Genomic DNA, 57,671 nt, shown 5'->3' with positions numbered 1-57,671 from the left:
TTCTTATATTCTTTCTCTTCTGTAGAACCATCTTCTTGTAGCACATTAATCGTGAAAGTAGGATCTACCCATTCTCCATCTTCATAGCCTGCTCCACCACCTAAATATTCAGAGACCTTCTTATTCGTAAGGTAAAGTTGGTTTCCAGTAACTGCATGGTTCGAGCCTTCCGAAATAGCTCCATCACCCAAACCAGAGAGAACACGTGCAACTGACTGATTATTCAATAAATTAATTTCCGTGCCACCAACTTTCGAACCTATCGTAATACGACCTTTGCTACTCTCTTCTTGTTCTTGCTCAACAAGACTACCCCCTGCTACACCCGCAATCTTTGAATAAAGATCTGTAATCGAACCATCAACACCAACAAATGCTGAACCGACATCATGATGATTTGAACCTTGAATCTTATAAGTTGGAGCTTCACCACTAAGAATATCTGCTCCGCCTCCTAAATAGGCTGAAGCATTCTTCGCAATCGTTGACACTTCTCCTTGGACTTTCGTAACATCGCCTTGAACTTTCGTAACATCCCCTTGGATTTTCGTAATATCACCTCGGACTTTTGTAACATCTTGTGTGGTTTTAGTGAGCTTGGTATCAACATCATAAAGCTGTTTGCCTGTAACCGCTTCTGTCGAACTGTCGGAAAGCTTTCCATCCGCCAAACCAGAAAGCCTCCGACCTTGGCCTTCTTTATTCGTAAGATCTATTGCTGTTCCACCAACTTTCGAGCCTATCGTGATACGACCGCTCTCCCCTTCTTCTTGCTCAACAAGGCTATTCCCTGCTACATTCGCAATCTTTGAATAAAGATCACTAATCGAGCCATCAACACCCTTAAATGCCGATCCTACATCACGATGATTTGAACCTTGAATCTTATAAGTCGGCGCTACATTAGAAAGAATGCCCGCTCCACCTCCTAAATAGGCAGAGGTATTATTCGCAATCGTTGAGACATCTCCTTGAACTTTTGTAATACCCCCCTGAACTTCCGTAACATCCCCTTGGATTTTCGTAATATCACCTCGGACTTTTGTAACATCTTGTGTGGTTTTAGTGAGCTTGGTATCAACATCATAAAGCTGTTTGCCTGTAACCGCTTCTGTCGAACTGTCGGAAAGCTTTCCATCCGCCAAACCAGAAAGCCTCCGACCTTGGCGTACTCGGTTCATAAAATTAATTTCCGTGCCACCCGTCTTCAAACCTATCGCGATAAGACTGCTCTCCCCTCCTTCTTGCTGTACAAGGGTATTCCCTGCTACATTCGCAATCTTTGAATAAAGATCTGTAATCGAACCATCAACGCCAACAAATGCCGATCCTACATCACGATGATTTGAACCTTGAATCTTATAAGTTGGAGCTTTCCCACCAAGAATGTCCGCTCCACCTCCTAAATAGGCAGAGGTATTCTTCGCAATCGTTGCGACTTCTCCTTGGACTTTTGTAACATCTTGTGTGGTTTTAGTGAGCTTGGTATCAACATTATAAAGCTGTTTGCCTGTAACCGCTTCTGTCGAACTGTCGGAAAGCTTTCCATCCGCCAAACCAGAAAGCGTACGACCTTGGAGTACTTGGTTCATAAAATTAATTTCCGTGCCACCCGTCTTCAAACCTATCGTGATACGACCGCTACCCCCTCCTTCTTGCTGTACAAGGCTATTCCCTGCTACATTCCCAATCTTTGAATAAAGATCACTAATCGAGCTGTCAACACCCTTAAATGCCGATCCTACATCACTATAACCTGAAGTTTGAATCTTATAAGTTGGAGTTTCATTACTAAGAATGTCCGCTCCACCTCCTAAATAGGTTGAAGCGTTCTTCGCAATCATTACTGTCCATTGTCTTAAAGCCTGCAGCTGAGCAACATTCACAGCATCAGTATCCTGTATCCCAGCTGCTACTCCGGTAAGTAGTCGTGAGGTTGGTATACGAGCAACAGGAGCAGCAATAGAGACTATCCCGTCATTATATTTCCATATATGATTACTTTTTACCGACAACTTATCTGTCCAAGGATCATAACCTGGTTGCTTTACGCTTACACCAACCTCAGATCCAGCACCTAAAGCAACCGAGCGTTCTATAACGACACGAGCTCCAGCACCTAAAGCAATCGAGCGGGCTGCATCGGCATAAGCATTATGACCTATAGCGATAGAAAAATCACCTGCCGCTTCAGCCCCAGAACCGACCCAAACTTCCGTACTTCTCGGAAGCCATTCATCTCCCAACCTATTATTCAAAACACGTGTCTCATACACATCAAGAACTGTATTTTTACCATCAACAGTCCAAGTGGCTTGTTGAACTCCAAAACCACGAGAGCACCAATTATCAAATTTGTGATGTGTGAGAAGATTTACATAACTTTCCTCACTGATTATCTTCTTTGAATCAGAGGAATTAGAAACAACGGAATCAGAGGAATTAGAAACAACGATATTGTCGATACCACAGTAACGATCACTCGCAAAAACAGAATCACGAGATTTTTTTGAAGCTTTCTCAGGAGCTTTTAAGGAAATCACACCTGTGCCCTTAAGACTCTGTGAACTTTGTATCGTTGTTTGCTGCTCTGTTGGAGAAAAATTAGATGCAACGACAGGCGCAACACTCGATAGGAGCGCTGCCATAGCTGTTCCTAATGAAGCAGCTTTCAACAAAGGTGAACGACGAGAAAAAGAATATCCCCTTAAATCACCGCTTTTTAAGATAAGATATGATTTTTTCATAAGAAATCCTCCAATAATAAAAAATGTTTTTTTGACATCAAAAAGACACATTTAGGGGTTATTGAAGAACATGAGATGAGGTAGTAGTCATTTTAAGAATTCTTCAATTAATGAGATTGTAGTTTTTTTGTTTAGGGTTTGGTGCATTTTATAAAGATTTTTTGGTTAGAGTGATTGACATTAAAAAGACATATTTACCTTATATTAAGGTTTAGGCGCTAAATTTAAGAAGAGAGACCTGTGTTATGGATGTTGTATAGGGTTTATAGATATTTTTTAAGATAAGAGTGATTTTGTTTGCTGGAGTTAGCTTATTCTGATTCCTTTAGTGTTTTTTGTTATGTTAGCCTCAGTTGAGTATACAATTGGGGGTTTTGTTGTTTTCTATACGTGTATTTTATTTCAATGCATAGAGCACAAAGAATAAAATTTCAAGGATTATTTTTTCTTATTCAGTGTATCTATTCGAATTGAGGGGTGAATATAGATGTCTTCTTTTATGCTCTAAGAATCTTCTGATAGGAGTTATAGAGGTAGTGTAAGGAGAGTCTTTAGCAGTGAAGATAAATGGAAATTGATATTGCCGTATTTTTGTTATGCTTAGTTTTAAAGCTGATCTCTTAGAACGAATTAATAACCGCGATAGTGTTTATTTTTCTTCTTTTTTACACTCTTGATATTATAATTCAGCTTTCAAAATTCATATTGGTATAATCTTTAGCTTTAGAAGTAGCATTTTGCATCATCGAGAACATTTTTTAGTTTTTCATGCAATTGTTCTCCATTAATAGCTTCTTTCAGATTCTTCGTGACTTTATCATTGTCCATATCTTCATCATAACAGGAGTATTTATATCTTCTCCTGCTCAAGTGATTTTTTGGTTTTCTTGCTATCTTCGTCTTTATTGTATTGAACTAAACTCTCAAATGTGTTTTCAAGATCATCCGCTTTTTGATTTTTTCAAAGCTAATTTCCTGTAACCACATCACTCAATGCCTTTTTCTACTTTACCATCTGCCACACCGCTCATTTACCATGCTGCACTATTATGACATGACCTCATAGGTCCCTGCATTCCACTTAAATCATCATGCTTTATTTTCTTTTCGATATTATCGAAATGATTATTTAGGTTTTCCATAGTTTTATTACCATCATTATTTACCAGCACATTCTCACCAATTATAAAATCTTCAATTCTCATAATATTTCAATCGAATCTACCAATAGAAACATCTGAGCTTATCTTGATTCCGCCAAAATCGTATTTTTAGGAATGAATTGCCTTAAGATATATCTGAGACACCGACACCAGAAGCATCTAGAATAAGACTTTATTTATAATAATACTTGATTTATAATAATACTTGAATTCAAAATTTTAGACTCACACTTCTTTATTCAAAAAGTCTACTGCCTCTTCACTCAAATTAAGAATTATTGGATAACTGTTCGATACACACAATAACCTCTACAAAACATAGAAAAATCCTTCACATTTCCAAACATAGTCTGCTTTATTTTTAATAGCCCATAATGAGAGAACCAATATAGAGCATAGAAAGCAAAAAATTAAATATGAATCGCTTAATTAAAAAAGACATCCCAACAAAATCAGATCATGTATTTATTGTGAATAAGATTACAAAATAAATTCTATAAAAGAAAAGATTGCTCTATTAATCTATAGAGTTTTCTCTTTATAAAAAACTTACGCCCTTCCCTCATTTTTGAAGGAAAGACGTAAAAGAGATTTAAGAAAATATCCGTCTTAATCTTAATGTATTTCTCTTAATATCGCTGCACGATAATCATACCGTGCGCTTCTATAGACTATTAACGCACTGGCAAGGTAAAGCTGACTCCTGCACCAACACCCCAATGACCTCCCGCACCTGTCACAGACACATTAGAACGGATATTGCCATTTACAGATGTATAACCAGCACCAAAAGCAAGAGCAGATTGACTACGCCATAAACCAGTTCCAAATGCAACACTTAATGCACCAGGAATATTGTTATACCGCAAGTTAGCGACTGCTAAACCAATTGCTGCAGCTTGTCTTGCTTCTTTTCGGACTCCCTCAATGTTATAATTTAAAGCATCAAACTTCATATCCGTGTAGTCTTTTGCCTTCTCTACCGCGTCATCAATAGCATCGACAACAATATTCTTGACCTTTTCATCTGTGTATTTTTTTGCATCGTCAAGAGTAATCTCCATCTGTTGCTTGGTATAGTCATGTAACTGCCCCCCATTAACTGCTTCTTTCGAGCCTGCTTCAATCTTACCATCTGCAACATTGTCAATGACAACAGGTTGCCCAGCATCACCTCCTGCTAAAGTGATTTTATTGGTCTTTTTGCCATTTGCATCTTTGTCATATTGAACAGTATTCTCAGCTATACCGTTAATCGTGTTAGACATATGGTCTACTTTATTTTCAACATTCGTAACGCGTTCGTTGGTATCCCAAAGTTGCCCACCATTAACTGCCTCTTTCGAGTCTTTTTCAACTTTACCATTTGCAACACCAGTAATCTTACTGTCCTTTCCTTCTCGGTTTGCATCATAAGCGCCTTTTTCTTCATTCCATTGTAAAGCATCTGAACCAGGACCACCTTGTCCGCCTTGCTTTTCAAGCTTTTTAATTCGGTCATTTAAAATGGACATCCCGCCATTCACACCAGCAAAAGCACTGGCAACATCCTTATAGACAGCAGAAGTAGAACCATTGGCACCAAACTTATAAATCGTAAAAGTAGGATCTGTCCATTTTCCATCTCTATATTTAGCACCGCCACCAAAATAAGAAGCAAGCTTGTTACTCATCTGAAAAAGCTGTTTCCCTGTAATAGCATCTGTCGAATTAATATCAATTTCCCCATCTAAAAGAAATGTCAGTTTGCTATTTTGTTTTGCTTGGCCTTTAGATCCATGAAGTGCAACAAAAGCTCCTTCTTTTTCACTCCATAACAAAGCATCACTAGAAATATTGGCAATTTTGTCATTAAAGTCGTCAATCACATACTGTACGCGCGTATTTACATTTTTAATATTCGCATCAAGCCCTGCAAAAGCCGAACCAACATCATTATAGATCTTTCTTGTTACAATTCCTTCCGTTGTCACATGCGATAAATCATAAACTGGTCGCGTAAAAGCACCATTGCTGAATTCTGTACCACCACCAAAAATGTTCGCAATATCTCCAGAGAGTTTATTAATCTGTTTTCCATTAACAGCATCACTCGATTCATTAGAAATTACACCATCTTTAAGATTATGAATAGCAACTGGTCCCTTACTCTTCTGTCCACCTAAAGTAATGTTTTTATAATCAATACTACCATTTGGCCTCTTATCGTAAAGAACTGCAGCAGCACTCATAGTCTCAAAATCTTTGTTAATCTCTCTTAAACTTTTATCAAGTTGGTCTTTGTTAACAGCTTCATTGCCTTGTACCGCAGCTTTTACACCAGAAAGAGTTCTATCTTTTCCTGGCCGATCTGAAATATCAATCTTAGTGCCGCCTCTTCTTGCACCAATGGTGATAAGTTTCGTATCTATATCTTGCTGAACAAGACTATTCGTCGTGATATTAATGATTTCATTACGAATATCCTTCATAGAACCATCAACACCCTTAAATGCTGAACCAACATCATTATACTTAGAGCCATTAATGGTATAGGTTGGTGCTTTACCACTCAGAACATCCGCACCACCTCCAAAATATTTCGATGTATACACTGCAACCTTTGATAAATCACCTTGAATATTCGTTATATCTGTCTCTGCTTTTTCTACACTATGATTGAGTTTCTCAATATCTTGATTTGTTTTCCAAAGCTGTCCACCATTCACGGCATCGGTTGATTTTTCAAAAACAAGCCCATCCGCAACACCAGTAATCTTCCGTTGCTTCTTTTTATTGTTTAGGATGCTAATTTCAGTACCATTCACATTCTTACCAATTGTAATAAGACCACCTTGGGCTGAATCCTGCTGAACAAGGCTATTTTCCGTTATATTAGAGATTTTATTATTAATTTCCGTAAAAGTCGTATCAACACCTTTAAATGCTGAACCAACATCATTATACTCAGAGCCACTAATTGTGTAAGTCGGCGCTTTACCAACCAAAACATCCGCACCACCTCCAAAATACTTTGATGTATTATAATCCAATTCTTCAATATCTTGTTCAGTGTCCCAAAGCTGTCCACCATTCACTGCCTCAGAGGATCCTTTGGTAATCGCTCCTCCCAAAACACCAACAATCCTCCGCCTTTTACCTGCATTGTTATTAACATGTATTTCAATGCCACCTGTTTCCGCTCCAATTGTAATAAGATTATCCTGAGCCGCATCTTGCTGAACAAGGCTATTTTCCGTGATATCGGAGATTTTATTATTAATTTCCGTAAAACTATTATCAACACCTTCAAACGCCGAGCCAACATCATTATACTTAGAGCCATTAACGGTATACGTTGGTGCTTTATCATTCAAAATATCCGCACCACCTCCAAAATATTTTGATGTATTGCTTGCAACCTGCCAAAGCTGACCACCATTTATTGCATCCACTGATTGCTCAGTAACATCTCCATCATCAACACCAGTAATCTTCCGTAGATCACCTGTACTGTTTTTAATATCAATTACAGTACCATTTGTTTTCGCTCCAATAGTAATAAGATCATCTTGAGCTGAATCTTGCTGAACAAGGCTATTTTCCGTTATATTGGAGATTTCATTATTAATTTCCGTAAAAGCAACATCAACACCTTCAAACGCCGAGCCAACATCATTATAGGTAATACCATCAATTTCATAGTCTGGTCTTTTACCACCAAAAACATCCGCACCACCTCCAAAATACTCTGATATATTGCTTGCAATCCGCCAAAACTGACCACCATTTATTGCATCCGTTGATTGCTCAGTAACATCTCCATCATCAACACCAGTAATTTTCCGGTATTCATCTTCACTGTTCGTAATATCAATTAAAGTACCACCTGTTTTCGCTCCAATAGTAATAAGACCATCTTGAGCTGAATCCTGCTGAACAAGGCTATTTTCCGTTATATTAGAGATTTTATTATTAATTTCCGTAAAAGTCGTATCAACACCTTTAAATGCTGAACCAACATCATTATACTCAGAGCCACTAATTGTGTAAGTTGGCGCATTACCAACCAAAACATCCGCACCACCTCCAAAATACTTTGATGTATTATAATCCAATTCTTCAATATCTTGTTCAGTATCCCAAAGCTGTCCACCATTCACTGCCTCAGAGGATCCTTTGGTAATCGCTCCTCCCAAAACACCAACAATCCTCCGCCTTTTACCTGCATTGTTATTAACATGTATTTCAATGCCACCTGTTTCCGCTCCAATTGTAATAAGATTATCCTGAGCCACATCTTGCTGAACAAGGCTATTTTCCGTGATATCGGAGATTTTATTATTAATTTCCGTAAAACTATTATCAACACCTTCAAACGCCGAGCCAACATCATTATACTTAGAGCCATTAACGGTATACGTTGGTGCTTTATCATTCAAAATATCCGCACCACCTCCAAAATATTTTGATGTATTGCTTGCAACCTGCCAAAGCTGACCACCATTTATTGCATCCACTGATTGCTCAGTAACATCTCCATCATCAACACCAGTAATCTTCCGTAGATCACCTGTACTGTTTTTAATATCAATTACAGTACCATTTGTTTTCGCTCCAATAGTAATAAGATCATCTTGAGCTGAATCTTGCTGAACAAGGCTATTTTCCGTTATATTGGAGATTTCATTATTAATTTCCGTAAAAGCAACATCAACACCTTCAAACGCCGAGCCAACATCATTATAGGTAATACCATCAATTTCATAGTCTGGTCTTTTACCACCAAAAACATCCGCACCACCTCCAAAATACTCTGATATATTGCTTGCAATCCGCCAAAACTGACCACCATTTATTGCATCCGTTGATTGCTCAGTAACATCTCCATCATCAACACCAGTAATTTTCCGGTATTCATCTTCACTGTTCGTAATATCAATTAAAGTACCACCTGTTTTCGCTCCAATAGTAATAAGACCATCTTGAGCTGAATCCTGCTGAACAAGGCTATTTTCCGTTATATTAGAGATTTTATTATTAATTTCCGTAAAAGTCGTATCAACACCTTTAAATGCTGAACCAACATCATTATACTCAGAGCCACTAATTGTGTAAGTCGGCGCTTTACCAACCAAAACATCCGCACCATCTCCAAAATACTTTGATGTATTATAATCCAATTCTTCAATATCTTGTTCAGTATCCCAAAGCTGTCCACCATTCACTGCCTCAGAGGATCCTTTGGTAATCGCTCCTCCCAAAACACCAACAATCCTCCGCCTTTTACCTGCATTGTTATTAACATGTATTTCAATGCCACCTGTTTCCGCTCCAATTGTAATAAGATTATCCTGAGCCGCATCTTGCTGAACAAGGCTATTTTCCGTGATATCGGAGATTTTATTATTAATTTCCGTAAAACTATTATCAACACCTTCAAACGCCGAGCCAACATCATTATACTTAGAGCCATTAACGGTATACGTTGGTGCTTTATCATTCAAAATATCCGCACCACCTCCAAAATATGCTGATGTATTTTGCGCAACTTTTGTTACATTAGCCTGAATCTGAGTTATATTCGTCTCTATATTATCAATCTCAGTCTCTAATTCTGAAATTTTTCCATTAGTCTCCCAAAGCTGAGATCCATTTACTGCCTCAGTTGAATGTTCAGAAACTTCTCCACCCCCAAGACCAGAAATCTTCCGCGATTGCTTTTCATTGTTTATAATATCGATTGTATCTCCATTAACACTACGACCAATGGTAATCAGACCTGTCTGCCCATCTTGTTGAATAAGGCTATCACCCCCTGTAAGAATCATCTCTCTTAATGCTTGTAACTGTGCAACATTCACTGCATCTGACAAATCAGTATCAGCCGCTACTCCCACAATCTGTCTAGTTACGCCATTCTGAGGATTACCAACACTGACTACGCCTTTAGTACTTTTCCATACAAAATCATTTATCGCCGAGCTACCGTTAACTCTAGGATCATAACCAGCAATACCATAAGAAGTAACTGCAACAGAATTTCCTCCTCCAGTCCAATTAACTTTTTTTGTTGAGGAGCCATAAGGATTCCGACCAGAAAATGTTTCGTTATTAATAAACCTCTCATATTGCTCTTCTGCAGTTATGGCCGTCCCAGGTTTTTGAGCACCACCGCGACCGGCAACATTATCAACACCACAATAATCATTATCACCGTTTAAAACAATACTACCATGACTCCCCTTTATATAAGCAATATAAGCAGAAGCAGGGTCATTTGAACTGTAAATAGTCGCTCCTGTTATTGCAACATTAGCTGAAAAAACAGGAGAAGTACTGGACAAAAGAGCAGATACCGCTGCTCCTAATGAAACCGTTTTAATGATATTTTGTGTTGATTTTTTTTTCATAATAAACCCCTCAATAAAAAACACATTCAATGCTAAAAACAAAGCCCAGCCTCACAAAAAAGAGCAAAAGCAACCCCTCCGCAAAACCACTTTTGCGTACTAAAAAATTCATAAAAATCTGAAAGCTACCCCGCCAATGCCGAAATCTATTGTGGTATCATTTTAAAACTCTGAATTTCACAAAAGGCCTAAAACCTTTCCATCCTAAAGTCTTAAAATAAATCAATAAAAATTTGAAATTACTCTGTCCTCTCTATCAGAGAGCAATGCGATCCTTCCTTCGATAAAAATCATTTTCAATAAAGAACAATTTGTCCTTTAGATGGAGCACATAAACCAAATGGCAAGTGTATAAATGAATAATTTTTTCTTCACCCTAAAAAATTCATTTTATATCAACCATAAAAAATACTTTCATAATGCATCACACCTGCAAATTTGCAATGATACGTTTTTGTATTTCAGAAAGATTTTCCTTACTAGAAACCGCTACAAAAGAGAGAACAATCTCTCCTAATCCTAAATCAAAAAGGCGACGACCAAGAACAGACTTATAGTAATACTGCCTTTTCTTTTTGGCTGTTTTTATAATTTGAATTTCTTTGTCGTTCAGACCAATCATTCTCTAGAAATCTATCACTCCCGAAATACCATCAGTACCTTCGTCTCTGCTTCCTCATTAGGCAGGAGAATTTTTGTAGGATATTGTTCAAGAAGAACATCAAGAATACCAGAACGTGCTGTATCTGATAAACTTTGCGTAGCCATAAGGACAAGATAATTCTTTTTACGCAATTCTTTCAACCATTCACGAATTTTTTTCACGAAAAACAGGATGGCCAAGCATAATCCATGCTTCATCTAGCGAGAGAATAGATGGTTGTCCTTTTAAACTTTTTTCAAAACGCCTAAAAAGATAAAGCAAAACTGGTAAAGCATTTTTATCTCCTAACTTCATCAATTCATCAATTTCGTAAACAACGAAATTGTGCTCTTCTTCAAGTGGTTTCTTACCATCCAATAAATGCCCCATAGCACCAGAAAGTGTGTAATGCAAAAGAGCTTGATGAATTTCCTTATCCTGAACTGTCGTGACAAAATTGCCTAATGAACGCATATGCTTAGGCGTCTGCTTCATTTGTTGCATTGCACGATGAATTTCCATTTTTTGTTTTGGTGTTGGAGCAAGTCCTGTCTGAAGTTCATAACAAATTGAAACCCATTCTTGAGCCCAGAGATTATCGGCATCCGTATCAACATCTGCTAAAGGCATAAGAGCATTCAAACTGCTATCACTTTCTCCAATATCATAGTGACGGCCACTTACAGCATGACACAAAGTAAATAAGGAACACCCTTTATCAAAAGCTGTTATATGCGCAGGAAGGTGCTTACCACTCTTATCTACTGCTTTTGACCAATAACGACATGATTGCGCAAGTAAAAAAGCAAGAAGAGTTGATTTTCCTGCACCAGTTGGTCCAAAAACAAGAGTGTGGCCAACATCATCAACATGCAAATTAAGACGAAAAGGAGTTGCCCCTGTTGTAACTACTTGAGATAAAGCAGGAGAATTATCAGGATAAAGAGGGCAAGGATTATTTTGCAATCCTGGACATACACTCGAAAGAGGTAACATATCAGCAAGATTTTGCGTATTAATTAATGGCCGTCGAATATTCGGATAGTTTGTCCAGCAATGGATCCTAACCACGCCTCCATTGTATTAAGTGTTTCAATGCGCGCAGAAAAGCCTTTATGTTCAACTTCCCGTTTTACCAGTCTGGCATTTTCGGTCAAAACTTCACGATCTTCATGCATTAAAACAATAGTCGGAGAATAATAACCATAAGCAACAAGACCTGATCGTGCTTCATCATGACAGCTTCCGCTTGTTGTGTCATCAACAAAGCGTCCATATTAATAGTTCCCTTATTGGTTTTAAAAACTTGAGAAAAAAATCCTCTGACTTTTTGCTACCATTTCAATCGGTATTTATTTAAGGCTGTAATAGCTTCATGCTGATCCATAAAGATAAAGCGGCTTGACCATCTATAATGCAAAGGTAAACCATCAAGAATGTCTAAGATACCCGGATAACTGGCTGCTGGAAAACCATCGATCGAAATACAGGCAATAAATTTATCTCCAAGCCGTGGTGTATCTCCTGGCCATAAATCAGTATAACCAAGCCATGAATCCAAATACATGGGGCAATCGGGTATTCGAAGAGTAACGGCTTCCCCATTAATGGCATAATGTAAATAATTAACAAGCTGATCACTTTGATAAGTTTCTGCACCATTGTTCAGAGTGACAGTTTTCATGCGATGCATTTTAAGAAGATCACCAAGACCAATAAAGAGATCCTCTATTTTCTTTTTAAATTCTTCTAGCAAACGCTCAGCAGGAGTTGTCGTTTCAACCGTATCATCGTCATAGACGATTTCCCCTAACTTAGATGATTTGCGTGTCGGAGGAAGATACTGGATCAACAAAGCATATTCTGTTTCATAATGCATCTCACTGCGCTTGAAGTAAGAGCGTCGTTCTGCATCAATCAACGCCGTAATAGGATCTGGAAAATGTGATAATGTTGCATCCGGATAACCGGGAGACTCTACACGGATAGCATCCACCCATATGGCCCATCCTGAATGAAAACGAGAAAGATATGTATTCACTAGTCCCGTTATATAATTTCTTTCTGTATCTGTATCTGTCGCTGACATGGGATCATTCCCACGAAGAAAAAAACCAGCTAACAAAGAACCATCTTTGCCTAAAACAATGCCATCATCAATCAATGCAGCAAAATTCAAAAGATCAGGAAGACCTGCTAAGGATGAACGAAAATGTTTTAATTTAAGCATTAATAAGGTCTTACTGACTGTGCAACACGAAAGGGCGTTGAAAAAGGCGCATAATAGCGACGATATTTCAATTGACGAATATAAATTCGAGACAAAATAGGATCAAATTTTGCCATTCTTCGCAGCACATAAAGACAAATAAACCAAATACAAAGACCAACACTAGCCGCAACAATATTCATGGCCGAAACAATAAGAATACCAGTCAAAAGCATCGAAAGAAGCATTAATTCCCCATCTCCCCCATAATTTGTTGAGGACGATGAAGAGAACGAAATAATTGCGTTTGTCTTTTACCCCCCATTATAATCCTCCAACCAACACATTTGCAGGCACAACAGCACCAGAAAAGAGAGCGCCGGTAAGAAGAGTGTTCGCAAAAACAATAACACTAATAACAAGAACAAGATAAATAATTCGCTTCACAAATTCGCCAATTTCACCCCCAAAAATCAAAGCAATTCCACCCGCCACAAGTCCCATTAAGGAAACAGCAAAAGCAACAGGTCCTGAAACTGATTTCCTTAGTTTTTCAAGAGGTGTTTCCCAGGGTAAAGCTACACCTCCTCCAGCTGTCGCATCAGAGGCATAAGCCATATCTCCCAAAAGAAAAAATAAGAGAACAAAAACTCCTACAGCGTATAAAATTATCATTTGATTATAAGAATTATTCTTTTTATAAATTGAGGATAAGTGCATCATTTTTCCCTTTAATAAATGAGATTGGTTACATATTTATTGGCTGTGTGATCGTATCCACACACTTCAATAATTTCTTTAACCTTTCGGACAGAAGAAATTTTCTCAACACTTAAAACGACATCAATTGTTTCAGCAATCAGTTGTTGCATAGGAGCAATCGTTGCTTCTGCTATTAATTGTTGAATTCTTGTTAAACCAGTTGAAGCATCATTAGCATGAACCGTTGCTATGCCCCCTGGATGACCTGTATTCCATCTTTTTAAAAGAGCTAAAGCCGCACCATCTCTTACTTCACCAACAATAATGCGATCAGGAGCCATACGCATCGTTACTTTAAGTAATCGCGTCATATCTATATATTCAACAGCACGAAATGTTACTGTATTGGGCGCAGCACATTGAAGCTCAGCAGTATCCTCAATAATCACAAAACGCTCTTCCGGAAAGGTATCGGTCATTTCTTTGAGGATTGCGTTTGTTAAAGTTGTCTTCCCCGTTCCTGTTCCACCAACAACAAGAATATTTTTGTGATTTTTCACTGCACACTTTAAAAGCAATCTCTGCTGTGGAGTAAGAATATTCTTTTCAACATAGTCATCTAACGTAAAAATCTGTGTTGCTTTTTTCCGAATTGTAAATGCTGGTGCTGCAACAATGGGTAGGATTACCGCCTCAAAACGGCTTCCATCTATCGGAAGTTCGCATTCAAGAATAGGACATTCTTTAGTGATTTGAGTACCAAGAGAAGTGGCTACTGTTCCCATTACAGCTTCAGCTCAATGGGCTTCCATCATCCCTACTGCTTTTTTTGCTTCACCTAAATGTTCAACCCATAAAGTTCCATAAGGGTTCAGCATAATCTCTATAACTGTTGGATCTCGCAGATAACTGCATACCTGCTGCCCAAATTCAAAATACATTTTCTCAATAAGCCGTCTCCTTTGTTCAGAATCCGTCTTATTTTTCAATGCAGTTATGGATAAATTACCCCCAATGTAACGCTTAAATCCCCGTATACAGCAAAATTTGAATGTTAATCTACAAGATGAATCTGATCAATAAAAAATACCTATCTAATAGAGTTTATCCCCACTTTGGTTTTCTAAAGAGAAAAATCTTTATCATTTGTAAGATCAACACTGATAGCTTCTTTGTAGAAATCTGCCGTTGATGTATAATGAACATCCATCCTAACCTAAAAAACAAACTTTTATGACACAAATGATAATATTTAAATACTTTTTAAATATTTACTATATATTTTGTACGTAAATAATAAATATTTATTGTTTAATTAATGATAATGAGGACTTTTTGGAAGCCTAACCTTCCTTGCTCCATCTATATTTATATAGTAGCCTCTTCTTTCGCAGAACTTAAATAAGCTATAGTTTCAATTACTAAAGGAGCTTTGCAGATTTTCCGTTTTGTATTAATAAGTCAATCGCTAATTTATCAAATGAAACAAAGGTTTCACCACCAAGCCTATTACCCTCATAGGATATGATCCCATCAGCAAAATCCCCACCAGCTTCAAGAATAGCAATCCCCGCTTCAACAGCTGGTCGATTCATTACTATATTACTCGTTGCTAGCAAATCACGTAGCATCCCAGCGACATCTTCTTTTGATAATTTTGCACCTCGACGAAGTATCCAAACAAGTTCGCATAAACAAGGTAAGGAAATAGCTATTAAAGAAGCTTCTCTTAAAATCTTGCTTGCCACTTCACCCTGTTTTTTATCATCTTGTAAAACTGCACGAGCTAAAACATTTGTATCTACAGCAATCTTCATTTTTTTCCTGCCCAACTAGAAGCAGTAATTTCGTTCATCTCTTCAATAGTCAGTGTCTTTTTTACTTTTCCAGCAAACCGTCCGATAAAGCTATCAATCGTAATTGTGGGTTGTGCTGCCTTTATACGAAGTTCACCACCTGGCAATTTGTCAAAGTTAATCCGCTCACCTGGTTTAATACCAAGGTGCTGTAGTAGCTCTCGCTTTAGCGTAATTTGTCCTTTTGCCGTAACCGTTAGTGAAGTCATAGAAAAATCCTCTTACCATAAATATACTTATTAAGTATGCACAAAGAATGTAAAATTCAATTACTTTTTTAAAATAGGCAAACAATATTTTATAGATGCTCCTTCTCATTTATTACTTTCAATCATTGAAAATGCATCTGAAGCCACAAAACGTATTTTTAAAAGACTTTGTCGTCTTCACTTCCTTCTCACGCTAAAAAACGGAAATTCTTGTAAACCTCTATATAATAAATATTTATTCTTTATTTTAGAGGAAGAATTGCCATTGGATGGCCTTGCCATGCAGGTAAAATAATATCCTTTGTGACCATAACATTAAAATTATAACCAGGACGGATAGTGATTGTTGGCTGAATATTGAGGTTTTTTCTCGTCATTTCCATACCAACCTCACCCCATTGTCTTCCAAGTTCAGCAGCTAACATTTCCTTGACCGTTTCAGTATTACTATTAACATGACTTGTCTTACTTGAATTTTGTGATAATTGCGAAGCACCAGAAATAACAGAAAGTAAGAGAGCATTTCCAAAAACTTTTAGATAATGGTTATCTACTTTGTCCTGAATCCCGCATAACCAGACTGATCAACTCCAGGCATATTTCCAAGAGACAAAGAAGAACCATCAGGATAAATAACTCGAGACCAGGCAATGAGTGCACGTTTTTGACCCGTTGCGACACAACTATCATAGGTGCCAACAAGTCTTGATCCAATAGGTATTAAAACATTTTGTCCAGTAGCGGAGTCATAAACGCTTTCTTTTACTTGTGCTATAATTTGTCCAGGAAGATCACTATTCACACCACTAATCATAACACTAGGAATAATTGTTCCTGCTTTAATTTCCAGATTTGCTTTAATAGCTTCTTGGTGTGTATTTTTTAGATAAACATCAGCATCAGAAGACCGTGATAAAAAAGCAATTTTTTGCTCTTGCATATTAGGATCAACTATACCGTTTCCTTGATATGATAGTGAGTTTTTCTCTACTCCATATCTATTAAATAAACTTTCAGGATTTTTTGTTTGAGAATTATTATTTTGAGTTTTAGAAGCAAGTGTTGGTTTTGTGTTCAGTGTAAAGGAAATCGCAGAATCAGCGTCTAAAGCAGCTTCCATTTTAGTTAAACGCCGTTCTGTAAGATGTATTAAAAATCTTTTTTGTGCTTCTTCTGTTTCATTAGTAACTTTATCGGATATTTTCTGTTCTGAGGAATGGTCAACTAATTTTGATGTTTCTGTAGGCTCTAATAATGAACGCTCTGGTAATTTTGCCTGAACATAATCATTGCTTTGTGGACGAACAGGTAAAGGGGTTGCATCTACCAATAGGAGTTTTTTATCCTCCACAATGATGGCGTTTGTCTTTTGACGCAATATAAAAGTATAAGTAATACCAATAAGTGCAAAGACAATAGCACCTATCCATGGCATATTGTTAAGACGGCGAATTTGTCGTCCATCCGATTTTGAAGTAAAAAAAATTGGGAGAGTTCTCAGAAGAAAAGTCTATCTTTTCTTTCATCATTGTCCTCCGTCATTTACACGTGTTAAAAAGGCTGATGATGATACAATATCCCCAGTTACTGAATGAACATAATAACGTGTTACTTCTGTTAAACCATATCGAGCAACTAATATTATACCGTCATCCATTGGCATCACTTTATAAGATAAAGTTATACCGGTGTTTTTGGATTTTTCTAATTGATCATTATAAATGACACCGTAACCATTTTGCTGTAAAATACTGATAAGCAGAGGGGTAAATGGATCCTGTGTGTTATTTAACTTTATAATAAATGTTGTTGATGCTGGCGGTAAGGGATCTTTGAGATAACCAACAAGATCATGAGCAATAAATTGAATATCTTTTTCCGTAATATTTTGATCAATATAATTCACTAACGGCGTTTGCTTGCTATGAATACCGATCGTAGAACAACCAGTTACAAATACAAAGGAGAGCAATAAGAAATACTTAGACATTTAAATCCCCTTTGTAATTGTTACTCTTTGTTGTTGACTTCCCACACCGGAAATAAGGGCAACTTTGGTAATAACCGTATCAACAACATATCGATTGCCAATAATGCGGTAGTTGATTAGTTTTTCACTTGGTTTTCTAAAAAGACGACCATCGTTACCAATAGCAATTAAAGCAGGTGCTTCACCTCTAATTCCATCACCAGGCAATTCAATGTAGGTTTTTAAACCATCTGTATAAACCCGTTTTGGATACCATTTAATTTTTGGATCACTTATAGTAATATGAAAGTTGAAATCAAGTGCGGCCATATTTTGCCCTGTTGGCAATGTAGTACGGTGTTTATCTGTTGCTGCCTTATAAGCAGCCCAATCTTGATCTGTATCATCTGGATAAGAAAAAGAGAGAACAGGAATTGATGAATTTTGAGTACTAGCAAGTTTAATCATATAAGTCCGTCTATCTGTTGTGATAAAGAGATTTGTCGTCAAACCAGCATCTGTGGGCTTCACAACAACATAAGTTGTTTCTGTAGCTCCTGTTCCACTTATGCTGGGACTAATTTTCCATCGAGCTGTATCCCCTGCATGAAGACTATTGATGGTTTCACCAGCTTGTAACTGAATAGTACATATTTCTAAAGGCGTGCAAACAAGCGTAGGAAGAGTTGCCCCATACAGATATTTAACACTCCCATCACTAGAACGAATAGGCTTTGTTGGATTATTTTTCCATTGATTAGCAAGTTTAAGTCCTAAAGCTTCTTTTTCTGTAAGAGGGATTTTTTGTGGTGAAATAACACTAACATTAGATAATAAATCACTGGCTATTGTTGTCGATGTTACGAATGCAATTATTGTTACTATAATACATTTTTTTAACATAAAATCCCCGCTACATTGTTTTATTGCTATTTATTTTACATTTGCTAGAGTCTCGGCGTCCAAGCGAATTGTTTAACGAATAATCCAATTGGATTAGACATCATCTGTTGCTCAGTTTTAGGAGTTGCTAAAATAACTGTAGCTGTAGCTTGCCAGAGTTTTGTTTCATTAACAGCACCAGTTCGTGCTCTTGTCGTTTCGGTCCACTCGATTTGCCAAGTATCATCAGAAATAGCAATAACTGCATTCACTTGAACTTCGACTGTTTCATTAGCAGAACGAGAATAAGGATCATTTTGTTGATGATATTCAACAAGCATTCGATAAGCCGGTGATTGTGGCAAAGTCATTGAATATGTCTGGTTAATAAGATCTTGTTCCGCTCTCATATCTACATAGACAGTGCGTGCGCCAATTAACCAATTTCTCAATGCTGCTCGTATGTGCGTTTCATTGGGTTTTGATGCAATATTTGCTTTTGCAAAATGTGCTACTTCACCAACTGAATTGGTTTGTATGATATAAAGAACAACAGTTTGTTCATTTGCTTTCCAAATGAAAGCTCCTACCGACATACCTGTCACAATAATCATTCCAAAGGTTGCAAGACGCCAATTATTGGCAGCTTGAATATAGTCACCATACCTTTCCATCCACTCCTTACGTGCTGAAATATAAGGATTTAATGACTTTTCTTTTTCATGATTTTTTGTTTTCTTCACGTATGCCCCCTAACAACGCAATATAATTTTTATTATGAATCATTTTTATCTGAATGGGAAGATGACAATATGTTTTTACTCACTGAAATTTTTATAAAGCAACGTATTTACTTATAAAGAGGCTTTAACAAGTATATTTAGATTTCTATTTCTTTGTTTGAGAGTTTTTGATAGCCATCTTTTGTAACTTTAATTTTTTCACCTATCTTCCAATATTGAGCTTGTATAAAAGCTCTTTTTGAGGCTTCTTTTATAAAAATTACCTTTTTAGCATTAATAGGCTCAAAAAGGAGAACACTTCTTTCTTCAATCCTCCTGCGCCCAACATATTTTAAAATATCTTCTTCTCCATTCCACATGACGTGTAGAAGATTTTTAGCATATTGATTACGCTTATTAAGCCATATCTTAATAGGATCATCAATATTGCTTTCACGAGACTTTTCTACCTTTTCTTTAAGTATATTAAGACGTGGATCAGAAAATATAGCATTTATACCATGAATACCTGCCAATTGAGCAACTTCTGTTTTAAATTTTTCGGTTCCGTTGAGGACAAGAGGTTGATCTTTAAATTTTTCAATGGCAATATTTAATGCTATGTAAGCAGATCCTGTAGTAAATTTTTGCGCGTGAATTTTCTCCCCAGCATCAACAACAACGCCACCATCAACACTTTTGTACACAATGTTTCCGTTTTTAATAAAATGAGAAGTTAAGTTTTTATGTAAAAAATTTCCCGTCTTTTGAGCAGTTTTTGCCGTCAGCAAATTATTTGATAAAGAAGCACAACGCTCATTCATTGAGCACAGCACATCTACAGCATCTCTATTTCCAGAATTTGCTTGCTGATGAAGCCAATCACGCCAAGTTGGAAATCTAGTTTCCATTAGCCTTCTCTTAATTATTGCCTGCCTTTCTCTTAATTCTTTTTGACGAAGCTTTTTTTGCAGTTTTAATGCATTGCGTACTACAGCACGAAAATTTTTAGGAGCTAATCTCAGTAAAAAAGATTGTTGTTTGTACCAAACGGAAAGTTGATGATAGAAAAAAACTTTTTGCGCGTATAACTTTTTATATTGTTTTTGCCTTTCTAAATCACTGGCCTTTTTTTGTTTTTCATACCTAGAATATAAAAGAGCTTTAGTTTGATTATTTTTCCCATTAAAGAAAGGTGTATATTGTTTTTGCACATTTAGCGTCATACTCTGATAGGAGCCTAATTTTTTCTCAAGAGCAGATAAAGAAAGAGTTCTATTACAGCTACTTGCCTTAACCCATAAATCAAGATTGGTTGCTCCTATAACTAATCCGTTGCCTCTTTTTTAATAACGAGACCATGTTTTGCAAAATCTTTATGAAGTGCTGGCCAGTCTGAATAATGAAATTCTTTAATAATATTTCCGACATAAGTCGCGAGAGATTGCGTTCCTGTCTTATCTTCAAAATTCTTTATTTTTGACCGTTTTTTATTGTCATCATTTTTATCTTTGGAATATTGTTCTATTTCATGATCAAAACCGTGAGGAGTATTAATCAATCCATATTCCTGTTCAATTTGACGACACATTTTCATCAATGTACGTTTGTCAAAAAAAGGCTCATGATTACGAAAATTTTCAGGATTGATTTTATTAATAGCAATATGAACATGTAAATTATCTGTATCTTGATGAATTGCTGAAATTCGCTGATGCTTATTGTAACCTAAAGCGAGACAAAATTTGTCTTCAATCTCATAAAGTATTTCTCTTTCTGGTCTTTCTCCTGTGGGAAAAGATAGAACCAAATGATATGTTTTATCTGCTTTTGATCTTTTATTTTGGTTTTGAGTTTTTAAAATAAATTCAGTGGCCATAACAGGGTCATCTGTATAGCAATTTGTAACTCTTATCGCCGCTACTTTCCTACTATGTTGCACATCTTTATCAAGAATATAATCACATATAAGTTTCCAATCCCTTGGCAAAACACCTCCACTGATATCCATAATATAACGAGCTAAACGCGCCATATTTGATGTAGCTTTTTCTCTTTCAATACGTTTAGCAATCATAAAGAAGATATTTTTTCAAAGATTTGTTTTTGAAGTTGACGAAAATCACCCATCATTTGATTTATATCGCTTGGAACACCGCCTTTCCCATTATTTGTAACTAACCATAATTTCAATAAACCAGCTACTCGACCCAAATCACCTTGTAATTTAGTAAGGTCTTTAACAGCTCCATAATCAATGTCTGTTTTTATTGGCTCAATCTGCCCAGTAGTACGTAAATAAGTAGAAATGGATAAACCTGTCTGCTTTGCATAAGCTTCTATGGTTTCCTTCTCACTAGAAGTACACCAAACACTTAATCTAAATTTCCGTGGCCTTGCCATTTTCCCCCTCTTTTAAATTGCGGCAGCAATAATACCTCGTAGAGCAAGATACGTTGAGAATTTATGCGAATAAGTAATGTAATGTTTTAGCGTAGCGCTACATTACACATCTTGTCATACTTTTAAAATTAAAATTTTAAAAATCTTTATAAAAACCAATATTAATATTTATTTTTTGGAAAAATTTAGTAAGATTTGGAAAGTTATTATAAGTTTTGGAAAAATTTGGAAAATAAATGAAACAAAAAAAAGAGTGGGGGAAAATGCGTGTGGTTTTTTTAGCCAACAAAGATTTAATCCTAAGCCTTATTGAAAAAGGGTATTCATTAAAAGAAATTTTAAGAAAAAATCCAACTTTAAATATATCTTATGATGCTTTAGCGTCGTATGTTCGAAAATATTTTAAAACTAAACCTGCAGCAATAATAACCCAAACCTCTCTCCCTATTTCTGTTGATCCTATTAAAAAAAATCAATGCCGCATGTATTTGAACACAACACAAACAAAAAACTAGAGGACATGATATGAGTAACATTCATATGACCTTACAAGGGAAAGGTGGTGTAGGTAAATCCTTTGTAGCCAGTCTTATGATGCAGTATCTCTTAGAAAGAAAAGTAGCAGTTAAAGGGATTGACACAGATCCAGTCAACCAAACTTTTGCAAGCTACAAAAACTTTAATGTAAAGCATCTAAAACTTCTTGACCAAAGTGTAGTAATTCCACGTAATTTTGATACTCTTATGGAAGAACTACTTAATTCTAAATGCCAATATGTTATTGATAATGGAGCTACAACATTTTTACCTTTAGCCTATTATTTGAAAGAAAATGAAGCTTTTGATATGTTGGCTACTGCTAAAAAAAATGTAATCATTCATACAATTATTACAGGTGGCCAGGCATTGGGGGATACTCTCACCGGATTATTTTCTATCTATACACAAATTCCCCCCACAGCTAATATTGTTGTTTGGAAAAATGAATTTTTTGGTCCTATTGTCGCAAATGGAAAAAGTTTTGAAGAAATGAAAATATTTCAAGAAACGAAAGATAGAATCTCTGCGATCATTACAATTCCACAGCAAACATCTAGTACTTTTGGTGAAGATATCAAAACAATGCTCGATAAAAAATTAACTTTTAATGAAATCACTGATTCAAACGAATTCAGCATCATGACTAAAAGCCGTTTAGCGCGTGTTAAAAACATGCTATTTGAACAAATAGCTATTATTCCAGGAATTTAAAATGTCAATTGATATTGATGCCATTCGGCAAAAAGTAGCTAAAGAATTTAATCAATTGATTCCTCCAAAAGATCCAATTCTTATGACCGTCCTTTTATCCGACACAGTTTTAAAAGCAGCTTTAAAAACACTTCATGAGCAACAAAGTATGATGATAAATCATATTCTAACAGCTCGTAATGCTATGGTAGAAGAGGAAAAAAAACGGCAGGAAAGTTAATAACTGAAGCAGCTACATACATAAAAAAAGAAATAAATGAAGAAATAAATAAAAATCTAAATTCTATTTCTAACCAAATACAATCATATGAAAAAAAATTATTTAAAATATCCAACAGTGAATTGAATATAAATAAAAATCTTAAAAGTTTTACAAAAGAAATAAAGCTTTATACAATATTTATTGGTGCTAGTTTATTTGCAAACATTTTATGTTTTTTTGCTATTTTAATTCACTATTACTTACCTTAAACTTTATCTTTTCTATGTTACTCTCTATAGTTGATAGTGCTAACGAAAACATCGTATCTGTTCTTTTTGGCTTCTTAAAGTGAATGACCTTTATCGTGTGAAAGATCTATACCAATAGCTTTGGCTTGCATTTTTTCGTAAAGTTTGCGCATCACTTTCATGTTATCTCTGCGTGCGTCAATAATCGATTTTTCAATGTCTGTTAAACGAGATTTATCGAGATTTCCCAAACGTGTATAATGGGATGCCATCGCCTGCCGTGCTTCGTCATAAGGCAAACCATTTTTGCGATTTTTTGGTAAACTATAAACCTCATTTACCATCTTATATTGCATAGGATCGCTAACAAGCTCCACAATGCTTCTTAATAACACCAATTTCAGTTAATGCTGTTTTAAGACTACCAACCATAGCTTTGCTATTAGCATATCGAAGAAAATCATTCTCTACTAAACAACGCTCTTCTTCAAGAAGTAACGATAAATCCCCACTTTTACTGATATCATACATATAATTACATAAATCACTTCGCACATCTTGTAATTTCTTGATCGCCAAGGTGGCATTACAAATCTGTATACTTACATCTTCTTGTGCTAGAATCCGTTTTATTTTCTCAGAAATGATGACCTCCTATCACAACACCTTTATCTAACCATTCTGGACCATATTCTTCATCAGCATTTTTTGTAGAAAATCCCATATCACGAATAAACTTGGCTCCATTTTGAGACTTAAGAAACAACAGTATATGCGCTGGAAGATCTGCCATTGCTAACCACTCCCATACTGCTTTACTATCATTAGCTTTATCTGCTGCTCGTGATTCACAAAGACAAATAAAATCTTGAGAAGCATGAGCATCTATCAATTCCTCACGTTCAGCATCGGTCATATAACTTTTTGGTAATTTCTTTTCATAGTGAAAGCCTCCTTATAGAGAAGATATAAAATAATTAATCTAAAAATTAAGAATGGACAACTGAATATTCATGACAGTTTGTCGGTAAAATCCTCAATATCCATTTGATATTTATTATCAATAAATATTGGTTTTCTTTTTATTTTATCTTGTTTCATTCCATTTATTTGTTTTTTTAATCTGAAATAAGTAGCATGTGATATTCCTGTGTTTTCCTTAACAATTCTAGATGATACTCCTTGCTTAATCAGTGCAAATGCTATCTCTCTCTTTGGATGAGGTTTTCGACCAAATTTTATACCTGCTGCCATTGCAGCAACTCTTCCATCATTGGTTCGCTCTAAAATACGTGCACGTTCGGCTTCTGCTACAGCAGCCAAAATCTGAATAATCATTTTTCCCATGGTACCTTCGGTACTCAAACCATTTTCCAAAAAACGTATAGCAATCCCTTTTTTATAACAGGCATCAACAATATGAATCATATCTGCAGTATTACGGCCAAGCCTATCCATTTTTGTACAAATGATTATATCATCTTTCTCGGCACGGTTGAGAAGCCGTTGTAAGCCTTCACGTTTATCTGTAGCTCCTGTCATCATATCAGTAAAAATACGATCGTCACGTACCCCAACCTTTTTAAGTTCAGCTACCTGCAATTCTAATTTCTGATGGTTAGTTGATACTCTAGCATATCCTAAAAGAGCCATTTTAGTCTCATAAATCGTTTCTGATACAGAATTAGTATCATAATATAAAATAATGATTTATGATACATCTTTTTACTTCTTTCTGAAAAGTATCAAATATTATGATATTTGACATAGTACCAAAATGGTACTATAATCAATAAAAATCAGGATACACTTATGAAAATTGTTAAAATCTCCACGCTTCAAACTTTTTGGGCTCAATATCCTGATGCTGAACAACCTTTAAAAGCATGGGTAGATGAAACTAAAAATGCACAATGGCGCTCTCCTCATGACATTAAAGAGAAGTATAAAAATGCAAGTATATTAAAAAATAATCAGGTAGTTTTTAATATTAGAGGTAATGACTATCGTTTAATTGTTTCAATCTTTTATCCAGCAGGTTGGCTTTATATAAAATTTATAGGAACGCATAAACAGTATGATGCGATTGATGCTAATACTGTAGAACTAAAGGAACTTAAGAAGTGAATATCAAACCTATCCGCACTGAAGCAGATTACCAAGAAGCTTTAGAAATTGTGTCTGCAATGTTTGACAATCAACCTAAAGAGAATACTCAAGAATTTGATCAAATGGAGGTTCTTATATTGTTAATTGAAGCGTATGAAGCAGAACACTATCCTGTTTCTCCTCCTCATCCTATTGAGGCTATTAAATTTAGAATGGAACAAATGAACTTAAGTGCTAAAGATCTCGTTCCTGCAATTGGTCATTTAAATCGCGTTTATGAAATCTTGAGTGGAAAAAGAAAATTAACACTACGCATGATTAAAAATTTGCACCAACAGTTTAATATCCCATTGGAAAGCCTAATAGCTTAACTTAATTATTTTCTTATGGAAACTAGCATGTAATATTTCGCTTTAACGATATGGATGTTGAATTAATCGATTACCTAGATTACCCTTAAAAAGGAGTGCTTAACAATGATGAAAAATCCTCCACACCCTGGTGAATTATTGCGCGAAGATGTAATTGCAGAACTTGGTTTATCAGTTACTGAAACAGCCAAACGACTTGGTGTATCCCGTGTTGCATTTTCTAGAGTTCTCAATGAAAAAGCAGCTATTAGCCCTAATCTAGCTATTAGACTTGAAATGGCTGGTGTCAGCACCGCACGTGCTTGGTTAGCTATGCAAACAAACTATGATTTAGCGCAAGTCTTAAAAACTATCCAACCATGGTACGACCACTTTGTCATAATACATCTTTTTTCACCTCGAATCCTTCTACAACTTGAAAGACAAAGTTTTATGATGTAAAAGATAACAATTTAATATTCTTTAAATATTTACTACATATTTTATATGTAAATAATAAATAATTATTATTTATTATGTGTGTAATTATTATTTACATAAGTTTCAATGAGACGATGAAGAAAATCACCACCATCTTCATTAAGATCATCAGCTAAAGACCAAAAACTATCTCTTACTGTTGGTTCAAGTGCAAGGGTTAATCTTGCTGTTTTTAAACTACGTCGTCTACGGCCACTACCTTGTTTTCTTTCTACGCTGTGACGCGTAGTAAAACCATTTTCTTCACTTATCTCATTCAAGCTTTGTTTGTTTGTCTTTCGCGCTTTTGTAAATGGTTTTAAATTTTCAAAATTTGGCAATGAAATCTCAGCTCTTTTTGTCATGCTACTTGATCCTTCAATAAGTTTTCACTCTCCAATATTTCTATAACAGCATTAGCAAAAACCATTGCATTTTCTTGTGCCGCTTTAGGATTAGTTACATCAGAGGGCAATAAATCAAAAAGTGATCCCCCTATCTGAAAAAGAGCACTATAAGCTCCTCTTTCAGTTAATGAAGCAGATAAAACTGGAATATTAGCTTTTTCTAACGTTTTTTCTATATATTCTGCTTCACGACTATTTAAAGTATTTGTCATAGAAAAGACGATACGAAAGGGTATCTTTCTTTTTAAAAATTGGCTCTGTTGTTCTATTAAAGCAATGATCTTACCTATTTGATCTCCATCAAGTTGCTTTTTCCTCATAGGAACTAAAACAAGATCGGCTCTTCCTATAGCAAAAGAAGCTGCGAGATTAGCAGAACCTTCAAGATCAACGATCACAAACGGAAATTGCTCTACAGCTTCATCAATGCATGAAATAATATTCTGTTCTGTAATATCTCCAGAAACTTCTATATTATTTGGCATTATATCCATAGACCTTTTCATCCACATTACAAGTGGTTGATTTGGATCAGCATCAATTAATTTGACCTTAGACCCCACCTTGGCAAAAACGTTAGCTAGCACTAATGCCATTTGATTTTCCAACACCACCTTTTGTTGAACATATAGTAATGACCGGCATGAGGCATTCCTTATTCAATGAATAAACACTAAATAATTATCATATATTTATTACTTATTTATTAATTTTTTAAAAATATTACATATTTTATATGTAAATAATAAATATTTATTATGTATAAATAATCGTATACATATAAACAATATAAGCATTTATTTGCATGAAGAAGCTCTTCCTTTCATTCATGATTTCGGAGCCGCGTAAGAAGGACATAATAAGCCGTTAAGTTCTGGGTCAAGGATGCCGTTAGGCACCCTGAAAGGGTTTCCTTGACCTTAAGAACTAAGGCTTGTTAGTTCCTTCATTAAACGCGGATCTGATCTCATGATTTTGGTGAGCGGTCCGGAGAGTGTGAGAGGCGGATAGCCTCTCATTTAACAAGCGAAGTGGCGTATAGGGAAGGGAACGCGCCCCCATGTAGCGCCGTAGTGACCGACCTATACGGAAAAAAGCTTGTCAATTTTATATAAAGATGAATGAATATAAAAAGTTTTATTATGCACTTTATTGGATTACAGTTCTATACCAATAGCTTTGGCTTGCATCTTTTCGTAGAGTTTTTGCATTACTTTTATGTTTTCTCTTCGCACTTTAAGAATTGATTTTTCAATGTCTGTTAAACGCGCTTTGTCCCAATTTCCTAGTCTTGCATAATGAGATGCCATTGCTTGGCGTACTTCATCATAAGGTAAACCACCTTTACGATTTTTGGAAACTATACCCTCTATTAATCACGTCATATGTCTCAGAATTAGAAACGAGTTTTATGTGATCTTTAACAACATTTATTTCAGATATTGCCGTTTTAAGACTACTTATCATCCCTTGGCTATTAGCATATCTTAGTAGATCATTTTTTACAATACCACGTTCTGTATCAAGAAGTAATGACAAATCATCACTCTTTCCAACATTACGAACATAATTACATAAATTATCCCGTGCGCTATGTAAATTTTTAATAATCAATACTTTTTCAATACTTTGCACATAGCTATTTTCTTGTAATAATATCCAATGTAATTTTTCATATTCTTTAGAAATGATAACCTCCTATGACAACGCCTTTATCTAACCAGTCGGGACCATATTCTTCATCAGCATTTTTGGTAATAAAGCCCATATCACGAATGAATTGTGCTCCACGCTGACTTTTAAGAAACAAAAGTGAATAAGCAGGTAATTCAACCATTGCTAACCATTCCCATACTGCTTGCCTGTCATCTGCTTTAGCAGCTGCTTCTGATTCAGCAGTATAGATAGAGTTCTGATCAAATCCACCTACTCGCAATTCTTCGCGTTCAGCATCAGTCATATAACTCTTAGGTAATTTCTTTTGCATAGAAAATTCCTTTCTGTAATATCCTTAGTTCAGTTGTTTTTTAAAAAGCAAACGGATTATATCCTATACCTCTTTTGCTTCAGGCATTTTAAAAGTTTTTAGGACTTTGTTCAACTCTGATTTGAACGCGTGAAATTCTTCATTTTTTGGTGTTTTTTTATTCTTTTTTTCTATACATTTCTCGTTGAGTTTTTCCGTATCATTTTCCTTTAACAAAGCATAGAAAGAGCGTTCTAGATGTAATTCATCACGTTTTTCTTTAGCCATAATTCCACGGAGATATCCTCCAGGTGAAATTACAAGCTGTCTGTGCTGTTTTTCGAGAATAATTCCCATAGCAAAAGCGGTTTTTTCTAATCCCATAGTGTTTTTAGCTTCTTCGACGGCACTAGGGGAAATTCCCATTATTTTGGCTAAGAATCCCACGGAACCAATTAAGTCTCTTACGGAAGTGAGGCGATTGTCGAGATACAGGCGGTATGAGGGAGAGCTCTGATCCACATATATGGCTTAATTTGAGGTAATGTGCTGTTGTTTGGAGGAAGTACAGTTTCGTTTTTGCCTTTCTCTTTTTTTTTCATAAGCCATTTTATCGTGACCGAAGGTCACGTCAGTTATTTGAGTGTGTTCAGATTTTTCTGAACACTCCTTTTTGTTGTTACTCTTACAAATATAGTTAAGGGTTGTAGATTCTATGTGTATCTTGCTAGCAAGATGCCTGTATCTTGTTTTTTGTGTTTTTTGGTGAAAAAAACTTTTCAAAATCCACTCAAAAAGACGAATTGCTTTCTGTAATTTATGAAAGGAAGCTTTAGCTGGTCAACCAATAATTTGAACTATTTTTTGCATTCGAGAAAAGAGCAATGATGCAAATGGTGTAGCTTCAATTGAGGCGTAAGAGGATTTAATTTGCCGCACTAATCCGCGAAAACAATGCAAAGCTTCTTCATGTTTTTTTTGAGTTTCTAGTGCTTGGTCTACTTTTTCCTTAAGTTCATGATATCGAGCAACAAGAATACGTAAATCAATACCACAAGCTGTTATGAAATCAGTCGTCTTATGATTACGTAAAGAATACCGTTTAAAGTTACTAGAGTCCCGCATAACTATAAAACCAAAATCATAAAGACGTGAAAGCAAAAAACTCACACGCGATTCACTACGGCCAATTTCATAACTAAGCCGTTTATTGCTTTTGAAAACGACATGGCTCCACATAGAATAACATTAAGGCAAGCAAGATATTGAAGTACACCCAAAAGACTACACTTAATTTCACTCTTCGGCGCCCAGAAGAAGCCAATATAAACATCTTTTAGCCCCAAAAAACTGTTATCTTATATTAATTATTAAAATGGAGATTAATTATGCCTAAATCAAAAGATTTAACAGACCAAGCTAATGGTCAAGACCAAGCTAGTAGTCAAGATCAAGCTAGCGATCTGAACCAAGCCTTCTTTGCCAGCGGTCCAATTCAAACTAGTAGTCCCTTAAACAGTAGTACAACATTAGAAGATCTTATAACGCATTTAGAGATTTTGGAGACTACAATCCAAGCCAACGATCAAGACCAAGCCAGCGTTCTAAACCAAGAGCTCTTTGCAAGCGGTCCAATTCAAACCAGTAGCCCATTAAATAGTGGTACAACATTAGAAAGTCTTATAACCCGTTTAGAAGCTTTGGAGGCTACAAACCAAGCCAGCGGACAAGACCAAGCCAGCGGTCTAAACCAAGAACTCTTTGCAAGCGGTCCAATTCAAACCAGTAGTCCATTAAATAGTAGTACAACACTGGAAGAGCTCATAACGCATTTAGAAACTTCGAAGGCTAATGAAGCAACAGAAAAACCAAGTATCTTATTCAATAAGAAAGCATTAAAAAGTGTTATTTCAGATTTAGAAAATGACATTACTAATAGTAGTTTCGTCGATGCCAACTATGCACATATGGACTTAACAATGATGCCTAGGTTGGTCAAGCAAGAAAATGATAAATGTCCAGAGATCAATCTTCAATTCATTACAAGTCCTGAGAAACTTGTGAAATCAATACAAAAAGTAGCCAATCAGGGGATTCCATCTTCTAGATTTCTAATGTGTCTAGAAGGTAATGACCCTCATTTTGCGATAATTGATCAGCAAACCATTGCTAATAGAACATCCTTAATATTGTTTGAAACTACAAAATTCGCGCATATGAATGCAGAAATACTGGGAGTAACAGTGAAATCAGCCATTGAAGCAGCCCAATTACCTTATTGTTATTTTTCTATGGCGGAAATGAATCTTCAAGCAGACTCCTCTGAAAGCGGAATTATAAGTTTGCTTTTTGCCAAAAAACTTCATCTCGAAGCTGATAAATTAAAAGTAATGCACCAAGATAATATTAGTGGTATTTTATGTAAACGAGGAGTTCCTTTACCTTATCATAAAGTAGATGAGTATCTTCCAGGAACTTTTTATAAACATGCACAAACAGGAAAACGTATCGCTAAATATGTAAACACAAATCGGGAGTATTTTATTAAAAAAATTAACAATAAGGATGAAATTCTGCATCACAGATTAGATAGACATTCAGTTTTATTAGAGGATAAAGTTGTATCTTGTTCATCACAGAAAAAAAGAATTCAGAAATATAAAGCTCTAGTAAGATAAATATAAATCTCTGATTAAGGTATTTGCTATGCCGTAAATATCATTCTATGTGATTTAGGTGGTGTGTTTAAATTTTTATTAATCAGAGGCTTTCTGATGATCGATAAATCGATTAATAATATTAAGTACGGCACCTTAACTGGTGCTAATAAATTGAGTAAAGTAATAACAGTTTGTTGCTGTATAATTCTTCCGAAAGATGAGATTTTTTGAATATTCTATTAGAATATAAGTCTTCAGTTTTTTACAATCGGCTACTACTACTTTTCTATAATTCATAAAAAATATACTTGTAATTCGTAAAATGAGTATCCCCACTTTCGTATTCATTCTGCTTCAAAAGCACAACACTCTTTTAGTTATAATCATACTGCTAAAAAATTATTAAGTCCCCCAAATTTTAGTGTATAGAGTGTGGTTACAGTAATCATACGGAGAATGTTAATGTATTAAACACCATCATCTAACCTAATAATTTTTTTTAAACAATAAAACATTTAGTATCCAATTATTTTTACAAAGCCATTTAATTATAATTATTTCGAAATAGAGGTAGCGAAGAATGCTAACGATATTTAAGTGCTTATCTATAAGCTCTCTTACCGGCTACTACTATCCATGCGAGTATTTCACTTTGGATAGAATACAAAAACAAACAATTAAGATAAATAACATCTGGATAGAAAAAGCTCTTTCCATTTGTTAAAGCTGTCTATCCAAATCTAGATTCCGAACTTAACAATGATCCAAGTATCAAGCTTCCTATAAAACCTAAACATATCAACTTCATAAATCCATAAATCCCAAGTAATACCAGCATTAGTAATAAAAAGTAAGGATAAATTTACGCTTTTGTTAATTATTCAAGCTACGCAACTAGAAATAATAAATCCTATAAATATTATTTTGAACATACTTCTTTCAACAATCCACATAAAACACTTAAAGCTTCCTATGACATTTGCATTGGCTTTTTCATTTTTCAGAACTACAGAGATTGAATTTTTGGCTTAAGATGTCCATAGTAGAATTCGTTATGATAGCTCCATTGGCGATGAGATTGTAACACTGTTTTTAAAAATTGCTAATTAAAAATTGCTAATCATGTTAACTAATTAACATGGAGAAATAAATTTCTTCAAAACTTATCATAAAATCTTTTTAGATTTAAAATATTAATTTTACCTTCTTTTTTCAGAAAGAGAGAAAATTAATCTATGACATAGTGTAATCATAATCATGTTATATCATTCAAGATTATTAAAAATTTTTATAATGTGAAATGATTTAATGCGGAAATTATTGAGTGCGATAAAAAGTGCTGTTGGTTTATCTAATACCGAAGATGATGTTGATTTAAGTAGTGAATCGCTAACAAACGTTATTACAGATTTAGAACGTGACATTGTTAATCTTTATTGGCCTAACGTTAATTATGCAGAAAGAGATTTTAAAATGATGCATGCCTTGATAAGGCAGGCGAATAATAAATACCCAGAAATGAATCTTACATTGATTAAAGAACTTATAGATTTCGTCGCATCAATCAAAAAAACAATTAAGAATGGAATTAAGTCTTCTAGATATATAATTAACGTAGGAGGAAAGGATAATAACATTCATTTTGCAACAGTTGATCACCAAACTATCGATAACAAGATATCTTTGATATTATTTGAACCTGCGAGATTCGATCTTCCAATACCAGCAATTCTAGGAGCAAAAATGCAATCAATCATAGAATCTCGATTACCTCACTGTTATTTTTCTATGGCGGAAATGGATATTCAGCGAAGTATATCTGAATGTGGAATTTTTAGTTTATCTCTCGCTAAAAAACTTTATCTTCGATCTGACAAATTAGAAAAATTACATAGAGATAATATTAAAGGTGATCGGTGGGATAGAGAAGTGCATTTATCTCCTGGTTTTTTGGATACATATCTTCCAATCGACTTTTATAAACACGTGCAAGGTTTCAGACGTCTTGAGCAATATGTGAAAAGAAATCCTGGATCTAAAGAAGAAATCGTTAACAAAAAACATGAAACCATTTTTGAGAGATTTGGAAGACATACAGTCGTAACAGGGGGTAAAGCTATATCTGTATCAGCACACAAAAAAAGGATTATTGAATATAAATCTCTGATGAGGTAGTGATGTCATTTTTAACGTTTGATCATTTACATAAAAATTAGTGTTAATTTTTATATATTTTTTCTGTATTTGAGAGTTTTAAATTAATATTATAAGTGCTACGTTATAAGAGTTGTGTAATGTTTATAGTTTTAAGTGATATTTCTATACATTCGATAATTAATCTATTAAAGACTTTTCTATTACACATGCACATACTCAAATTCAGACGTTTTATTTAATACGCCTGTTTTGAATATGCGCTAATAATCCTAATGTTGAGCTATCGTGATCATTATTTTCACCTTCTCCACCAATCATTGGCAATAGTTCATTTGCTAGCTCTTTGCCAAATTCAACACCCCATTGATCAAATGAATTAATATTCATTAAAATGCCTTCAACAAAAATACGGTGCTCATAAAGTGCAATTAAACGACCAAGAGTAAAAGGCGTCAATAAATCTTGAAGCAAAATAATACTAGGTCGATTTCCTTTACAACTTTTATGAAGAGCTAAATTATCCACATCAGTATTATCAGCTCTATGAATAATATGTTGTCGCTCTTTAATATCGCGACCCTTCATCAAAGCTGCTGACTGTGCCAAACAATTAGCCACCAGCATATCATGCATATGACATAAATTTGGCTCATGCCCTTTTGCAAATAAAATAAATTCTACAGGAACGATATCTGTTCCTTGATGTAAGAACTGAAAAAAAGCATGTTGTCCATTTGTCCCTGAAGCCCCCCAAACAATCGGCCCACTTGGAAAATTCATTGGCTTACCATCTAAAAAAACTTGCTTGCCATTTGATTCCATATCAAGCTGTTGTAAATAAGCTGGCAAACGCTCCAAACGCTGCGCATAAGGAACAATAACACGTGATGTATAACCACAAATCACGCGATGCCAGAATCCTAAAAGGGCAAACCGAATAGGAATATTTTGATGTAAAGACGCACTTTTAAAATGTTGATCCATTTGCTGAGCGCCTTTGAGAAATTGACGAAAGTTCTGACCACCTATTGCCAACATAATAACAAGGCCAATTGCTGACCAAACTGAATAACGCCCTCCTATCCAATCCCAAAATCTAAAAATTTTTGATGGAGCTATACCAAATTCTATCACTTTATCGACTGCACTTGATACAGCAACGAAATGCGTTTTTATCGCTTCCTCACCTAAATGCGCACTAATCCATTGACGTGCAACACGAGCATTAAGTATTGTTTCAACTGTAGTAAAAGTTTTAGAGGCAATAACAAATAACGTTGTTTCTGGATTTAAATTAGCAAGAGTGTCAGAAATATGTGCACTATCAACGTTAGAAACAAAATGACAACGTGGACCATTATGATATGGCTTCAAGGCACCCGTAACCATTGCAGGCCCAAGATCAGAGCCCCCAATACCGATATTCACAATATCAAGTATTTTCTCACCACTGCTTCCCTTATAACTTCCATCGCGGACCATTTCAGAAAATGTTTCCATGCGGGAAAAAACAGCTTGAATATCTTGAACAATATTGCATCCATCTAACATAAAAATTTCATCGACAGAAAAACGCAATGCAACATGAAGGGCTGAACGTTGTTCTGTTTTATTAATAATTTCACCAGAAAACATTGCTTTACAACAGTCTAATACATTTGTTGCAACAGCAAGATTATCCAAAAGTCGCAAAGTATTAAATGTTACACCGCACTTTGAAAAATCAAAAAGAAAATCATCAAGTTTTAAAGAAAAATGAGTAAAACGTTGTGCATCTTCTGTAAAATGTTGACGGATATCACAAACCCTATCTTTTATAAGATGCTGTTTTAGTGCCTTCAAAGTCTCATTAAAAGCTTTTTCATTACGAATTATCAATTATATCTCCCTAACCATTGATAATAGAATTTTAAACATTAATGGTAACAAGATAGAAAACTATTCAACTTACTTTTTATTGCATGCTTACAAAATAAAGCTACGCAAAAATAAAAAAGATAAAGTACTAAAATGATATCTTTCAAATAAAAAATTTAAAAATCTATTCACCTTTTATTCTTAAAAAAATCAGTCAATGTGGCTAAGATCGTCTTTTAAACGCAGAGCTTGTTCTGCTTTTGGTTGTACAAAACGTCCAAGTAAGAGATAAACAACTGGCGTCATAAAAAGAGTAAAAATCGTTGCTAGACCTAAACCACCAACAATAACCCATCCTAAAGCTATACGTGCTTCTGCGCCAGCACCTTTTGCTAAAACTAAAGGAATTCCTCCTAAGATAGCGCAAATCATTGTCATACATACTGGGCGAAGACGAATATTTGCCGCATCTTCTACAGCTTCACGCACACTTTTACCTTGCTCACGTAACTGATCTGCAAATTCAACAATTAAAATACCATTTTTTGCCATAACTCCCACCAATAAAATCAAACCAATTTGACTATAAATATTCAGACTAACACCGCTAAAAAGCATAGCAATTACAGCACAACCAAGTCCTAATGGTACAGTAGCTATTATAATAAAACCTGAAATAAAACTCTCAAACTGCGCAGCTAAAACCAACAGAATAATCACAAAGGCGATACCAAAAACACTCATGAAACTAGAAGATGTCTCACTAAGTGTTGCAGCTTCACCCAAAGGAATAATATAATTTCCTTCCACTAATAAAGGAGAAGCAATATTTTCTATAGCTTGATACGCATTTCCCAAAGAAACACCTGGAGCAAGATTTGTACTCAACACAACTGCACTCATACGTTTTTCTCGTTTTAACTGTGGTGCAATAGCTTTTTCATGCAAATTTGCAATAACGGATAAAGGAACATATTTATTGTCTGTAGTTTTAAAAAAAACATTCTCCAGATCAGACGGATCAGTAATGGGGTTCTTACGCGATGTCAGTTTAACATCGTAAGAATGATCATCTACATAAATAGAACCGATCTTTCTTCCATCTAACATTGCTTGTAGCGTATTACTCAAATTAGTAATATCAATACCTAAATCAGAAGCTTTTTCTCGATCAATTTCAATAAAAAATTGTGGTTGTGTTGCATCTACCGTAAGCCGCGGACGAATAAAGCGCGTATCAGATTGCAAAAGCTTAATCAGCTCGCCAGCAATAGATTGTAATTTTGTATAATTATCTCCGAGAATTGCGAATTGTAATCCTTGACCAGTTCCTCGGACTCCTAATGAATTTCCTTGAGCTGCAAATACGAATACTGCCGGAAATGCTTTAACCTTCACATTAATATCTTCTACAATCTCTTGCTGGCTCCGAGAACGTTGATCCCAAGATGAAAGCAACAAAACAAGAAAAGCACTATTAGGTGAACCACCAACTCCAGCAACAGAGTAACTATTAACAATCTCACCAGCATCACGCAAAGGCTCTAAGCTCTCTTCAATCTGCTTCACCTGCTCATTCAAATATTGCACTGAAATCCCTTGTGGCCCATTAATAACTAAAAAAACAACGGCCCTATCTTCTGTTGGTGTTAATTCCTGTTGTAATTTCATGTAGCCTCCAAGACAAAGGCTTGCAAAAACAAACGAAACCAGTACAGCAGTCCAAGGACGTTCTAAACATTTATGTAAACTATAAGCGTAGTTCCTGCTAAAAAAAGTACCTAATTTATCCAAAAGAGCAAAATAATGCGCTTTTTCTTTACTGTCTTCAACATATTGTTTAAGAAAGCGTGAAGCAAGCATAGGACAAAGCGTCAAAGCAACAACTGAAGAAAGCAAAATGGAAATAGCTAAAACAAAACCGAATTCTCTAAAAAGTCCTCCAACCTGTCCAGGAAGAAAAGAAATAGGTACAAAAACAGCAACTAAAGTTAATGTCGTTGCTAAAACAGCAAAAAATACTTCTTGTGTTCCTACTACTGCTGCTGATCGAGATCCTAATCCCATATTACGCCTTCGAACAATATTCTCAAGAACAACAATTGCATCATCCACAACAAGTCCCGTTGCCAAAACAAGTCCTAAAAATGTTAAGATATTCAATGAAAACCCTGCAAGATAAATCGCTGCAATTGTCCCTATAAGAGCAACTGGAATAGACAAAATAGGAATAAGTGTTGCACGAATATCTCTAAGAAAAAGAAAAATAACTAAAATAACACTTAATATAGCGATGGCTAAAGCAACCTCGACTTCATGAAGAGCACTTTGAATAAAAATAGCATCATCACTAAGAATACTCATATGCACAGAGGGAGGCAAAACACCTTTAAGTTGTTCAAGAACCGTGCGAACACCTTTAGAAATATTGAGAGTATTGGATTGCGCTTTACGCACAATCCCTATCCCAATCCCTGTTTTCCCATTAACGCGAAGAATAACTGTTTCCACATCAGGGGATAAAGTAACACGTGCAACATCTCCAAGTTTCACATGAGGCTTTAAGATAACTTGTTCAAAAGCTTCAGGTGTTGTCAAGCGAGCAGTCGCACGTACAATTAAGGTTTGTCTAGAATTGCGCAATGATCCTACAGGAGCATCAGTTGTCATATCAGCAAGAACACGCGAAATATCACCCACAGTCAATCCATAGCTAGCAAGCTTCACTTGATCGACATCAATCTGAAAAATTTTCGTGCGAGCACTATCAACTTGCACATCACCAACACCATCAACAGCAGAAAGCGTATCAATAATTTGATCATTTACAATCGTTGTTAAATCATCAATATTCATTGTTGGTGAAGTCACAACTAAATACATCATCGAAGCAGCATTTGAATCTGCTTTAATAATTAAAGGTGAATCTGCATCTTTTGGTAGAGAATAAGTAATGCGAGAAATAGCATCACGAATATCAGATGCTGCAACATTTAAATCAACACCAACATTAAAATTAATTTGTACACGAGAACGACCAAAAGAAGAAGTTGAAGAAATTGTTTTAACTCCTGAAACACGAGCAACAGCATCTTCTATAACTTTCGTAATTTCACGATCAATTGTTTCTGCTGATGCACTAGAAAAAATTGTCATAATCGTCGTTACTGGAATATCAACATCGGGCAATTCGCGTACATCAACATTCATCCATGCAGAAAGTCCTGCAATTATGATCATAGCATTCACAACAAAAGTGAAAACTGGCCTCCGAATAAATAATGCGATCATACTACCTTGTTCTGGCTCTGTTACAAATTGTTTTGTTTGAAGCTCTTGACTCATTATACATCCCGCTTATTCATTACTCATAATTACTTAATTACTGTTGGAACCTGTTGAGTCTTCAACAATGACACTCTTACCTGGATAAAGCGTTTGCCCCCCTTGTATAACAACTTGATCATCATTCTCTAAAAACGCTTTTACAAACATTTGATCTGTTTTATGCTTAATAATCGATACTGGAATACGTTCTACCTTATCTTCTCTTACACACCATACAAATGCCCCTTTACTATCCCATTGAACCGCCAGGGGATTAATAACAGGAAATACGCCGCTATCGAATTGAAATGTCACAGAAAAAGACATACCAGACATAAGTGTATTTTTTTTATTTTCGATCTCAACTTGAACGCGAAATGTACGGCTTGCAACGTCAACTATATTATCAATCGCATGAATATAACCAACGAAAGTCTCATTCGGCTGTGTTGTTAAAGATACAACTACTTCATCTCCTTTGCTAATGCGTGATACATATCGTTCAGGTACCCATATATCGATTAAAATGCGCTCTCTATTTTCAATACGAGCTATTTCAGTATTAAGAGCAATAGCATTCCCTACATCAATAGGTAAAATACCAACAATTCCATTAATTGGTGTACGAATTGTCCGCCGATCAAGTGCTAATTCAGCATCGCGCAAAGCCAAATTTGCATTATCTAGCTCTAAGCGTGCTGTCAGTTCTTGCACCTCTGTTGCTGTATTAGTAGCACGTAACTTCAGAATACGCGAAAGCGTTAAAGCACTATTATCACGTTGTACCTTAGCTCTTGCAGCGGCTATCTCTTCCTTTTTAGAATCAAGTTTTGCAATCAAATCACCAGCTTGCACTTTTTCTCCAGCTGATACAAAAAATTTATCAATAACACCTACCGACCAAGGAGTTAATCCTACCGCTGCAATAGCTTTTCCGTTGCCAATTAAATTGAGCGTTTCATTAAAATTTTTAACCTGAACAGAATCAACAATAACTTTCGCTGCCGACATATTTGTCGGTGATTTTAGTATTTTATGGGGCACATTTTTTACTTGATTTACTGCATGAGTAGAATTTTCTAAACTGTATTTTGATTTACAATAAGAAATAATCAAAACGAAAGCTAAAAGGACTAATGGAACAGTCTTTTTCCACAATTTGACACCTCTATCCTTGATTTATAATGAATACACACATCTGTATGAAATAATTTTGTGTAATATTTAAGTTTTATCAAAAACCAAATTACAGATAGTGTCTCTTAAACTTTCATCACAAAAACGTATCTCATCTATACTTGACTATCTTTCGTAGATCAGACCGTCAAGTTAACTATCGTTCATATTGGAACTCTATTATGATACAATGATATAAATATTATGGAGAAACTTTCTAGCAATCAAAAAATTACAACAGTATTTAAACAACAATATATAATAAACTAATAGAATATAATGGACTAATAGATAAAAATCTCTATTTTTGCCAAGTTTCACTTGTAATTCGCTAATGAAACAATTAAGAATTCCATATCCTAACTAAAAGAACTGAGTGTGCACCCGTAGCTCAGCTGGATAGAGCACCAGACTACGAATCTGGGGGTCAGGAGTTCGAATCTCTTCGGGTGCACCAATAGGTTTTGTGAATAATATGTTAATTTCGTTTATATTTTTTAAATACTAAAGATAGTGTAATTAAAGGTAAGGAAATAGAATCTTACATTTTCCTTTTTAGCTCATTATAAATTGAAAGTTCTTTCCGAGCTATTTTTTGTTTTGATAAATCCAATACTGACTGAACAAAAAATTATGGTACCTCAGATTATTACAATCGAGATAAATACAAACTTTACACAAATGCTTTGCCCCCATGAATATAAAAAAATAAAAAATGTAAATCTTATATTTGTAATAGATTATGCTCCATTTTTTTCGATTCATGAGCTCTGCTTCTAGTTAGCTGACATACTTTTTGAGCTTTCTTAATAATTTCTGTGACTTTCTGTGCTCTACTGAATGATATACCGACACTTTTAGCGAGCTTCTCATAATCTCTATCATCAAGGGTTTGATACTCCCAAAATGTAAGACGATCTTTGACTTTATCCACAAGACCTGTAATTTCTCTGCAAAGTGAGGGATTGGCATTTAAAGCTTTGATCTGATCTTCTTCAGACATAGAAAGGATATTTTGCACTGCTTGACTAGGCATTTTTATCGCTTGCTGACAACGTTCTTGTTTTTCTTGGTGCTCTTGAAGAATGTGCTCTCTAAGAGAGACTACAATACTTATATAATTATCAAATTCCTGAGTGAGATTAAAGTAATCTTTCTTAGCTTGTTTGCGCCGTGGACTGTCAATACCCAATATTTCCGTACCTGCCAATTTAGACATATATTTAAAAAGACTCATATTCTGTCTGATATACTGTTCACCGAAACCTGAATCTATATTAACAAGATTGATATCAGCATCCAATATTTTCGAGCTTTTATAGACAGATTTTGATAAAGTTTTGATTTTTTGTCGACTCTTTTGAACGAAAATATTACCTGCAATTCTTGCAACAATTTCTTTTTCCGTCAAAGGAGCTACTTTTTCTTCTGGAATAAGAATATTCTCAAAGTTTTCTGGCACAGAAGCTCTAAAAGTAAGTTTGTCACCAAGCCGTAATGCTGTTAATGTTTCTGGTGCAAAATAATCTTTTTTGCATATAACATACTTATCATTTATCATGAGCATGATGGAATCTGGGCTATAACCTTTACAAATACCCGTATAGGTAGAACCTTCATTTGGCACTACAATAACCCTATTTATCACCTTTGCATACTCATCAAAAGATCCCGCATTCCTTATGGCATTCATGAATTCTCTTAAAACATCCACTTTTTCTGGATTGGAGATATCTTCAAATAGATGACACATAGGAGTGATATTGCCTACAGCTCTGCCATCACGTGGTAACGCAGCATTATTAGCAGATCGCATGCGTTGTTCTGTTACAACCGAGAAGTCAAGCCTATACCCTGCTGCTTCGGCTATTTGTTCCATAAATATCCGTTGTGCACATCCATTTCCAACTGCAAAAGGTCTTAAATTACTAAACAAAGCAAATATCATCGATGCTTCATAAACAAACTCTTTATGTGATAAACCTTTCAAATTATTCTTTTCGGCTAGTATTTGATCGATTCTCTCTAAACCGTCTTTAATTTTATTATTGACTGGCACCGTGGTAACTGTGCCATCTAAAAATGTAAATGGAATATCACAGGTATGCCCAGCCCATTCGAACGTTTTCTCAAACAAACATTTATGAAGATATTTTAGATAAGATGAATCAAACTTTTCTGGTAGCGGTTCTTTTTTAAGCCTGTACTCTGCTTCTAATACATCATAGGCACATATATCTTGAAACTCTATGCCCTGCAATTCATATTTATTTTTCAGCGTTAAACTATTAGCATAGATATAGCCATTTAGCAAAACCTCATCCACCGGAATATTAAATTTCTTCCGTGTAAGATCTCTGAATAACAAATAATCTCTAAGTAAAAAATCACTAGATGAATCAAACTTTCCTGGTAGCTGTTCTTTTTTAAGCCTGTACTCTGCTTCTAATACATCATAGGCACATATATCTTGAAACTCTATGCCCTGCAATTCATATTCATTTCTCAGCGTTAAACTATTAGCATAGATATAGCCATTTAGCGAAACCTCATCCACCGGAATATTAAATTTCTTCCGTGTAAGATCTCTGAATAACAAATAATCTCTAAGTAAAAAATCACTAGATGAGAGATCATCGCGTAAAAAACTATCAGCTGCAGTCACATACCTCTTTATAAAGGCAAACTCCTCAGGAAGAATGTAAAGCCCATTAATCATATATACGTTGATAGACATCTCTACAGACTTTCGTAGTTCCTTTTGAGAAATATCTATCGACTCTGTACTCGATTTATTGTCTATACTAATCACTCCGTTTTCGTACTTCTGTGATGTAGAAGCTTTAGAACTAGGAGATTTTTCCATGCACACCTCAAACGATCAGTGCACACCTCAAACGATCAGTGCACACCTCAAACGATCAGTGCACACCTCAAACGATCAGTGCACACCTCAAACGATCAGTGCACACCTCAAACGATCAGTGCACACCTCAAACGATCAGTGCACACCTCAAACGATCAGTGCACACCTCAAACGATCAGTGCACACCTCAAACGATCAGTGCACACCTCAAACGATCAGTGCACACCTCAAACGATCAGTGCACACCTCAAACGATCAGTGCACACCTCAAACGATCAGTGCACACCTCAAACGATCAGTGCACACCTCAAACGATCAGTGCACACCTCAAACGATCAGTGCACACCTTTCAGCTTTTTTAAAACTTAACGATTATTATTTACAGTAATAAATACAAAGTGTTTTAAATATCGTTTAACTTATTGTCAATATGTTTTTTATTATAAAAAATATTAATTATATATTTAGAATGATTAATAGCTTTTGTTTCTAAACCAATTATATAGAGATCAATTTTTAGATAATGAATGCCTTGGCAAAAAATCATTTTAAAAACAATTAAATTAGAACAAAGCAAACATAACTTTTATGAACATTGGATGTAGATTTTAAGAAAATATCTAAAATATAAGATCAGAAAAAAAGATATTATCACCTTATTATTAATGATTTTTCAAATATAAAACTGGTTTTTAGATTAACTATTGCTTGGAGATTTAACACTATCTGTTATTTTTGGATTTTCAAAATAATCCCGAGATCTGTTCTATTGTTTTAAAAGAGTCACCGATCATTTAAGAAGTGCTTACGCTATCACTTTTTCCATATACTTAAAAAATACAGATATATCCTATGATCACCAGAAAACATATAATTCCGGAAAATATGATGAGTTCTTTATCTTAAACTTTCATGACAAAATTTTCCAATTAACACATAATTTTTAGACATACGTTTCATTTACTGCATTGCATAATGAATTGCTATTTTTTCTTAAGTGTGTTGGAGTAAGCTCCATCTGAATTTCGTAACAAATTAAAATCTATTCTTATGCGCAGATTATCACCTTCCGATATCTGCAAAATCATAATGCTGATCCAATCTCCACCAATCTTTCCAATATCATAACAACAGCTACTCATGGCATTGAAACAAATAATAAACAACTTTTCAACAGCCGTTATATCCGTAGAAAATGTTTACCGTTCTCCCTTGTTGTTCTTGTACAAATAAAACAGTCAAAAGAATTGACCCTCCAACGCTAATTGATCGAACAACAAGAGTATGATTATATCATCAACATGTAAGTTAATATAGCAAAGTATTGCTTCTATTATTATCATTTAAGATAAAATGAAGTTATTATCAGGATAAAAATGACAAAAATTGTATTACAAACCTAGTCATACCCTAGAAAGAAAAGTACGTTAGCAAATGATAGCAAAAAGAATAGAGTTTTTGAAAAGCAATATAGACAAGCATCCTATTTATATGGTATATACTTTGTTCTATCTGATCTTTTGACCTAATAGTTTTAAGAGATTTTGGTTATTGCTTATTTATTTTTAATATTAAAACAAAGTAGGATAAGTTGTGCAGGTACTCGTTCGTGATAATAATGTTGAGCAAGCATTGCGTGCGTTGAAAAAAAAGATGCAGCGTGAAGGTATCTTTCGTGAAATGAAGATGCGTGGATACTACGAAAAACCATCAGAAAAGCGTGCTCGTGAAAAAGCAGAGGCTATTCGCCGCACACGTAAACTTGCTCGTAAACATGCACAAAGAGAAGGGCTGATCAGTGGCAGTCGTACTTGTTCTGCGCGATAAGCCTATTTTTATTGATATAATACAGTAGTTTAACTGAAAACATAAATAAGTGTGGAAGTTTGTGCGTAACTGCTTTTGTAATGCAAACTGTTTTATTTTAATGGCTAAGTATTATAAAATAATTTGGTTATTTTTTAGGAAATCATTACACTCATCTTATAGGACAAAGTAACTATATGCAAAGTATTCTTTATGATTCTTTGTGTCGGTAGAGTTTTATATCCCTATTTTTTATATGAACATTATACATATAAATCTGAATCGTTCAGATATAAGGCTGTGCTGAAACTAAATATAAAAAATAATAATTATACTATGTAGATTATTAACAAAAAGAGCTTTTTGATTTTAAATAATTTAATAAGCATACTCTAAGAATACTGGCTCCACAGACCTACCCCAAATAGAGTGATAATTAGATAAAAATTTATCAGCATTTGTTCTTCCCATTGCTACCACTTCCTCCAAAGGAGCTAGAAAATCTGTCTCATCAAAACCGTCAATATCATACTGATGGCGATTTTTTAAACCTTTACGTGAAATAGCAAGGGCATGACGTGCTAATTCTAAAATTATAGTCTGACGAAAAGGTGTTTTTAGCCCCTCTTTAGCAACGCGTGTATACATTTCTAAAACTTCTTCAAAGCACCAATCTTTCGTCAAAGCCTCTGCTTCATTTAGTGCCTCACTATCATAAAGAAGACCAACCCAAAAAGCAGATAATGCACAAATATGCTGTAAAGAACCACCATCAGCGCCTCTCATTTCCAAAAAGCGTTTTAACCGTACTTCTGGAAATAAAGTCGATAAATGATTAATCCAATCTCCTATCGTCGGTGCGAAATTCGCAATCTGCCTTCTTAAAGCTCCATTCATAAATTGGCGAAAAGTTATATGCGTACAATCATAATAATGCCCATCACGCACAACGAAATACATTGGTATATCAAGTGCCCATTCAACGTAATCAGAAAAACCAAAATACTCAGAAAATACGAAAGGGAGTATTCCTGTTCTCTGATTATCAGTATTATGCCAAACATGAGAACGCCAAGATAAAAAACCATTCGGGCGCCCCTCAGTAAAAGGGGAGCTAGCAAATAATGCTGTTGCAATAGATTGTAACTTCATTGCTACTTGCATTTTGCGTCGCATATCAGTCTCAGATGAAAAATCAAGATTCACCTGAATAGTTGCTGTTCTATACATCATATCAAGACCGTTATGACCAACTTTTGGCATATAATTGGTCATAATTTGGTAACGTGATTTGGGCATTCTTGGTGTTTCATCCAATGTCCATTTTGGACTAGCTCCCATACCTAAAAAACCAATACCTAGCGGCTGTGAAATTTTTTTGAGAAGCTCTAAATGCTTCATGACTTCACAGTAAGTATGACCAATTGTTTTCAGGGGTGCCCCAGATAACTCAAACTGTCCCCCAGGTTCTAAAGAAATAGCGCCTTGATCTACTGATCCTAGGATTCCAATAATATTCCCTTCATCTAAAATAGCCTCCCATCCTAAAGCTCCTTGCATTTTTTCCAATAACACTCGGATTCCTCTTGCGCCTTCATATGGAACAGGACGCAAACTATCTAAATAAAATGGAAACTTTTCATGTTCTGTACCGATACACCAATCATCCTCTGTTTTACAGCCCTCTTCGAAATAACGGACTAAAGAATCTAAGCCGTTAATTTCACTTTCATCAGTTGTATCAAGTGCCATAAATTATTTATCCTATTATCTAAGTATACTATTTCAATGAATTGTTTTGAATGATATTGCAAGTCTCTTGACCAATTGACCAATCCCCCATCGTAGCATTAACAAGAGTTAGTGCAGCAACAGCTGCGGTGTCAGCACGCAAAATACGCGGGCCTAATGATACAGAAAATACAAAAGGATATTTCTTTAAAAAAACTCGCTCCTCTTCACTAAAACCACCTTCTGGACCAATAAGAACGCCCAAAGGCTTTGTTCCATGCTTTCTTAAAAGAGGAATTGGATTATACGATTCGTTCAATTCATCACAAAAAAATAAAGCATGCGTTTTATCCCAATTTTCTAAAAATGTTTCTAATGATACAGCAGGTGCACATTTCGGCAAAGATAAAATACCGCATTGTTCAGAAGCTTCTATAATATTGGCCTTAATACGGGCCATATTAATACGAGTAACTTGTGTGTGATGGGTTATAACGGGATATAAAACAGATACCCCCATTTCTACAGCTTTTTGTATCACATAATCCAAACGCATATGCTTAAGGGGAGCAAAGCAATAAAAAAGATCCGAATGTATTGGCTGCAACCTCTCTTGACGTATAAGACGAGCCACCACAATTTTTTTTTTAATAAAAAGAAGTTTGGCAAGCCATTCACCATCCTGTCCATTAAAAAGCAAAATCTCAGCGCCTTCTTTCATACGCAAAACATGTATAAGATAAGAAGCTTGTTGCCCCTCTATTACTATTTCTTCGTTTAAAGCCAATAATTGCCGAACAAATAGTCTTTTCAATTTATAATTTGCACGCATAAAAAGTTTTTACCAGAGCTTTTTAAAATCGTCAAAAGAGTGCAGCAATAAAGAATAATCAATAAAAAATAAAATCTATAAAAACTAAATTATGAAAGAAAGATAAAATTTTTTTACTTTTATAAGATATAGCTGGAACAAATAAAATGTTAAACGATTTTTAGTTTCATAAAAATTCATAATTAATAATAACAGTATTGTACTGATAAACCACCTTGTAATTGGAGAGAAATATGTCTGTTCAAAAGGCTACAATTATCACTATTACCTCAATTCTAGCCTTTATTCTAGTTACTATAGGAATTAGTTCAGTTGGAGCAGATGAGACTTGCGCAATTATCCAAGATGGCTACTGTATTTCTACTCACTTCAGTACAATGTAGATACATTAGCATAAATAGACACGTAAGTATATTCTTAAAATTTTATATAAAACAATATTTCCTAAATATTCCTCACATTACCACCTAATAATGAAAAAATACTAATTTTCATGAATATTTTTCTTGACGAAAAAATTACCGAAAATTTTCTCTGTGGGACTGAATGAAAAAATTAAAGGTTGTACAAGACTGTTATTGAGACACTCAATATCTTTGCATATAGTCTCTGAACGATTATTTTTCTGCAATTTTGCTCGTAATATCAAATCATTCTGTCCATTCTTAGTGTCAAAAGTTTCTATAGCTCTATGAATAAACAAATTCCAATCTTTAGTATGCATTAATGCTTCTGTTACAGATATTGTACCATCTAACAATTTCGCCTTAATATCCAAACGATCAAAATCTATTGAATGCTTCTGATCATACGTTAAAAGAAACTGTTCATTTTTTGAAAGTTTATTTTGCAAATCATTCAGATTATGCCCTATCACTTGACCAGAAAACATATTCAATGTTAACTGCCCTTGCATCTGAGTAAGAATTTTTGGCCAGCAACCAGGAAACATCTGCATTGTCATAATGAAGTTGGTTTTTGCTTGTAAAAGTGGAAAAAGTCCTAAAGCTAATGAAATAGCATGCGCATCAACAGAAGTGCCCGTAGCACTTCCTTTAATGTTTGCTCTTTTACCATCTGGAATAATCTGGATGTTACTTTGAATAGAACCACCAAAAATATTTACATTTCCAAGATCAAAAATGCCATGTCCATTTTTAATTTGGATTACTGCAGCCAAATCGGTTAATGCAATACCACCTATTTTTGCTTGTGGGGCGGAAAGTCGTATATCTAATCCTATACGATTTAAAAAAGCGACATCAAAAAATTCATTTTTCTGTTCAGAGCAAAAAAGTAACAATTTCAAAATATCAAAATCAAGCTTATCAAAACCTAAAGACCCCATGAGAACAGGTACGTGATTTTTAAAATCAAATTTTAAGGCTCCACGTGCATTTGCTGTGCCCATTGTAAATATAACATTGCTCATTCGGACATGTGCCGGCTGTGCTAAAAAATCAGATTCCCATACAATAGGCATCTTTAACCCATGCCCCCAAAGCTGATTACCACCAATCCATGCGACTGTCTGATCCCAACCAGGAGAACGCAGCGAAACCTTCCCATCAAAAATATAATATTCAGATAACCGTGCCTGTCCCTTAAAAGTTATACCACCACGCACAGAATTGAAACTCACCTGAAGTGAGCTTTTTCCTCCTGCTAAAAGCAACAAAGCTTGATCAGCATTAATGAATAATTCGGTCAGCTCTCCATGCCAACGAGCTTTTGCACGAAACTGCATTGCCTGTGTTAATCCAGGCCAATCTATTGATGCATTTAATCCTGTTATTTGTTCCATTACAACAGAAGCATCATCACGATACATCAATGTACCATTTTCAATAACAATACGCCCAAAAGGTTGATTTAAAAGGCTCGCTACATCTGGATTATCAGGATTACGCTTAATAATTTCACGAGCACTCTGTATTGCCAAACCGAATGCACCTTGTGATCGCAAAAGTGTATCAAAAAAATCAGATATCGTTTTAGCAGGTTTATCCATAATAAATTTTGGATACATAATTCGTGTTTCTGAAAAAGAAATACGCCCCCAAAGAAGAGAAACCAAAGAAAGATCAACTTCTATCGATTCTACTTCCATTAAAGGTGCAGCTAAAGATGCAGCACTTTCCATTTTTGGTGTTAAAGTAACTCCTGAAAGAAATGCTTTTGGATAAGGAAAAATTTTCAATTTTGGAAGATCACGTAATTGAACACTATAGCCAGTCCATACGCTTAAATCCTGTGCCAAACGGATACGAATCGCGTCTGTTGATACAATATAGGGCACAATAATAACTGCAGCCCCAACTAAAAAAACAATTGCGATAAAAATTCCACTTAAAAATTTTATTATTTTAATGCGCACAATTTTCCTCTAAGCTTTCGTTCTTATCACAAACTAAAATCAAATAAAATGAAAGTTCAGAAAATTTTTTAGGATCTTGAAATCTATTTATATATATTAAAAGTTGAATTATTTCCATTTTTATCGAAATCTTATTGGAACAGAGATATTATTATCTTTTCATCAAACAATTCATTTTAAATACCTTCATCATGTTAAAAAAACACATAAGAACCGTTGAGCCGCTTTTTTTATTCCAACTTAAACATTGCTATAAAACTCTATTTTATAATCAGTAAATGCTTTATACAAAACCAAATAGCCTTATCGAAAGGATCCCTCTTATGGATAATATTATTGATGGCAAAAAACTTGCCGAAGACATTCTTGTCAAAGTTAAAAATGAGACAGAAAAACTCTACAATAATTATAAAATACAACCTGGTATCGCTGTTATTATTGTAGGAGACGACCCCGCAAGCCAAATTTATGTTTCATCAAAAAGTAAAAAGGCTGAAGAATGCGGCTTTCTTTCAGTCAAACATGTGATGCCCAAAGAAACAAAAGAAAAAGAGCTTCTTCAGCTTATCGAAACATTAAATTCTGATCCTAAAATCCATGGCATTTTGGTGCAACTGCCTCTCCCTACTCACATCAATACAAACAATATAACACAAACTATCGCTGTCGAGAAAGATGTTGATGGTTTCCACTATATAAATATAGGAAAACTTGCAGCAAACATCTTCGAAGACACAATCGTTCCTTGCACACCAGCTGGGATCTTGATGATGATTCAACAAAAATGTGGCAAAGATTTATCCGGTCTTGATGCCGTCATCGTCGGACGATCTAATATTGTTGGCAAACCCATGGCGGCCCTCTTAACAGCCGTCAATGCCACAGTAACAATTGCGCATAGTCGTACCCGTGATCTTGATGAAGTGTGCCGTAGTGCTGATATTTTAGTAGTAGCTGTTGGTCGTCCAAGGTTGATTAAAAAGGAATGGGTTAAAAAAGGAGCAGTTATTATCGATGTTGGTATTAATCGAATTGAAACATCAGAAAAAAATACAATGAAACCCCGTATTGTTGGCGATGTTGATTTTGAAGAAGTTAGGGAAATAGCTACTGCCATAACTCCTGTGCCAGGAGGTGTTGGCCCTATGACCATTGCCATGCTTATGGTCAATACGCTTAAGGCTGCCGCCCGAACCCATAAATTACCTGTACCAGAATTCTAAAAATTTTACGCACCTTTATTACATGAATAATAAATTTTTATATTTTAATAATGCTATAATAGAAAATATTTTTGAGCTGCACAGCGTACTGATATTCATATATAATGCACGTATATTTATGCTATATCTATTATTAAAAGATCTTACGATATGATATTCCGACGTTCAATTACCTGATTACCTGCAATGATTAAATAATCCTATAAACATCACAGAAAATCGCATTACCGCTCTCCATCAACACAACAGAAATATCATCAAAAGTGTTTAATGCTATAAGAGATGGATTGTTGTTGGATACTTTGAATATATAATCATCTGCAGCGCAATCATTTCCACCAATAATACATTGAGAGAAGTTTTCTTTGCATCTCAAGCTAAAGAAGATTTCAGCGCCAGCATAAAATGCTAACAAACACCTTACTTAACCATAGAAATTGTTTTTGAAAAAATATCTCTATTTCTTATTAACTTGCATATTTAATTGTCAGAAAAAGCATTTCATTTTACGATATTTTCATTATTTTTTACTTCTTATATTTCATCTTCGGCAGGTGAGCAGTAGACTTGAATCAGGTGACGGGCATGCTGCAAAACTGCTCGGATAGGCATTTCCATTTCAGATCCATTTTGACAAGCTTCTTCGAAACAAGCATATTTTTGAGCCCCTTCAAAATGAAGAGCAATAAAACGAGATTGAATTATAACCGGCAAAGTCAATGTCAATCTTGGTTCAATAGCACTCCTAGCATAAATAGGTAAAACAAGTGCTTGTGATTGGAGATCAAGGGCTTGCTCTAAACGATCACTATCTGGAAAAAAAGAAGCAGTATGTCCATCAATACCCATTCCTAAAACAGTAACATCAAACGGCATAGGCAAAGTGTTCACACGATTAGCCGCTGAAAAAGCCGCAAGCTCAGCAGTCACTGCTTTATGATAAAGTCCTACGAAACGTGCTTTAGCAGCAAAATTTTGTAACAAATAACGCCGTACACAATACTCATTTGAACGCTCATCGCTAACAGGGACAAAGCGTTCATCAACCAAAGTTATAATAACATTTTGCCAATCAATATCAACTTTCGACAAATAATGAAAAAACAGCTCTGGTGTTTTTCCACCAGAAACAGCTAAAATTGCTTGTTTACGCTCAAGAATAGAGATGCTAAGCTCTGCTGCAACCCTATCCGTTAACGCCAATGCTAAAGCAGAAGGTGTTTCAAAATTTAAACGGTTGATATTCATTTCATACATTATTATCATCCCAAATAAGTTATTCTACACGCACCTATCACGTTCATTCAAAATAGTTAAAATAAATATCCTCTCAATGAACGAGAATTTGCTCATGCATAGAAGGGCTGATTGTCTTTCATTCTTTAAGAATTGGGTCAATCCAACATCCAATAACTTCATCACAATGCACAAAAAATGTTTTATTTTGCATATAACCCCAATCAATAAGCGTTCACAAACGCTAGAAATTATTCTCAGAAAACGCATCTGAAAATTCAGATTTCATGATATATAATAAAACTACAGATTTATTGAAACTGAATCCTTCATTATCAAATTATAGATAACTATTTAACCGATTAGAATTTTTTTACATGCATATGAAAAGTATTATGAAAAATAAGTTATAAAATCACAGAAAATTTAGACATATTCTTATCTATCTATAAATAAAAATTGTCTTCGTTTATAAAAAATTATTCATCATAATCTTACGAACTATAATGTTTCTCTATCACTTACCTCTTTTCATAAATCATATAAATATAGTCTTACAAAAACCATACTACAAAGCAGATAGACACGAAATAAATCATTAACTTTCTTCATTTCAAATCATGACTAATTAAAAACGATCCATCAACGAAAACCAATTCATAGCTAAAAATATAAGTGGATAACGCAAAAATTTTCCACCTGGAAAAGAAGAAATTTTTAAATCTTGAAAATATGCAAAACGCTCATGCTTTCCAGACAACCATTCAGCATATAATTTCCCTATAAAGGGGGCCAGCATAACCCCATGTCCTGAATATCCTCCACAATAAGTAAAACCTGGCATAATTTGGCGAACATAAGGCATACGTTCAACTGTAATAGCTACTGTCCCCCCCCAACAATGAGTTAAATTTATAAACCGTAATTGAGGATAAATTTCAATAATTTGCCGATATATACGCTCATTTAAGTTAGCCGGATACCGATGATCATAACTTTCTACTCCCCCAAATAATAAGCGATTATCAATACTTTTGCGAAAATAACGAACCATGAAACGAGAATCATCTACAGCTTCACCGTTTGAAAGAATTGAACTATGTTTTGGTAATGGCTCTGTCGCTCCAATATATGAGCGAATAGAAACAATATTCTTCTCAACAAAATGTTGGAGCCCAAGTTTATAGGCATTGGTTGCTAATAAAACATTCTCAGCCGTAATGTTCGCCAACTCTGTTCTTACTACATACTGATTTCTCTTTCGTTCTATCCCTGTTACTTGGGTTTTTTCATAAAGTTTAGCACCAGCCTCTTTTGCTTTTTTTGCCAACCAAACAACAAATTTTAAAGGATTGATATGACCAGTTTCTGCATCATAGAGACCACCATGATAAAAAGATGAGCCAAGTCGCTCAGCGGTTTCATTTTTATTCATAAAAGTAAGGTTAGAATAACCATAACGCTGTAATGTCTCAACATGCTGCTGATAAGTTATAATTTCACGTTTTTTATGGATAACTGAAAGCTGCCCTATCATAAAATCAATTTTACAATCAGGCCTACTACACCAAGAAAAAATATCTTTTTTAGCTTCTTCAGCTAAATCAAACAGTGCTTTACTTCTTTCAAAACCGTATTTTTTCTCTAACGTTTCTACCCATTGTCGTTGCCCTGTCCCCAATTGCCCCCCATTCCTTCCAGAAGCTCCATCGCCAAAACGTGAAGCCTCACATAAAATAACACTAACTCCATTTTTAGCTAAGTGATAAGCAGCTGAAAGCCCGGTAAAACCACCTCCAATAATAACCACATCACACTGTGCTTGTTCGTCAACGAATGGATACGAAGGACGTTCTTTTAAAGTATCTTCATACCAAGAATGTCCAGGAGAAACGGGATTATAATCACTCATAATAGAAATACTTAAACATTCAGCAGAAGATATTCACGCTCCCATGGACTAATAACTTCCATAAAAATTTCAAATTCTTGTCGTTTAATAGCAGCGTAAGTGCTCACAAATGTATCTCCCAAAATAGCACGCAATTCTTTATCTTGTTCAAATAAATTAACAGCTTCAATAAGACCACGCGGTAATTCGATATTATCAGCATTTACAGTTTTTATTGTTGGGTTATCCGGCTCAATTTTTTGTTGCAAACCAATGAGGCCACAAGCCAAAGAAGCTGCAAGTGCCAAATAAGGATTAGCATCTGATGAAGGAATTCTATTCTCAACACGCCGTCCTTGTGGAACAGAACTTGGCACACGAAAAGCTGTTGTACGATTATCATATCCCCATCGCAAATTCACCGGTGCTGAGATTCCAGGCATGAGCCGCCGATAAGAATTAACATAAGGAGCAAGCATAACAAGAGCTCCTGCCATATGCCTTTGTAATCCACCAATAAAGTAGCGAAAATATACACTTTCTCCACCATCCTCTTTTGTAAAAATATTCGCACCTGTCTCTTGATTGATCACAGATTGATGAATATGCATAGCAGATCCTGGCTGCCCCTGGATAGGCTTTGCCATAAATGTTGCATACATATTATGTTTAAGTGCTGCTTCACGGATAGTTCGTTTAAACATAAAAACTTGGTCAGCTAATTCAATAGGATCACCATGACGTAAATTAATTTCGAATTGACCAGCCCCTTCTTCATGAATAAGTGTATCAATTTCTAATCCTTGTGCTTCTGAAAAATGATAAATATCATCAATCACTTCATCAAATTCATTCACACCAGCAATTGAATATCCTTGCCCTCCCCCAATTGCACGCCCAGAGCGACCAACTGGAGATACCAAAGGATAATCAGGATCGGGATTCTTTTGTACAAAATAAAATTCAATTTCTGGTGCAACAACTGGCTTTAAACCCATCTGAGTATAAAAATCAATCACTGTTCTCAAAACATTACGCGGTGTATACTCAACAGCCTGTCCATTTTGATAGATAAGATCACAAATCACTTGTGCTGTAGGAGCCTCTTCCCATGGAACAATGGTCAATGTAGAAAGATCAGGCTCAAGGCGTAAATCACCGTCTGCTTTTGGATACTCAAAACCATTGCCATCTTCTGGATAGTTTCCTGAAATTGTTGACATAAAAACAGACGAAGGTAATGCTAATGATGTATCCGACGTGAACTTTTTAGAAAGCATCATCTTGCCACGTGCTACCCCTGCTTGATCGGGTGTAATACACTCGATATCCTCTACGTTGCGAAATGCAAGCCATTGTGAAACTTGTTTCCAATCCTTTACACCACGTAAATTTTCAAGAAAATCAGAAATAGACTTACAATTTTCATTCTTCATTTGTTTACTTTTTCACAGTCATAACGCACCAATTCAAAAAAACTCAGCTCTCTTTGTTATAACATCATTTTATATAATCAATATTATGCAAAAATTGCATCAGCTTAATTTTTATTTAAAGAACATAATAACGCTTATCAAGGAAAATACATCTAACGGTTTTCTAAAATACCGTTTAATTTTACTAAACACAGTGAAAAATGGTACGGTTGGTGGGATTTGAACCTACGACCTCTGGTGCCACAAACCAGCGCTCTAACCAACTGAGCTACAACCGCATAAATACTTACTTTTTGTTTGTGTGACATACGGAAGATCAAAAGAGTTTGCAAGCCCCTTTAAACAAAACTTACATTTTTTATCAAAAAACAACAATTTTATTATAAAGAGAGTGCACATTTTGCCCAATTGTCAACATTATAATCGCGATAAGCTGTTATATTATCAACACCCTCTTGCTGCATCAACTTTAAAATTTCTTTCATAATGGTTACAGCAATATTTGGTCCTTCATAAATCATTCCACTATAAATTTGTATCAAATCTGCACCAGCTTTAACTTTTTCCAAAGCTGTTTGTGCATCCCTCACACCACCGACACCAATAATTGCAATATCTTTTCCTAATTTTTTACGCATTTTTGCAAGAACAATAGTAGAACGTTCAAATAATGGACGTCCTGATAGCCCACCTTCTTCATCAATCCACCTGCTATCTGTGAGTCCCCTACGCGAAAGAGTCGTGTTAGAAATAATTAAACCATCAAAATCAGAAGCACTTATTTCTTGAGCCACATCATCTAATTCCTTCTCCGTCAAATCAGGAGCAATTTTCAAAAAAATCGGAATAGAGAATCCATGTTTTTCCTTTTGTTCGCTACGCGCTTGCGAAATTGCTTGAATCAAAAAATGCAAGCTATCACGGATCTGCAAATTACGTAAACCTGGTGTATTAGGTGAAGAAACATTAAGCGCAAAATAATCAGCAACATCGTAAAAGCAAGCAATACCAGAAACATAATCGTCAATCCTATTTACTGCATCCTTATTCGCACCAATATTGACTCCTACAATACCAACGCGTTTCCGTGCACAAAGCTTACGATAAACAGTTTGGTATCCGTCATTATTAAAACCCATTCTATTAATAATAGCTTCATCTTCTATCAAGCGGAAAAGCCGTGGTTTTGGATTCCCAACCTGTGGTTTTGGTGTAACTGTACCAATTTCAGTAAAACCAAACCCTAAGCGTAAAATAGAATCTACAACTTCTGCATTTTTATCAAAGCCTGCAGCAAGGCCAATAAAATTTTCAAAAGTAAGTCCTAAAATATTGACACATAAACGCTTATCAAAAATCTTTTGACAACAACCCAGTCCACTTTTTAATCCAGAAATAGCTAAATGATGCGCACGCTCTGGATCTAACATAAATAAAGCGGAACGACCAATACAACGAAAGAAACCCATAAATCTGCCTTTATACAATAAAATCTATCTTTTGCATTTTATTGAAATTTTTGACATCAAAAACCACCAATAAAGACAAAATAGCATACAAATGATAAAATAAATCTCTATAGTACAAAAATGTACAATATAATTTAAGGGATTAACTTTACTCTTATAAATATTGAAAAAGTCAGATAAATCATCGAAGTGAACTTATACATCTAACATATTTTCATGATTTTTAATATAGGTATTTCACTATAAAATATCTTTAATATTAGCGTAAAATAAAACATTTAGTAGAGCATTTTCATTATCATAAGAATATTGTAAAATATTGTTGATATCTACACTATAATTGAGCAAGAAAATTAAAATTACTCTTTTCTTTTTTATTAAAAGCGATAGTTAAAATTGTTATACATCGCAAATATAAATAGGAAAACACAATGCTTAAAGAATTCAAAGAATTTGCCTTAAAAGGAAATATGATTGATTTAGCTATCGGTGTCATTATAGGAGGCGCTTTTGGTGGTCTAGTTAATTCAATTGTTAATGATATTTTTATGCCAGTTATTGGTCTTATCACAGGTGGTATTGACTTCTCTAATATGTTTATTCAACTCGCAGGTGAAAAACAAGCAACCCTAAATGCTGCGAAAGAAGCAGGAGCAACCATTAGCTATGGAAATTTTATAACACTTCTTATCAATTTTCTGATTATTGCTTGGGTTC

The 57,671-nt window shown here is 35.1% G+C and carries 54 protein-coding genes, 2 tRNA genes and 2 pseudogenes (2 of these 58 running past the window's edge); 14 read left to right on the top strand and 44 right to left on the bottom strand.

The features are described from left to right. The 21 genes and pseudogenes from BA1379B_RS06960 to BA1379B_RS00695 form a co-directional block, all read right to left on the bottom strand. Positions 1-2,747: the start of a YadA-like family protein gene (locus BA1379B_RS06960; RefSeq protein ID WP_236829062.1), read on the bottom strand. 12,379 nt of this gene lie to the left of the window's left edge; 2,747 of the gene's 15,126 nt are visible here — the first part of the coding sequence; the start codon lies at positions 2,745-2,747; its stop codon lies off the left edge, out of view. A 1,837-nt stretch (positions 2,748-4,584) separates the two neighbouring features. Continuing rightward, the gene (locus BA1379B_RS06950; protein WP_078692291.1) at positions 4,585-10,302 is read right to left on the bottom strand and encodes a Vomp family autotransporter; all 5,718 of its coding nucleotides are present in this window, start codon (positions 10,300-10,302) and stop codon (positions 4,585-4,587) included. Positions 10,303-10,726: 424 nt separating this feature from the next. Then, a complete protein-coding gene (locus BA1379B_RS06945; RefSeq protein WP_235692192.1) occupies positions 10,727-10,924 on the bottom strand; it encodes a hypothetical protein in 198 nt (65 codons plus the stop codon). 14 nt (positions 10,925-10,938) lie between these two features. After that, complete coding sequence (locus BA1379B_RS06940; RefSeq protein WP_235692193.1) at positions 10,939-11,127, bottom strand: hypothetical protein; 189 nt, start codon at positions 11,125-11,127, stop codon at positions 10,939-10,941. Beyond that, the gene (locus tag BA1379B_RS06935) at positions 11,111-12,016 is read right to left on the bottom strand and encodes a hypothetical protein (protein ID WP_236829061.1); all 906 of its coding nucleotides are present in this window, start codon (positions 12,014-12,016) and stop codon (positions 11,111-11,113) included. The genes BA1379B_RS06940 and BA1379B_RS06935 overlap by 17 nt, the downstream gene beginning before the upstream one ends. Continuing rightward, positions 11,965-12,132 (bottom strand): hypothetical protein, encoded by a 168-nt coding sequence (locus tag BA1379B_RS07080; RefSeq protein WP_335617760.1) that lies wholly within the window; start codon positions 12,130-12,132, stop codon positions 11,965-11,967. The genes BA1379B_RS06935 and BA1379B_RS07080 overlap by 52 nt, the downstream gene beginning before the upstream one ends. Positions 12,133-12,278: 146 nt before the next feature. After that, a complete protein-coding gene (locus tag BA1379B_RS07075; RefSeq protein WP_250638177.1) occupies positions 12,279-13,175 on the bottom strand; it encodes a hypothetical protein in 897 nt (298 codons plus the stop codon). Beyond that, positions 13,175-13,402: a conjugal transfer protein TrbD gene (gene trbD / locus BA1379B_RS00745; protein ID WP_235692196.1), complete on the bottom strand. Its 228-nt coding sequence runs from the start codon at positions 13,400-13,402 to the stop codon at positions 13,175-13,177. The genes BA1379B_RS07075 and trbD overlap by 1 nt, the downstream gene beginning before the upstream one ends. Before the next feature lie 76 nt (positions 13,403-13,478). Continuing rightward, positions 13,479-13,877 carry a TrbC/VirB2 family protein gene (locus tag BA1379B_RS00740; protein WP_235692197.1) on the bottom strand — a complete coding sequence of 133 codons (399 nt, stop codon included), beginning with the start codon at positions 13,875-13,877 and terminating at the stop codon, positions 13,479-13,481. A gap of 8 nt (positions 13,878-13,885) precedes the next feature. After that, on the bottom strand, positions 13,886-14,641 hold the full coding sequence (gene trbB / locus BA1379B_RS00735) for a P-type conjugative transfer ATPase TrbB (protein ID WP_236829060.1): 756 nt from the start codon (positions 14,639-14,641) through the stop codon (positions 13,886-13,888). 12 nt (positions 14,642-14,653) lie between these two features. Continuing rightward, positions 14,654-14,845: a hypothetical protein gene (locus BA1379B_RS06925; protein ID WP_236829059.1), complete on the bottom strand. Its 192-nt coding sequence runs from the start codon at positions 14,843-14,845 to the stop codon at positions 14,654-14,656. Positions 14,846-15,277: 432 nt separating this feature from the next. Beyond that, positions 15,278-15,673: a type II toxin-antitoxin system VapC family toxin gene (locus tag BA1379B_RS00730; RefSeq protein WP_035006315.1), complete on the bottom strand. Its 396-nt coding sequence runs from the start codon at positions 15,671-15,673 to the stop codon at positions 15,278-15,280. Then, a complete protein-coding gene (locus BA1379B_RS00725; RefSeq protein WP_035006316.1) occupies positions 15,670-15,921 on the bottom strand; it encodes an AbrB/MazE/SpoVT family DNA-binding domain-containing protein in 252 nt (83 codons plus the stop codon). The genes BA1379B_RS00730 and BA1379B_RS00725 overlap by 4 nt, the downstream gene beginning before the upstream one ends. 242 nt (positions 15,922-16,163) lie before the next feature. Beyond that, a pseudogene (locus tag BA1379B_RS06920) lies at positions 16,164-16,735 on the bottom strand (TrbI/VirB10 family protein). Between the two features lie 711 nt (positions 16,736-17,446). Continuing rightward, positions 17,447-17,911 (bottom strand): hypothetical protein, encoded by a 465-nt coding sequence (locus tag BA1379B_RS00715; protein WP_035006317.1) that lies wholly within the window; start codon positions 17,909-17,911, stop codon positions 17,447-17,449. Further along, the gene (gene trbG, locus BA1379B_RS00710; RefSeq protein ID WP_078692290.1) at positions 17,912-18,793 is read right to left on the bottom strand and encodes a P-type conjugative transfer protein TrbG; all 882 of its coding nucleotides are present in this window, start codon (positions 18,791-18,793) and stop codon (positions 17,912-17,914) included. Positions 18,794-18,837: 44 nt separating this feature from the next. After that, on the bottom strand, positions 18,838-19,515 hold the full coding sequence (locus tag BA1379B_RS00705) for a VirB8/TrbF family protein (protein ID WP_078692289.1): 678 nt from the start codon (positions 19,513-19,515) through the stop codon (positions 18,838-18,840). 137 nt (positions 19,516-19,652) lie between these two features. Beyond that, positions 19,653-20,720, bottom strand: a complete 1,068-nt coding sequence (locus tag BA1379B_RS06915; protein WP_236829058.1) for an LPD7 domain-containing protein — start codon at positions 20,718-20,720, stop codon at positions 19,653-19,655. Positions 20,721-20,774: 54 nt separating this feature from the next. Then, positions 20,775-20,819: pseudogene (locus BA1379B_RS07140) on the bottom strand (hypothetical protein); the annotation flags it as partial. Positions 20,820-20,821: 2 nt separating this feature from the next. After that, on the bottom strand, positions 20,822-21,571 hold the full coding sequence (gene traI / locus BA1379B_RS06910) for a TraI/MobA(P) family conjugative relaxase (RefSeq protein WP_236829057.1): 750 nt from the start codon (positions 21,569-21,571) through the stop codon (positions 20,822-20,824). Next, positions 21,568-21,897 carry a plasmid mobilization protein gene (locus BA1379B_RS00695; RefSeq protein ID WP_078692288.1) on the bottom strand — a complete coding sequence of 110 codons (330 nt, stop codon included), beginning with the start codon at positions 21,895-21,897 and terminating at the stop codon, positions 21,568-21,570. The genes traI and BA1379B_RS00695 overlap by 4 nt, the downstream gene beginning before the upstream one ends. Positions 21,898-22,133: 236 nt before the next feature. Here BA1379B_RS00695 and BA1379B_RS00690 point away from each other — a divergent pair, with 236 nt between their 5' ends. The 3 genes from BA1379B_RS00690 to BA1379B_RS06905 are packed head-to-tail and all read left to right on the top strand — an operon-like array spanning position 22,134 to position 23,368. Next, positions 22,134-22,412, top strand: a complete 279-nt coding sequence (locus BA1379B_RS00690) for a TraK family protein (RefSeq protein ID WP_236829056.1) — start codon at positions 22,134-22,136, stop codon at positions 22,410-22,412. Positions 22,413-22,422: 10 nt separating this feature from the next. Then, positions 22,423-23,148 (top strand): nucleotide-binding protein, encoded by a 726-nt coding sequence (locus BA1379B_RS00685; RefSeq protein WP_078692287.1) that lies wholly within the window; start codon positions 22,423-22,425, stop codon positions 23,146-23,148. A gap of 1 nt (position 23,149) precedes the next feature. Next, positions 23,150-23,368 carry a hypothetical protein gene (locus tag BA1379B_RS06905; RefSeq protein WP_236829055.1) on the top strand — a complete coding sequence of 73 codons (219 nt, stop codon included), beginning with the start codon at positions 23,150-23,152 and terminating at the stop codon, positions 23,366-23,368. 325 nt (positions 23,369-23,693) lie between these two features. On the opposite strand, the gene BA1379B_RS00675 is transcribed toward BA1379B_RS06905, so the two are convergent. The 4 genes from BA1379B_RS00675 to BA1379B_RS00665 all read right to left on the bottom strand — a co-directional run bounded on the left by BA1379B_RS00675 (position 23,694) and on the right by BA1379B_RS00665 (position 25,251). Continuing rightward, positions 23,694-23,975 carry a hypothetical protein gene (locus tag BA1379B_RS00675; RefSeq protein ID WP_236829054.1) on the bottom strand — a complete coding sequence of 94 codons (282 nt, stop codon included), beginning with the start codon at positions 23,973-23,975 and terminating at the stop codon, positions 23,694-23,696. After that, entirely contained in the window at positions 23,962-24,129 is a 168-nt protein-coding gene (locus BA1379B_RS06900) for a hypothetical protein (protein WP_235692207.1), read from the bottom strand. The genes BA1379B_RS00675 and BA1379B_RS06900 overlap by 14 nt, the downstream gene beginning before the upstream one ends. A gap of 106 nt (positions 24,130-24,235) precedes the next feature. After that, complete coding sequence (locus BA1379B_RS00670; RefSeq protein WP_078673561.1) at positions 24,236-24,514, bottom strand: hypothetical protein; 279 nt, start codon at positions 24,512-24,514, stop codon at positions 24,236-24,238. 95 nt (positions 24,515-24,609) lie between these two features. Then, positions 24,610-25,251 carry a recombinase family protein gene (locus tag BA1379B_RS00665; protein WP_078673560.1) on the bottom strand — a complete coding sequence of 214 codons (642 nt, stop codon included), beginning with the start codon at positions 25,249-25,251 and terminating at the stop codon, positions 24,610-24,612. Positions 25,252-25,410: 159 nt separating this feature from the next. On the opposite strand from BA1379B_RS00665, the gene BA1379B_RS00660 reads away from it, so the two are divergent. The 3 genes from BA1379B_RS00660 (at position 25,411) to BA1379B_RS00650 (ending at position 26,519) form a co-directional block, all read left to right on the top strand. Next, positions 25,411-25,725, top strand: a complete 315-nt coding sequence (locus BA1379B_RS00660; protein ID WP_078673559.1) for a type II toxin-antitoxin system HigB family toxin — start codon at positions 25,411-25,413, stop codon at positions 25,723-25,725. Continuing rightward, positions 25,722-26,078: a helix-turn-helix domain-containing protein gene (locus BA1379B_RS00655; RefSeq protein ID WP_078673558.1), complete on the top strand. Its 357-nt coding sequence runs from the start codon at positions 25,722-25,724 to the stop codon at positions 26,076-26,078. The genes BA1379B_RS00660 and BA1379B_RS00655 overlap by 4 nt, the downstream gene beginning before the upstream one ends. A gap of 105 nt (positions 26,079-26,183) precedes the next feature. After that, on the top strand, positions 26,184-26,519 hold the full coding sequence (locus BA1379B_RS00650) for a HigA family addiction module antitoxin (RefSeq protein ID WP_236829053.1): 336 nt from the start codon (positions 26,184-26,186) through the stop codon (positions 26,517-26,519). Positions 26,520-26,584: 65 nt separating this feature from the next. On the opposite strand, the gene BA1379B_RS00645 is transcribed toward BA1379B_RS00650, so the two are convergent. The 7 genes from BA1379B_RS00645 to BA1379B_RS06880 form a co-directional block, all read right to left on the bottom strand. Continuing rightward, positions 26,585-26,902, bottom strand: a complete 318-nt coding sequence (locus BA1379B_RS00645) for a hypothetical protein (RefSeq protein ID WP_078692286.1) — start codon at positions 26,900-26,902, stop codon at positions 26,585-26,587. Beyond that, positions 26,899-27,540 (bottom strand): ParA family protein, encoded by a 642-nt coding sequence (locus BA1379B_RS00640; protein WP_236829052.1) that lies wholly within the window; start codon positions 27,538-27,540, stop codon positions 26,899-26,901. Before BA1379B_RS00640 ends, BA1379B_RS00645 begins: the two co-directional genes overlap by 4 nt. 561 nt (positions 27,541-28,101) lie before the next feature. Beyond that, positions 28,102-28,254: a hypothetical protein gene (locus BA1379B_RS06895; RefSeq protein ID WP_236829051.1), complete on the bottom strand. Its 153-nt coding sequence runs from the start codon at positions 28,252-28,254 to the stop codon at positions 28,102-28,104. Between the two features lie 34 nt (positions 28,255-28,288). After that, a complete protein-coding gene (locus BA1379B_RS06890) occupies positions 28,289-28,579 on the bottom strand; it encodes a hypothetical protein (protein ID WP_236829050.1) in 291 nt (96 codons plus the stop codon). A gap of 46 nt (positions 28,580-28,625) precedes the next feature. Next, complete coding sequence (locus BA1379B_RS00630; RefSeq protein ID WP_078673556.1) at positions 28,626-28,931, bottom strand: hypothetical protein; 306 nt, start codon at positions 28,929-28,931, stop codon at positions 28,626-28,628. Positions 28,932-28,994: 63 nt separating this feature from the next. Further along, positions 28,995-29,432, bottom strand: a complete 438-nt coding sequence (gene repC, locus BA1379B_RS06885) for a replication initiation protein RepC (RefSeq protein ID WP_236829049.1) — start codon at positions 29,430-29,432, stop codon at positions 28,995-28,997. Between the two features lie 318 nt (positions 29,433-29,750). After that, on the bottom strand, positions 29,751-30,149 hold the full coding sequence (locus BA1379B_RS06880; protein ID WP_236829048.1) for a helix-turn-helix domain-containing protein: 399 nt from the start codon (positions 30,147-30,149) through the stop codon (positions 29,751-29,753). 149 nt (positions 30,150-30,298) lie between these two features. Here BA1379B_RS06880 and BA1379B_RS00620 point away from each other — a divergent pair, with 149 nt between their 5' ends. Further along, entirely contained in the window at positions 30,299-31,588 is a 1,290-nt protein-coding gene (locus BA1379B_RS00620; protein WP_078674135.1) for a YopJ/AvrA family T3SS effector serine/threonine acetyltransferase, read from the top strand. A 1,302-nt stretch (positions 31,589-32,890) separates the two neighbouring features. Beyond that, a complete protein-coding gene (locus BA1379B_RS00615) occupies positions 32,891-33,745 on the top strand; it encodes a YopJ/AvrA family T3SS effector serine/threonine acetyltransferase (protein ID WP_236829047.1) in 855 nt (284 codons plus the stop codon). Positions 33,746-33,958: 213 nt separating this feature from the next. Here the strand turns inward: BA1379B_RS00615 and pgi are convergent, their stop codons facing one another. The 3 genes from pgi to BA1379B_RS00600 form a co-directional block, all read right to left on the bottom strand. Beyond that, positions 33,959-35,605, bottom strand: a complete 1,647-nt coding sequence (gene pgi, locus BA1379B_RS00610) for a glucose-6-phosphate isomerase (RefSeq protein WP_078692285.1) — start codon at positions 35,603-35,605, stop codon at positions 33,959-33,961. Between the two features lie 189 nt (positions 35,606-35,794). Beyond that, complete coding sequence (locus BA1379B_RS00605; protein WP_035006324.1) at positions 35,795-38,929, bottom strand: efflux RND transporter permease subunit; 3,135 nt, start codon at positions 38,927-38,929, stop codon at positions 35,795-35,797. A gap of 33 nt (positions 38,930-38,962) precedes the next feature. After that, positions 38,963-40,069: an efflux RND transporter periplasmic adaptor subunit gene (locus tag BA1379B_RS00600; RefSeq protein ID WP_153574806.1), complete on the bottom strand. Its 1,107-nt coding sequence runs from the start codon at positions 40,067-40,069 to the stop codon at positions 38,963-38,965. Between the two features lie 398 nt (positions 40,070-40,467). Here BA1379B_RS00600 and BA1379B_RS00595 point away from each other — a divergent pair. Continuing rightward, a tRNA-Arg gene (locus BA1379B_RS00595) sits at positions 40,468-40,544 on the top strand. A 267-nt stretch (positions 40,545-40,811) separates the two neighbouring features. Here the strand turns inward: BA1379B_RS00595 and BA1379B_RS00590 are convergent. Continuing rightward, positions 40,812-42,953, bottom strand: coding sequence for a BID domain-containing T4SS effector (locus BA1379B_RS00590; protein WP_236829046.1), 2,142 nt, complete (start codon positions 42,951-42,953; stop codon positions 40,812-40,814). On the opposite strand from BA1379B_RS00590, the gene BA1379B_RS06670 reads away from it, so the two are divergent. Together BA1379B_RS06670 and rpsU are read left to right on the top strand one after the other, a co-directional pair. Then, a complete protein-coding gene (locus BA1379B_RS06670) occupies positions 42,952-43,341 on the top strand; it encodes a hypothetical protein (protein WP_153574805.1) in 390 nt (129 codons plus the stop codon). The two genes, BA1379B_RS00590 and BA1379B_RS06670, sit on opposite strands and share 2 nt — an antisense overlap. A gap of 1,205 nt (positions 43,342-44,546) precedes the next feature. Then, on the top strand, positions 44,547-44,780 hold the full coding sequence (gene rpsU, locus BA1379B_RS00585; protein ID WP_035005704.1) for a 30S ribosomal protein S21: 234 nt from the start codon (positions 44,547-44,549) through the stop codon (positions 44,778-44,780). A gap of 357 nt (positions 44,781-45,137) precedes the next feature. On the opposite strand, the gene BA1379B_RS00580 is transcribed toward rpsU, so the two are convergent. Together BA1379B_RS00580 and BA1379B_RS00575 are read right to left on the bottom strand one after the other, a co-directional pair. After that, the gene (locus tag BA1379B_RS00580) at positions 45,138-46,511 is read right to left on the bottom strand and encodes a glutamate--cysteine ligase (RefSeq protein ID WP_035005703.1); all 1,374 of its coding nucleotides are present in this window, start codon (positions 46,509-46,511) and stop codon (positions 45,138-45,140) included. A gap of 28 nt (positions 46,512-46,539) precedes the next feature. After that, positions 46,540-47,322, bottom strand: a complete 783-nt coding sequence (locus tag BA1379B_RS00575) for a 16S rRNA (uracil(1498)-N(3))-methyltransferase (protein WP_078692283.1) — start codon at positions 47,320-47,322, stop codon at positions 46,540-46,542. Between the two features lie 233 nt (positions 47,323-47,555). Here BA1379B_RS00575 and BA1379B_RS06770 point away from each other — a divergent pair, with 233 nt between their 5' ends. Then, positions 47,556-47,705: a hypothetical protein gene (locus BA1379B_RS06770; RefSeq protein WP_167884991.1), complete on the top strand. Its 150-nt coding sequence runs from the start codon at positions 47,556-47,558 to the stop codon at positions 47,703-47,705. 101 nt (positions 47,706-47,806) lie between these two features. Here BA1379B_RS06770 and BA1379B_RS00570 read toward each other — a convergent pair whose 3' ends face one another. Continuing rightward, positions 47,807-49,699 (bottom strand): AsmA family protein, encoded by a 1,893-nt coding sequence (locus tag BA1379B_RS00570; RefSeq protein ID WP_078692282.1) that lies wholly within the window; start codon positions 49,697-49,699, stop codon positions 47,807-47,809. Positions 49,700-50,022: 323 nt separating this feature from the next. Here BA1379B_RS00570 and folD point away from each other — a divergent pair, with 323 nt between their 5' ends. Then, positions 50,023-50,922 (top strand): bifunctional methylenetetrahydrofolate dehydrogenase/methenyltetrahydrofolate cyclohydrolase FolD, encoded by a 900-nt coding sequence (folD, locus tag BA1379B_RS00565; protein ID WP_078673548.1) that lies wholly within the window; start codon positions 50,023-50,025, stop codon positions 50,920-50,922. Positions 50,923-51,456: 534 nt separating this feature from the next. Here the strand turns inward: folD and pgl are convergent. The 5 genes from pgl to BA1379B_RS00540 form a co-directional block, all read right to left on the bottom strand. Further along, positions 51,457-52,179 (bottom strand): 6-phosphogluconolactonase, encoded by a 723-nt coding sequence (gene pgl / locus BA1379B_RS00560; RefSeq protein ID WP_078673547.1) that lies wholly within the window; start codon positions 52,177-52,179, stop codon positions 51,457-51,459. A gap of 607 nt (positions 52,180-52,786) precedes the next feature. Continuing rightward, positions 52,787-54,070 (bottom strand): NAD(P)/FAD-dependent oxidoreductase, encoded by a 1,284-nt coding sequence (locus BA1379B_RS00555; RefSeq protein WP_078673546.1) that lies wholly within the window; start codon positions 54,068-54,070, stop codon positions 52,787-52,789. Between the two features lie 11 nt (positions 54,071-54,081). Beyond that, positions 54,082-55,485 (bottom strand): glutamine synthetase family protein, encoded by a 1,404-nt coding sequence (locus BA1379B_RS00550; protein ID WP_035005695.1) that lies wholly within the window; start codon positions 55,483-55,485, stop codon positions 54,082-54,084. Positions 55,486-55,686: 201 nt separating this feature from the next. Continuing rightward, positions 55,687-55,763: transfer RNA gene (locus tag BA1379B_RS00545), tRNA-His, on the bottom strand. A gap of 102 nt (positions 55,764-55,865) precedes the next feature. Next, complete coding sequence (locus BA1379B_RS00540; protein WP_078673545.1) at positions 55,866-56,954, bottom strand: quinone-dependent dihydroorotate dehydrogenase; 1,089 nt, start codon at positions 56,952-56,954, stop codon at positions 55,866-55,868. 431 nt (positions 56,955-57,385) lie between these two features. Between BA1379B_RS00540 and mscL the strand changes: the two genes are divergently transcribed. Beyond that, on the top strand, positions 57,386-57,671 hold the 5' portion of the coding sequence (mscL, locus tag BA1379B_RS00535; RefSeq protein ID WP_035005692.1) for a large conductance mechanosensitive channel protein MscL. It continues 128 nt past the right edge of the window; 286 of the gene's 414 nt are visible here — the first part of the coding sequence; the start codon lies at positions 57,386-57,388; its stop codon lies beyond the right edge, outside the window.

The organism is Bartonella sp. A1379B, assembly GCF_002022485.1.
Taxonomy (GTDB): domain Bacteria; phylum Pseudomonadota; class Alphaproteobacteria; order Rhizobiales; family Rhizobiaceae; genus Bartonella; species Bartonella rochalimae.
This window is presented reverse-complemented; position numbering and strand designations above follow the sequence as displayed.

Excerpts from the sequence above, each read along its gene's own strand:
- BA1379B_RS06950 (WP_078692291.1), bottom strand. The coding sequence starts at position 10,302 with ATGAAAAAAAAATCAACACAAAATATCATTAAAACGGTTTCATTAGGA.
- BA1379B_RS06945 (WP_235692192.1), bottom strand. The coding sequence starts at position 10,924 with ATGATTGGTCTGAACGACAAAGAAATTCAAATTATAAAAACAGCCAAA.
- BA1379B_RS07075 (WP_250638177.1), bottom strand. The coding sequence starts at position 13,175 with ATGCTTAAATTAAAACATTTTCGTTCATCCTTAGCAGGTCTTCCTGAT.
- trbD (WP_235692196.1), bottom strand. The coding sequence starts at position 13,402 with ATGCTTCTTTCGATGCTTTTGACTGGTATTCTTATTGTTTCGGCCATG.
- BA1379B_RS00740 (WP_235692197.1), bottom strand. The coding sequence starts at position 13,877 with ATGATGCACTTATCCTCAATTTATAAAAAGAATAATTCTTATAATCAA.
- trbB (WP_236829060.1), bottom strand. The coding sequence starts at position 14,641 with ATGGGAACAGTAGCCACTTCTCTTGGTACTCAAATCACTAAAGAATGT.
- BA1379B_RS00730 (WP_035006315.1), bottom strand. The coding sequence starts at position 15,673 with ATGAAGATTGCTGTAGATACAAATGTTTTAGCTCGTGCAGTTTTACAA.
- BA1379B_RS00725 (WP_035006316.1), bottom strand. The coding sequence starts at position 15,921 with ATGACTTCACTAACGGTTACGGCAAAAGGACAAATTACGCTAAAGCGA.
- BA1379B_RS00715 (WP_035006317.1), bottom strand. The coding sequence starts at position 17,911 with ATGTCTAAGTATTTCTTATTGCTCTCCTTTGTATTTGTAACTGGTTGT.
- trbG (WP_078692290.1), bottom strand. The coding sequence starts at position 18,793 with ATGTTAAAAAAATGTATTATAGTAACAATAATTGCATTCGTAACATCG.
- BA1379B_RS06915 (WP_236829058.1), bottom strand. The coding sequence starts at position 20,720 with ATGACGCTAAATGTGCAAAAACAATATACACCTTTCTTTAATGGGAAA.
- traI (WP_236829057.1), bottom strand. The coding sequence starts at position 21,571 with ATGATTGCTAAACGTATTGAAAGAGAAAAAGCTACATCAAATATGGCG.
- BA1379B_RS00695 (WP_078692288.1), bottom strand. The coding sequence starts at position 21,897 with ATGGCAAGGCCACGGAAATTTAGATTAAGTGTTTGGTGTACTTCTAGT.
- BA1379B_RS00690 (WP_236829056.1), top strand. The coding sequence starts at position 22,134 with ATGAAACAAAAAAAAGAGTGGGGGAAAATGCGTGTGGTTTTTTTAGCC.
- BA1379B_RS00685 (WP_078692287.1), top strand. The coding sequence starts at position 22,423 with ATGAGTAACATTCATATGACCTTACAAGGGAAAGGTGGTGTAGGTAAA.
- BA1379B_RS06905 (WP_236829055.1), top strand. The coding sequence starts at position 23,150 with ATGTCAATTGATATTGATGCCATTCGGCAAAAAGTAGCTAAAGAATTT.
- BA1379B_RS06900 (WP_235692207.1), bottom strand. The coding sequence starts at position 24,129 with ATGTATGATATCAGTAAAAGTGGGGATTTATCGTTACTTCTTGAAGAA.
- BA1379B_RS00670 (WP_078673561.1), bottom strand. The coding sequence starts at position 24,514 with ATGACCGATGCTGAACGTGAGGAATTGATAGATGCTCATGCTTCTCAA.
- BA1379B_RS00665 (WP_078673560.1), bottom strand. The coding sequence starts at position 25,251 with ATGGCTCTTTTAGGATATGCTAGAGTATCAACTAACCATCAGAAATTA.
- BA1379B_RS00660 (WP_078673559.1), top strand. The coding sequence starts at position 25,411 with ATGAAAATTGTTAAAATCTCCACGCTTCAAACTTTTTGGGCTCAATAT.
- BA1379B_RS00650 (WP_236829053.1), top strand. The coding sequence starts at position 26,184 with ATGATGAAAAATCCTCCACACCCTGGTGAATTATTGCGCGAAGATGTA.
- BA1379B_RS00645 (WP_078692286.1), bottom strand. The coding sequence starts at position 26,902 with ATGACAAAAAGAGCTGAGATTTCATTGCCAAATTTTGAAAATTTAAAA.
- BA1379B_RS00640 (WP_236829052.1), bottom strand. The coding sequence starts at position 27,540 with ATGGCATTAGTGCTAGCTAACGTTTTTGCCAAGGTGGGGTCTAAGGTC.
- BA1379B_RS06895 (WP_236829051.1), bottom strand. The coding sequence starts at position 28,254 with ATGGCATCTCATTATGCAAGACTAGGAAATTGGGACAAAGCGCGTTTA.
- BA1379B_RS00630 (WP_078673556.1), bottom strand. The coding sequence starts at position 28,931 with ATGCAAAAGAAATTACCTAAGAGTTATATGACTGATGCTGAACGCGAA.
- BA1379B_RS06880 (WP_236829048.1), bottom strand. The coding sequence starts at position 30,149 with ATGTGGAGCCATGTCGTTTTCAAAAGCAATAAACGGCTTAGTTATGAA.
- BA1379B_RS00620 (WP_078674135.1), top strand. The coding sequence starts at position 30,299 with ATGCCTAAATCAAAAGATTTAACAGACCAAGCTAATGGTCAAGACCAA.
- BA1379B_RS00605 (WP_035006324.1), bottom strand. The coding sequence starts at position 38,929 with ATGAGTCAAGAGCTTCAAACAAAACAATTTGTAACAGAGCCAGAACAA.
- BA1379B_RS06670 (WP_153574805.1), top strand. The coding sequence starts at position 42,952 with ATGCACACCTCAAACGATCAGTGCACACCTCAAACGATCAGTGCACAC.
- BA1379B_RS00590 (WP_236829046.1), bottom strand. The coding sequence starts at position 42,953 with ATGGAAAAATCTCCTAGTTCTAAAGCTTCTACATCACAGAAGTACGAA.
- BA1379B_RS00580 (WP_035005703.1), bottom strand. The coding sequence starts at position 46,511 with ATGGCACTTGATACAACTGATGAAAGTGAAATTAACGGCTTAGATTCT.
- BA1379B_RS00575 (WP_078692283.1), bottom strand. The coding sequence starts at position 47,322 with ATGCGTGCAAATTATAAATTGAAAAGACTATTTGTTCGGCAATTATTG.
- BA1379B_RS06770 (WP_167884991.1), top strand. The coding sequence starts at position 47,556 with ATGTCTGTTCAAAAGGCTACAATTATCACTATTACCTCAATTCTAGCC.
- folD (WP_078673548.1), top strand. The coding sequence starts at position 50,023 with ATGGATAATATTATTGATGGCAAAAAACTTGCCGAAGACATTCTTGTC.
- pgl (WP_078673547.1), bottom strand. The coding sequence starts at position 52,179 with ATGTATGAAATGAATATCAACCGTTTAAATTTTGAAACACCTTCTGCT.
- BA1379B_RS00555 (WP_078673546.1), bottom strand. The coding sequence starts at position 54,070 with ATGAGTGATTATAATCCCGTTTCTCCTGGACATTCTTGGTATGAAGAT.
- BA1379B_RS00550 (WP_035005695.1), bottom strand. The coding sequence starts at position 55,485 with ATGAAGAATGAAAATTGTAAGTCTATTTCTGATTTTCTTGAAAATTTA.
- BA1379B_RS00540 (WP_078673545.1), bottom strand. The coding sequence starts at position 56,954 with ATGGGTTTCTTTCGTTGTATTGGTCGTTCCGCTTTATTTATGTTAGAT.